Annotated in this window: 47 protein-coding genes and 1 pseudogene (2 of these 48 only partly in view); 21 read left to right on the top strand and 27 right to left on the bottom strand. The window is 73.9% G+C overall.

Translation table 11 applies throughout. From position 1 onward, the window contains the following. The 4 genes from AB0950_RS03435 to AB0950_RS03450 all read left to right on the top strand — a co-directional run. Window positions 1-271, top strand: the end of a protein-coding gene (locus AB0950_RS03435; protein WP_366777695.1) for a dynamin family protein. 1340 nt of this gene lie to the left of the window's left edge; 271 of the gene's 1611 nt are visible here — the last part of the coding sequence; its start codon lies off the left edge, out of view; its stop codon occupies window positions 269-271. Between the two features lie 1095 nt (window positions 272-1366). After that, window positions 1367-3223 carry a YfjP family GTPase gene (locus AB0950_RS03440; RefSeq protein WP_366777696.1) on the top strand — a complete coding sequence of 619 codons (1857 nt, stop codon included), beginning with the start codon at window positions 1367-1369 and terminating at the stop codon, window positions 3221-3223. Between the two features lie 522 nt (window positions 3224-3745). Beyond that, window positions 3746-4222, top strand: coding sequence for a single-stranded DNA-binding protein (locus tag AB0950_RS03445; protein ID WP_360570703.1), 477 nt, complete (start codon window positions 3746-3748; stop codon window positions 4220-4222). A gap of 349 nt (window positions 4223-4571) precedes the next feature. Continuing rightward, window positions 4572-5948 (top strand): Cys-Gln thioester bond-forming surface protein, encoded by a 1377-nt coding sequence (locus AB0950_RS03450; protein ID WP_360145492.1) that lies wholly within the window; start codon window positions 4572-4574, stop codon window positions 5946-5948. An 11-nt stretch (window positions 5949-5959) separates the two neighbouring features. On the opposite strand, the gene AB0950_RS03455 is transcribed toward AB0950_RS03450, so the two are convergent. After that, on the bottom strand, window positions 5960-6127 hold the full coding sequence (locus AB0950_RS03455) for a hypothetical protein (protein WP_366777698.1): 168 nt from the start codon (window positions 6125-6127) through the stop codon (window positions 5960-5962). A gap of 335 nt (window positions 6128-6462) precedes the next feature. Here AB0950_RS03455 and ettA point away from each other — a divergent pair, with 335 nt between their 5' ends. The 3 genes from ettA to AB0950_RS03470 are packed head-to-tail and all read left to right on the top strand — an operon-like array spanning window position 6463 to window position 9226. Then, entirely contained in the window at window positions 6463-8127 is a 1665-nt protein-coding gene (gene ettA, locus AB0950_RS03460; RefSeq protein ID WP_360144846.1) for an energy-dependent translational throttle protein EttA, read from the top strand. Window positions 8128-8135: 8 nt separating this feature from the next. Then, window positions 8136-8552, top strand: a complete 417-nt coding sequence (locus AB0950_RS03465; protein WP_360144843.1) for a thioesterase family protein — start codon at window positions 8136-8138, stop codon at window positions 8550-8552. Continuing rightward, on the top strand, window positions 8549-9226 hold the full coding sequence (locus AB0950_RS03470; RefSeq protein WP_360570709.1) for a hypothetical protein: 678 nt from the start codon (window positions 8549-8551) through the stop codon (window positions 9224-9226). Before AB0950_RS03465 ends, AB0950_RS03470 begins: the two co-directional genes overlap by 4 nt. A 3-nt stretch (window positions 9227-9229) precedes the next feature. Here the strand turns inward: AB0950_RS03470 and AB0950_RS03475 are convergent, their stop codons facing one another. The 4 genes from AB0950_RS03475 to AB0950_RS03490 form a co-directional block, all read right to left on the bottom strand. Beyond that, the gene (locus AB0950_RS03475) at window positions 9230-10189 is read right to left on the bottom strand and encodes an ABC transporter ATP-binding protein (protein ID WP_366777699.1); all 960 of its coding nucleotides are present in this window, start codon (window positions 10187-10189) and stop codon (window positions 9230-9232) included. A gap of 50 nt (window positions 10190-10239) precedes the next feature. Continuing rightward, window positions 10240-12960 carry an FtsX-like permease family protein gene (locus AB0950_RS03480; RefSeq protein ID WP_366777700.1) on the bottom strand — a complete coding sequence of 907 codons (2721 nt, stop codon included), beginning with the start codon at window positions 12958-12960 and terminating at the stop codon, window positions 10240-10242. A 201-nt stretch (window positions 12961-13161) separates the two neighbouring features. After that, on the bottom strand, window positions 13162-16455 hold the full coding sequence (locus tag AB0950_RS03485) for an ABC transporter permease (protein WP_366777701.1): 3294 nt from the start codon (window positions 16453-16455) through the stop codon (window positions 13162-13164). A 152-nt stretch (window positions 16456-16607) separates the two neighbouring features. After that, the gene (locus AB0950_RS03490; RefSeq protein ID WP_360144828.1) at window positions 16608-17021 is read right to left on the bottom strand and encodes a globin; all 414 of its coding nucleotides are present in this window, start codon (window positions 17019-17021) and stop codon (window positions 16608-16610) included. A 70-nt stretch (window positions 17022-17091) separates the two neighbouring features. On the opposite strand from AB0950_RS03490, the gene AB0950_RS03495 reads away from it, so the two are divergent. Next, complete coding sequence (locus AB0950_RS03495) at window positions 17092-18069, top strand: methyltransferase domain-containing protein (RefSeq protein WP_366777702.1); 978 nt, start codon at window positions 17092-17094, stop codon at window positions 18067-18069. Between the two features lie 24 nt (window positions 18070-18093). Here the strand turns inward: AB0950_RS03495 and AB0950_RS03500 are convergent, their stop codons facing one another. The 15 genes from AB0950_RS03500 to AB0950_RS03570 all read right to left on the bottom strand — a co-directional run bounded on the left by AB0950_RS03500 (window position 18094) and on the right by AB0950_RS03570 (window position 37739). Next, window positions 18094-19827, bottom strand: coding sequence for an FHA domain-containing protein (locus tag AB0950_RS03500; protein ID WP_366777703.1), 1734 nt, complete (start codon window positions 19825-19827; stop codon window positions 18094-18096). A gap of 33 nt (window positions 19828-19860) precedes the next feature. Next, window positions 19861-21201, bottom strand: coding sequence for a VWA domain-containing protein (locus tag AB0950_RS03505; protein ID WP_366777704.1), 1341 nt, complete (start codon window positions 21199-21201; stop codon window positions 19861-19863). 80 nt (window positions 21202-21281) lie between these two features. Beyond that, entirely contained in the window at window positions 21282-22583 is a 1302-nt protein-coding gene (locus tag AB0950_RS03510; protein WP_366777705.1) for a protein phosphatase 2C domain-containing protein, read from the bottom strand. A gap of 3 nt (window positions 22584-22586) precedes the next feature. Beyond that, on the bottom strand, window positions 22587-25037 hold the full coding sequence (locus tag AB0950_RS03515) for a tetratricopeptide repeat protein (protein WP_360570724.1): 2451 nt from the start codon (window positions 25035-25037) through the stop codon (window positions 22587-22589). Then, window positions 25034-26305: a hypothetical protein gene (locus tag AB0950_RS03520; RefSeq protein ID WP_366777706.1), complete on the bottom strand. Its 1272-nt coding sequence runs from the start codon at window positions 26303-26305 to the stop codon at window positions 25034-25036. The genes AB0950_RS03515 and AB0950_RS03520 overlap by 4 nt, the downstream gene beginning before the upstream one ends. 65 nt (window positions 26306-26370) lie before the next feature. Then, window positions 26371-27402, bottom strand: a complete 1032-nt coding sequence (locus AB0950_RS03525) for a glutamate ABC transporter substrate-binding protein (RefSeq protein WP_360144807.1) — start codon at window positions 27400-27402, stop codon at window positions 26371-26373. A gap of 14 nt (window positions 27403-27416) precedes the next feature. Beyond that, window positions 27417-28850, bottom strand: a complete 1434-nt coding sequence (locus AB0950_RS03530; protein ID WP_366777707.1) for a hypothetical protein — start codon at window positions 28848-28850, stop codon at window positions 27417-27419. 147 nt (window positions 28851-28997) lie between these two features. Then, on the bottom strand, window positions 28998-29969 hold the full coding sequence (locus tag AB0950_RS03535) for a BadF/BadG/BcrA/BcrD ATPase family protein (RefSeq protein ID WP_366777708.1): 972 nt from the start codon (window positions 29967-29969) through the stop codon (window positions 28998-29000). Then, a complete protein-coding gene (locus AB0950_RS03540) occupies window positions 29960-31225 on the bottom strand; it encodes a 6-phospho-beta-glucosidase (RefSeq protein ID WP_366777709.1) in 1266 nt (421 codons plus the stop codon). The genes AB0950_RS03535 and AB0950_RS03540 overlap by 10 nt, the downstream gene beginning before the upstream one ends. A 7-nt stretch (window positions 31226-31232) precedes the next feature. Beyond that, a complete protein-coding gene (locus AB0950_RS03545) occupies window positions 31233-32126 on the bottom strand; it encodes a carbohydrate ABC transporter permease (protein WP_360144795.1) in 894 nt (297 codons plus the stop codon). Between the two features lie 2 nt (window positions 32127-32128). Further along, a complete protein-coding gene (locus AB0950_RS03550) occupies window positions 32129-33070 on the bottom strand; it encodes a sugar ABC transporter permease (RefSeq protein ID WP_360144792.1) in 942 nt (313 codons plus the stop codon). A gap of 3 nt (window positions 33071-33073) precedes the next feature. Further along, window positions 33074-34420, bottom strand: coding sequence for an ABC transporter substrate-binding protein (locus tag AB0950_RS03555; protein WP_366777710.1), 1347 nt, complete (start codon window positions 34418-34420; stop codon window positions 33074-33076). Between the two features lie 40 nt (window positions 34421-34460). Next, window positions 34461-35672, bottom strand: a complete 1212-nt coding sequence (locus tag AB0950_RS03560) for an ROK family transcriptional regulator (protein WP_360570736.1) — start codon at window positions 35670-35672, stop codon at window positions 34461-34463. A 207-nt stretch (window positions 35673-35879) separates the two neighbouring features. Further along, entirely contained in the window at window positions 35880-36497 is a 618-nt protein-coding gene (locus tag AB0950_RS03565) for a Uma2 family endonuclease (protein ID WP_360144783.1), read from the bottom strand. A 135-nt stretch (window positions 36498-36632) separates the two neighbouring features. Next, entirely contained in the window at window positions 36633-37739 is a 1107-nt protein-coding gene (locus AB0950_RS03570) for a mechanosensitive ion channel family protein (protein ID WP_360570740.1), read from the bottom strand. Between the two features lie 361 nt (window positions 37740-38100). Here AB0950_RS03570 and AB0950_RS03575 point away from each other — a divergent pair, with 361 nt between their 5' ends. Then, window positions 38101-38637, top strand: coding sequence for an HNH endonuclease (locus AB0950_RS03575; protein WP_330339930.1), 537 nt, complete (start codon window positions 38101-38103; stop codon window positions 38635-38637). A gap of 95 nt (window positions 38638-38732) precedes the next feature. Here the strand turns inward: AB0950_RS03575 and AB0950_RS03580 are convergent, their stop codons facing one another. Genes AB0950_RS03580 through AB0950_RS03590 form a run of 3 tightly spaced genes read right to left on the bottom strand, consistent with a single transcriptional unit; the run spans window position 38733 to window position 41402 of the window. Further along, window positions 38733-40133, bottom strand: coding sequence for an ABC transporter permease (locus AB0950_RS03580; RefSeq protein WP_360144777.1), 1401 nt, complete (start codon window positions 40131-40133; stop codon window positions 38733-38735). A gap of 17 nt (window positions 40134-40150) precedes the next feature. Beyond that, a complete protein-coding gene (locus AB0950_RS03585) occupies window positions 40151-40846 on the bottom strand; it encodes an ABC transporter ATP-binding protein (protein ID WP_360144774.1) in 696 nt (231 codons plus the stop codon). Between the two features lie 22 nt (window positions 40847-40868). Then, a complete protein-coding gene (locus AB0950_RS03590; protein WP_366777712.1) occupies window positions 40869-41402 on the bottom strand; it encodes a PadR family transcriptional regulator in 534 nt (177 codons plus the stop codon). A 172-nt stretch (window positions 41403-41574) separates the two neighbouring features. Between AB0950_RS03590 and AB0950_RS03595 the strand changes: the two genes are divergently transcribed. Genes AB0950_RS03595 through AB0950_RS03605 form a run of 3 tightly spaced genes read left to right on the top strand, consistent with a single transcriptional unit; the run spans window position 41575 to window position 44299 of the window. After that, window positions 41575-41868, top strand: coding sequence for a hypothetical protein (locus AB0950_RS03595; protein WP_360144768.1), 294 nt, complete (start codon window positions 41575-41577; stop codon window positions 41866-41868). Beyond that, complete coding sequence (malQ, locus tag AB0950_RS03600) at window positions 41869-43959, top strand: 4-alpha-glucanotransferase (protein ID WP_366777713.1); 2091 nt, start codon at window positions 41869-41871, stop codon at window positions 43957-43959. 58 nt (window positions 43960-44017) lie between these two features. Beyond that, the gene (locus AB0950_RS03605) at window positions 44018-44299 is read left to right on the top strand and encodes a hypothetical protein (protein ID WP_360144762.1); all 282 of its coding nucleotides are present in this window, start codon (window positions 44018-44020) and stop codon (window positions 44297-44299) included. Between the two features lie 102 nt (window positions 44300-44401). On the opposite strand, the gene AB0950_RS03610 is transcribed toward AB0950_RS03605, so the two are convergent. After that, complete coding sequence (locus tag AB0950_RS03610; protein ID WP_366777917.1) at window positions 44402-45691, bottom strand: MFS transporter; 1290 nt, start codon at window positions 45689-45691, stop codon at window positions 44402-44404. Window positions 45692-46116: 425 nt separating this feature from the next. On the opposite strand from AB0950_RS03610, the gene AB0950_RS03615 reads away from it, so the two are divergent. Together AB0950_RS03615 and AB0950_RS03620 are read left to right on the top strand one after the other, a co-directional pair. Then, on the top strand, window positions 46117-47001 hold the full coding sequence (locus AB0950_RS03615) for a helix-turn-helix domain-containing protein (RefSeq protein ID WP_366777714.1): 885 nt from the start codon (window positions 46117-46119) through the stop codon (window positions 46999-47001). A gap of 117 nt (window positions 47002-47118) precedes the next feature. Next, window positions 47119-47373 (top strand): annotated as a pseudogene (locus tag AB0950_RS03620) (FAD-dependent oxidoreductase); the annotation flags it as partial. On the opposite strand, the gene AB0950_RS03625 reads toward AB0950_RS03620, so the two are convergent. Beyond that, complete coding sequence (locus AB0950_RS03625; protein ID WP_360144753.1) at window positions 47370-47876, bottom strand: MarR family transcriptional regulator; 507 nt, start codon at window positions 47874-47876, stop codon at window positions 47370-47372. The pseudogene AB0950_RS03620 and the gene AB0950_RS03625 sit on opposite strands and share 4 nt — an antisense overlap. A gap of 113 nt (window positions 47877-47989) precedes the next feature. On the opposite strand from AB0950_RS03625, the gene AB0950_RS03630 reads away from it, so the two are divergent. The 4 genes from AB0950_RS03630 to AB0950_RS03645 all read left to right on the top strand — a co-directional run bounded on the left by AB0950_RS03630 (window position 47990) and on the right by AB0950_RS03645 (window position 51650). Further along, a complete protein-coding gene (locus AB0950_RS03630; protein ID WP_360144750.1) occupies window positions 47990-48919 on the top strand; it encodes an EamA family transporter in 930 nt (309 codons plus the stop codon). Window positions 48920-48945: 26 nt separating this feature from the next. Beyond that, window positions 48946-49884, top strand: coding sequence for a DMT family transporter (locus tag AB0950_RS03635; RefSeq protein ID WP_366777715.1), 939 nt, complete (start codon window positions 48946-48948; stop codon window positions 49882-49884). A 17-nt stretch (window positions 49885-49901) separates the two neighbouring features. Next, the gene (locus AB0950_RS03640; RefSeq protein ID WP_366777716.1) at window positions 49902-50834 is read left to right on the top strand and encodes a LysR family transcriptional regulator; all 933 of its coding nucleotides are present in this window, start codon (window positions 49902-49904) and stop codon (window positions 50832-50834) included. 105 nt (window positions 50835-50939) lie between these two features. Beyond that, window positions 50940-51650 (top strand): type 1 glutamine amidotransferase, encoded by a 711-nt coding sequence (locus AB0950_RS03645; protein ID WP_360570747.1) that lies wholly within the window; start codon window positions 50940-50942, stop codon window positions 51648-51650. A gap of 56 nt (window positions 51651-51706) precedes the next feature. Here AB0950_RS03645 and pepN read toward each other — a convergent pair whose 3' ends face one another. Then, window positions 51707-54283 (bottom strand): aminopeptidase N, encoded by a 2577-nt coding sequence (pepN, locus tag AB0950_RS03650; RefSeq protein ID WP_360570749.1) that lies wholly within the window; start codon window positions 54281-54283, stop codon window positions 51707-51709. Window positions 54284-54395: 112 nt separating this feature from the next. Between pepN and AB0950_RS03655 the strand changes: the two genes are divergently transcribed. Next, entirely contained in the window at window positions 54396-54866 is a 471-nt protein-coding gene (locus tag AB0950_RS03655; protein ID WP_360570751.1) for a DUF1203 domain-containing protein, read from the top strand. 80 nt (window positions 54867-54946) lie between these two features. Here the strand turns inward: AB0950_RS03655 and AB0950_RS03660 are convergent, their stop codons facing one another. Then, window positions 54947-55966 carry an aspartate-semialdehyde dehydrogenase gene (locus AB0950_RS03660; RefSeq protein WP_360144732.1) on the bottom strand — a complete coding sequence of 340 codons (1020 nt, stop codon included), beginning with the start codon at window positions 55964-55966 and terminating at the stop codon, window positions 54947-54949. Between the two features lie 412 nt (window positions 55967-56378). Between AB0950_RS03660 and AB0950_RS03665 the strand changes: the two genes are divergently transcribed. Next, window positions 56379-56855 (top strand): sigma-70 family RNA polymerase sigma factor, encoded by a 477-nt coding sequence (locus AB0950_RS03665; RefSeq protein WP_360145489.1) that lies wholly within the window; start codon window positions 56379-56381, stop codon window positions 56853-56855. Between the two features lies 1 nt (window position 56856). Continuing rightward, window positions 56857-57671, top strand: partial view of a hypothetical protein gene (locus AB0950_RS03670; protein ID WP_366777717.1) — the 5' portion only. Its footprint extends 157 nt past the window's final position; only the first 815 of its 972 coding nucleotides appear in the window; it begins with the start codon at window positions 56857-56859; the stop codon falls past the right edge of the window.

Raw genomic sequence — 57671 nt, forward strand, 5'->3', positions numbered from 1 at the left:
CGACGCCGAGGCCGTCGCCGCCCTGGTGGCCACCGCGCTGCTCGGCGGGCGACGGGCCCGTACCGCGGGCGAGGGGCTCGCCGAGCGGATCGGGGCGCACGGCGCGCTGCGGCTGCGCGACCGGGCCGGGCGGCTGCTCAACGAACACGTGGACCGCGTCATGCACAACGAACGCGAGCGGCGCCTCGCCCCGCTCGACGCCCTCGACATCCAGCCCGATCCCCAGGCCGAACTCATCGCCGCGCTGTCCGTACTGCAGAAGGAGAGGTGACCGGTGACCTCCGTCACTGACCAGGACCACACGGATCACACCGACCACATGAGGCGCGTCGGACGCATGAGGGACACGGAGCCGGACAGCCCCGGCGGGGACAAGAACAGGGACAGGGACAGGGACAGCGACGGCGGCAGTAGCAGCGACAACGGCAGTGGGACCGGGCGCGTCGAACAGGGCGGTCGCTCGGAGCCGGGGCTTGTGGAGTACGGAGGCCATGGGGAGCGGATGGCCGCTGGTGCGGTGGATGCAGGGGATGCCGAGGCGTGCGGGTGCTACCGCAGCAGTGCGGGTGAGCCCGGTTCCGGCGCGGCCTCCATGGCAGGGGAGGGCAGCCTTGGGGATCGCATGATGGCCGGAGGGGGCGTGGAGACCTCCGGCACCGCCCCGGACAGCGCCCTTGCCGCCGGCCGCGCCGCCCGCAGCGCCGGTGCGAACGCTCACCCCGAGCGGGCGGAGGACAGGTACGCGGCCCAGAACCCCGCGAGCCCGAGAAGCGAGCGACACGCGCGCGTGCGGGACGACGACGAGGGAGAGGGCGAGGGCGGCGAGGGCATGGGGAACGGAAGGCGCGAGGGCGACGGCGGTACCAGGGCTCGGGAGCGGTCTGCGGGCGGCGAGGGCGATGGCTGGGCCGTGGCTCGGGAGCGGTCTGCGGGCGGCGAGGGCGATGGCTGGGCCGTGGCTCGGAATCGGCCCTCGGGCAGCGGGCGCGACGCCGGGGCCGTGACCCGGGAGCCGTCCGCGGGCGGCCGGACGGGGAGCGACAGCCGGGGTCCGCAGCGGGGGGAGAACGCGGACACCGGCCGCAGTAGGCAGCCGTACCTGCCGCACGCGCTCGCGTACCCCACGGCCGACGCCGGCACCGAAGCCGTACCGGCCCCCGCCGCCGGACCGACCCCGATCGCCAGACCCACCCCCGCTTCCCTCCCGCCGCTGCCGCGGTTCCCGTACACGCCCACGTTCACGCCGACCCCCGCCCCCCGCACCACCGCGGACCCGGCCGCCGCCTCCGGAGCGCCCGGATCCACCAAGTCCCCGCAGCCGGCGGAACCGTCGCACTCCTCCCGCCCCTCGGCCTCCCCCCGGCCCGTGAACCCCCAGCGATACCCGGACTCCTCCCGCCCCTCGAAACCCTCCGGGGCCTCCGAATCCGGGTCTCCGACCTCCTCCACATCCCCCAGCCACTCCACACCCCCCAACTCCTCCGACCCCTCCGACTCCGCCGAGTCCTGGGACGACGGTCTGATCGCCCGGCGTGTCACGGAGGCCACCGCTGCCGCCCTCGCCGCCGAACGCGCCTCCGTGCTGGAGACCGGCAGTCGCGGCCCTGCCAGCAAGCCCCCCGCCCCGCTGGCGTACGACGGCCGGCTGCGCTCCCGGCTGGACGCCCTGCGCGAGCTGGTCGGACTCTCCCGGACCCGGCTCGACAGCCGTACCCTCTCCGAGGCGGGCCGGGTTCTGGACGAGGCGGCCGCCCGCCGCAAGCTCTCCGGCCGGCACACGGTCGTGGCCATCGCGGGCGCGACCGGCAGCGGCAAGTCGCAGCTGTTCAACGCCCTTGCTGGAGTGGCCATTTCGGAGACCGGCGTACGACGCCCCACCACCGCCGCGCCCATCGCGTGCAGTTGGAGCGACGGAGCGGCCGGCCTCATCGACCGGCTCGGCATCCCGGGCCGGCTGCGCCGCCGTCCGCTGCAGAGCCCGGAGGCCGAGGCGCAGTTGCGGGGGCTGGTCCTGGTCGACCTGCCCGACCACGACTCCGCCGCCGTGGAGCACCGCAAGCAGGTCGACCGGATCCTGAAGCTGGTCGACGCGGTGATCTGGGTGGTCGACCCGGAGAAGTACGCCGACGCGGTGCTGCACGAGCGCTATCTGCGTCCCATGGCCGGCCACGCGGAGATCATGTTCATCGTCCTCAACCAGGTCGACCGGCTGCCCGGAGACGCCGCCGACCAGGTCCTCGACGATCTGCGCCGGCTGCTGGACGAGGACGGCATCGCGCTCGGCGAGCACGGCGAACCGGGCGCCAGGGTGCTCGCGCTGTCCGCGCTCACCGGCGACGGCGTCGGCGAACTGCGCGAGGTCCTCGGCGAGTTCGTGGCCGAACGCGGCGCCGCGGCCCGCCGTGTGTCGGCCGACGTCGACGCCGCCGCGACCGAGCTGCGGCCGATGTACGCCACCGGGCAGCGGGTCGGCCTGAGCGAGGAGGCGCGCGAGGAGTTCGCCGCGCGGCTCGCGGACGCCGTGGGCGCCACCGCGGCGGGCGAGGCCGCCGAGCGCGCCTGGCTGCGCAACGCGGGCCGCGCCTGCGGCACGCCGTGGCTGCGGCTGTGGCGCTGGTACCGGTTCCGCGGCGAGTCCACCACCGGCCGCATCCCCGTGCGCACGGCGCCGCCCGACGAGGAGGCCACGGCGCGTCAGCGGGTGGAACAGGCGGTCCGTACGGTGGCCGACCGGGCCTCGGCCGGGCTGCCGGCGCCGTGGGCGCAGGCGGTGCGCGAGGCCGCCGTACGCGGATCGCAGGGGCTGCCGGAGGCGCTGGACGAGCTGGTGGCACGCGCGGGACTGCCGCCGGGCCGGCCGCCGCGGCCCGGCTGGTGGCCGGCGGCCGTGCTGGTGCAGGCGGCGATGACCTTGCTGCAGGTCGTGGGCGGTCTGTGGCTGGTCGGCCAGATCCTCGGCGTCATGGCGCCCAACCTCGGGGTGCCGGTGCTGCTGATGGCCTGCGGGATCGTCGGCGGACCGCTGGTCGAGTGGGGCTGCCGGATGGCGGCGAGAGGCCCCGCCCGGCGCTACGGCCAGGAGGCCGAACGCAGACTCCGGGAGGCGGCCGCCGGCTGCGGCCGGGCCCGGGTGCTCGAGCCGGTGGCGGCGGAACTGCTGCGGTACCGGGAGGTGCGCGAGCAGTACGGGCGGGTCGCGCGGAACGGCACGGGGGTGGGCTGACGGCCGTACCGGCCGGGTGTGGGGGCGCCGTGCCGGGCTGCGTGTGAGAGCCGTGCGGGGCTGTGTGCGAGGGTCGGGTTCGGCGAACGGAGATGTGGGAGCGAGGGGCCTCGGGTGTCCGAGGCCCCTCATCGTTTTCGCGTCCCCTCATCCTTTTCGCGTGGCCTCACCTTTTTCGCATCACCTCACCCTCCTTTTCCAGAGCCACCCCGGGTGAGAAAGGCGGCGAAGAACCCGCGTCACCCACACGGATGGCGCGGTTTTCCACAACCCCGGCGGCCGTCCACAGCGCTCAGCGGATTCGGCCCGGCACGGGCAGTCTGAGGTCGTCGCGGCGATCGCACGGCGGCTCGGTCCGACCTCGTCCGCAGGGACGGCGGAGGAGACGCGCGCGATCGGCGGGACGTGCGGACACATACGGCGGCGGTCGTATGGACCCGCACGCGGACACACACGATCCGGACGTCTCAGACGTCGTGCCCGGCCGCCGGAAGGCGCCGGGCGCGGGAGGGGAGCGAGAACATGAACGAGACCATCGTCTGCGTGGCAGGCAACGTGGCGACCCAGCCGCTGTACCGGGAGACGGCGGCGGGACCGTCGGCCCGGTTCCGGCTGGCGGTGACCTCGCGGTACTGGGACCGCGAGAAGAACGCCTGGACGGACGGGCACACCAACTTCTTCACGGTGTGGGCCAATCGCCAGCTCGCGGTGAACGTGGCCGCCTGTGTGGAGCTGGGCCAGCCGGTGCTGGTGCAGGGCCGGCTGAAGGTGCGCACCGAGGTGCGCGACGGGCAGCAGCAGTGGGCCTCCGCCGACATCGACGCGGTGGCGATCGGCCACGACCTCGCGCGCGGTACGGCCGCCTTCCAGCGCCCGGCCAGGCCGGAGCCCGCGCCGACGGCGCCCCGGCCGGAGCCGAACTGGGAGACACCGCGTCCGTCCGGCGCCGAGGGCGAGGAGACACACCAACAGGCCCAGGAACCAGCAGCGGTGACGTGACATCAGCGGACGTGCTGTCCACCGGAGTCACCGTGCCAGTGCCGCACGGCGTGGCCGAACCACCCGTACGAAGCGGTGGATTTGTCGATATGCCCAGCTCATGGACGGTCCCGGCGATAACGATTACGGATCGGATCGCCCATCGGTTCATCCGACCGGCGGGAGAGGCTCCGGCTGATCCATAGGATGCCGGACGTGCCCCTAGGGGCTGCCGATTCTGCTGGTGGGACCGTCCCCCACGTCCAACGGGTCCTGCTCGAAGGGGAATTCTGTGCTTGCTGCGTTCTCTGGGTTCCGCCGCCGTACCGGAGCGGCACGCCTGGCCGCCGTCACGACGGTCGCCGGCCTCATGGCGGCCGGTGTGCTCTCGGGCGCCGGTACGGCCGCGGCCGACGGGACCGACGGGACACCGCAGACCCGGGGCGGGGCGACGGCCACGATCAACGGTCTGAAGACCTACGGCGAGGCAGTGATCCACGAGGACGGCGGCGACCAGCGCGTGGAGGCGGGCCTGTTCGAGATGTCCGTCGACGGCGGCGGCACCCTCCAGACGTACTGCGTCGACCTCCACAACCCCACCCAGCGTGACGCCCACTACGAGGAGACGCCGTGGAGCGGCACCTCGCTGGGCGCCAACAAGGACGCCGGCAGAATCCGCTGGATCCTGCAGAACTCCTACCCTCAGGTCAACGACCTCGCCGCGCTCGCCCGCCAGGCGGGCACCGGCACGTTGACCGAGCAGGACGCGGCGGCCGGCACGCAGGTGGCCATCTGGCGCTACTCCGACCACGCGAAGGTCGACGCCGTCGACCCGCAGGCCGAGAAGCTCGCCGACTATCTGCAGAAGAGCGCCCGCGACCTGGGTGAACCGCAGGCCTCGCTGACCCTGGACCCGCCGGCGGTCTCCGGGCGGCCGGGATCCCTGCTCGGTCCGGTGACCGTGCACACCAACGCGGGCACCGTCACGGTCAGCCCGCCGCCGGACGCGGCCACCAGCGGGGTGCGGATCACCGACAGCACCGGCAAGGCGGTGACGTCCGCGCGGGACGGCAGCCGGCTGTACTTCGACATCCCGGACGACTCCGCCGGGAACGGCGACGGGGGTTCCTCCCAGGGGCTCGACAGCGGGGGAGGCACGGCCCAGCTGACCGTGCAGGCGTCGACGACGGTGCCCGTGGGACGCGCCTTCACCTCCGACAGCCGCAGCCAGACCCAGATCCTGGCCGGCTCCAGCGAGTCCACGGTCTCCGCCGCGGCGACCGCCACCTGGGCGGCCGAGGGCGCGATACCGGCGGTCTCGGTCCGGAAGGACTGCGCCAAGGGCGGCATCGACCTCTTCGTGGCCGACAAGGGCGACCGGCCCTTCACCTTCGAGCTGATGGGCGCCGAGCACACGATCCCCGCACGCGCCTCCCAGACGGTGACCGTGCCGCTCCAGGAGGACCAGGCCTACGACTTCACGATCACCGGCCCGCACGGCTTCAGCCAGCGCTTCACCGGCGTCCTCGACTGCAAGACGCAGGGCGCCCTCACCACCCGGACGGCCAAGGCCCACAACGAACCCGCCCCCGCCTCGGTCGGCGGCACCACGGCCCCCGGCACCGACCTCGCCGCGACAGGCGGCTCAGCGATCACCCCGCTGATCGCGGGAGTGGCCATCGGGTTCGTGGTGATCGGCGGAGCGGTACTGGTCCTGCTGCGCAAACGCGAACAGCCCGGCGACTGACCTGCCGGGCGTCACTCCTCGCCCTTACCAGCGCCGAACCCCTCCTGAGGGGTACCGGGTCCGTCCTGGGATGTGCCGGGAGAGACCAGCTCCGCCGAACTGCCGATCACCCCCACGGCCCCCAGGCCGCCGAGCACCAGCCGCCCGAGCGCCTTGGCACCGTGCCAGTCGTGCGGCACCGAAGAGTTTCACCCCGCCCGTATTCACAGTGGCCCCCGTCACCAACCGGCCGGTCCCAGCTGATCAACCCTGGGCCGTCCCCAGGCCGCGCGAGGCCGCCCACAGCCGATCAACGGCGGCTCACAGCGACCAACGGCGGCCGACAGCGACCAGGAGCGACCAACGGCGATCACGGACAACCCACAGCCACAGACGAGCCACACCCGCACACGCCCCCACCGAACCCCCCAGGTCACGGCGCCCAAGGTATACGGGTTACCACCCAGCCCCGCACGTCAGGCAAGATGGGGTGTATCTGCCCACTGCCAGATTTCAAGCTGCCGGACGGTTTCTCTTGGCTGAGTTCATTTACACCATGCGCAAGACGCGCAAGGCGCACGGCGACAAGGTGATCCTCGATGATGTCACCCTGAACTTCCTGCCGGGAGCGAAGATCGGCGTCGTCGGGCCGAACGGTGCCGGTAAGTCGACCGTGCTGAAGATCATGGCCGGGATCGAGCAGCCGTCCAACGGCGATGCCTTCCTGTCGCCGGGCTACAGCGTCGGCATCCTGCTCCAGGAGCCCCCGCTGACCGAGGAGAAGACCGTCCTGGAGAACGTCCAGGAGGGTGTCGCCGAGATCAAGGGCAAGCTCGACCGGTTCAACGAGATCGCCGAGCTGATGGCGACCGACTACTCCGACGCGCTGCTGGAGGAGATGGGCAAGCTCCAGGAGGAGCTGGACCACGCCGAGGCCTGGGACCTGGACGCCCAGCTCGAGCAGGCCATGGACGCCCTCGGGTGCCCCCCGGGCGACTGGCCCGTCACCAACCTCTCCGGTGGTGAGAAGCGCCGCGTCGCGCTGTGCAAGCTGCTGCTGGAGCAGCCCGACCTGCTGCTGCTCGACGAGCCCACCAACCACCTCGACGCCGAGTCGGTGAACTGGCTGGAGCAGCACCTCGCCAAGTACCCGGGCACCGTCGTGGCGATCACCCACGACCGGTACTTCCTGGACAACGTCGCCGAGTGGATCCTCGAGCTCGACCGCGGCCGCGCCTACCCCTACCAGGGCAACTACTCCACCTACCTGGAGACCAAGGCCTCCCGCCTGAAGGTCGAGGGCCAGAAGGACGCCAAGCGGCAGAAGCGGCTCAAGGAAGAGCTGGAGTGGGTGCGCTCCAACGCCAAGGGGCGGCAGGCCAAGTCAAAGGCCCGTCTCGCGCGGTACGAGGAGATGGCCGCCGAGGCCGAGAAGATGCGGAAGCTGGACTTCGAGGAGATCCAGATCCCGCCGGGCCCGCGCCTGGGCAACGTCGTCGTCGAGGTCGAGAAGCTCAACAAGGCCTTCGGCGAGAAGGTCCTCGTCGAGGACCTGAGCTTCACCCTGCCGCGCAACGGCATCGTCGGTGTCATCGGCCCGAACGGCGCCGGCAAGACCACCCTGTTCAAGATGATCCAGGGACTCGAGACGCCGGACTCCGGCAACATCAAGGTCGGCGAGACCGTCAAGATCTCGTACGTCGACCAGGGCCGCGCCAACATCGACCCGAAGAAGACGCTGTGGGAGGTCGTGTCCGACGGGCTCGACTACATCAACGTCGGGCAGGTCGAGATGCCGAGCCGGGCGTACGTGTCCGCGTTCGGGTTCAAGGGGCCGGACCAGCAGAAGCCGGCCGGGGTGCTCTCCGGCGGTGAGCGCAACCGGCTCAACCTGGCGCTCACCCTGAAGCAGGGCGGCAACCTGCTGCTCCTCGACGAGCCCACCAACGACCTCGACGTCGAGACCCTCAGCAGCCTCGAGAACGCTCTGCTCGAGTTCCCGGGCTGCGCCGTGGTCGTCTCCCACGACCGGTGGTTCCTCGACCGCGTCGCCACGCACATCCTCGCCTACGAGGGCGACTCCAAGTGGTTCTGGTTCGAGGGCAACTTCGAGTCGTACGAGAAGAACAAGATCGAGCGGCTCGGCCCGGACGCCGCGCGTCCGCACCGCGCCACCTACAAGAAGCTGACCCGAGGCTGATCCAGCAGATGCGCCACATCTACCGTTGCCCCCTGCGCTGGGCGGACATGGACGCGTACGGGCACGTGAACAACGTCGTCTTCCTCCGCTACCTGGAGGAAGCCCGCATCGACTTCCTGTTCCGCCCGGACAAGGAGTTCAAGCAGGGGTCGGTCGTGGCGCGCCATGAGATCGACTACAAGCGGCAGCTCGTCCACCGGCACCACCCGGTGGACATCGAGCTGTGGGTCACCGAGATCAAGGCCGCGTCCTTCACCATCACCTACGAGGTGAAGGACGACGACCTCGTCTATGTGCGGGCGTCCACCGTGATCGTCCCGTTCGACTTCGAGGCGCAGCGGCCGCGCCGGATCACCGCCGAGGAACGCGCGTTCCTGGAGGAGTACCGGGACACGGCCGACGACGAGGAGGCCGTCGCCGCATGACGGTGCTGCACCTGGCCGACGAGACGGAGGCGGCCGATCTCGCCGCCTTCCTCTCCCGGCTGCTCCACTACGACCGTGGAGCCGCGGTGCGCCTGCAGGCGGCCGGCACCACGCTCGCCGTCTTCGGGCGCCCGCCGTCCTTCGAGGTGCTGGCCGTGCGCGCCGTACGGCTGGCGAAGCCCTACGAGAAGGGGCTCGACGCCACCCTCGACGTGACCGTCTCCGCCGGCGAGTTCCTGGAGTCCGTGGACGAGCGCGCCGCCACCGCCGCCGTGCCGGCCGCGGTCACCGGTCCGCCGTGGGCCGGGGTGCTGCCGCCGCGCGGCGGCTGGCGCGTCGAGCCGGGGCTGCCCGCCCCGGACGCGTTGCGGGCGACGGTCACGGCGGCGGTCACCGAGTTCCGGTCCCGTACGGAGGAGCTCGCGCCGGACGGCCGTACCCGCGCGGAGCTGGACCGGATCGGGCGGGACATCTGGTCCCGGGAGATCGGCGGCACCGGGCTTCCGGTCCGGGCCGTGCACGCGGCCCAGTCGCTGGGCTTCCTGCGGCCGGGCGCCGACCCGGCCGGCACCGCGCTGTACTCCTCGGGGGGCTGGCTGAGGCTGCGCACCCCCTACGGGTCCGTCGCCGTACGGCGCGCGGGTCTGGGCCCGCTCGGGGTCAGTGTGCGCTGACCCTCACTGCGGCGGCCGTGTGTCGTCCGGCCACACCCCGATGTGGTCCGGTTCCAGTTCCAGGGCCACGCGGTCGCGCATGTCCAGGGCGCGGAGGTAGTCGGCGGGCAGCTGGAGGCGGCCCGCGCGGTCGAGCATGGCGTACTCCCGGGCCACCACCCTCTCGTCGCCGGTCGCCGCGTCGATCTCGCTGCGCCGCAGCACCTCGGTGGAGGTACGGCCGTCGCGGATGGCGACCGTGCGGCGGACCTCGCCCGCCACCGCCTGGTCGTGGGTGACGATCACGATCGTGGTGCCGAGGGTCTCGTTGGCCGTGCGGAACGCGTCGAAGATCTGCGCGGCGGTCCCCGAGTCCAGTTCGCCGGTGGGCTCGTCGGCGAGCAGCACCGCCGGGGCATTGGCCAGGGCCACGGCGATCGCGACGCGCTGCTGCTGGCCGCCGGACATCTCCCGCGGGTGGCGGTCGCGGCAGTCGGCCACCTGCAGCAACTCCAGCAGCTCCATGGCCCGTTCGGCGCGGTCGCGGCGGCGGGCGCGGACGCCGGAGAGCTGGAGGGGCAGGGCGACGTTCTGGGCGGCGGTGAGGTAGGGGAGCAGGTTGCGGGAGGTCTGCTGCCAGACGAAGCCGACCGTCGTGCGGCGGTAGGCCAGGCGGTCCCGGGCGGTCATGGCGAGCAGGTCGTGTCCGGCGACGCGGGCGGCACCGGCGGTGGGGGTGTCCAGGCCGGCGAGGATGTTCATCAGCGTGGACTTGCCGCTGCCGGAGGCGCCGACGAGGGCCATCAGCTCGCCCTCGCGGACCAGCAGGTCCAGGCCCTGCAGCGCCTGCACCTCCACGCCGTCGGTGGAGAAGATGCGGACCAGGCGGTCACAGGTGATCAGGGCGTCGTGGCCGTAGGCGGGCTGGTTCCGGGCTTCTTGGACCCGGTTCGACAGGTCGGACAGGCTCGGGGGCGTTGCCATGGGGTCTCCTGAGTGGGTGGCCTGTGCGAGGGCGGGGCGGGTGCGCTCGTTCATCGGGCGTCCCCCGCCCTCAGTTCCGTCACCGATCCCCTGCGTCCCGTCCACCACGCCTGGAGCGCCGCGATCCCCACCGTCACCAGGACGACCAGGAGCGACGGGACCGTCAGGGACCAGGCGTCCGGCTTCAGCTCGGCCTCGGTCAGCGGGGACTGGCCCGGCAGGGCGATGGCCGTCAGGTCGACGCCGGGGGAGAGGAGCCGGACGGTGGCCCAGCCGGTCAGGGCGGAGCCGAGCGCGGCGAGCAGGGCCTGCGGGAGGGACTCCAGGATCAGCAGGCGGCGGCCCTCCGCCCGGGTCAGGCCCATCGTGCGCAGCCGGGCCAGCAGCGCGGCGCGTTCCGGGGCCGCGCGGAGCAGGGCCAGGAGAAGGGCCAGTACGGCGAAGCCCGCGCCCGCGACCACGGCCGCCGTGTACACGTGCTCGGCGCCGGTCTGCAGCGGGGAGTCGGCGTACCGGGCGCGCTCCTCGGCCAGCAGGTGGACGTCGGCCGAGCCGTCGGCGGCCCGCCGCAGCGCACCGGCGTCCAGGTGCCGGCCGGTCACCAGCAGGGCCGTCGGCCGGCCGGCGGAGGAGGGCAGGCCCGCCCGGTTCACCACGAGGAAGTCGCCGCCGGACACCGCCGGGGTGGTGTCCCGGACCAGCGCGATGCGCACGGTCACCGTGTCGCCGTCCGACAGCAGCACCGGGAAGGGGCGCCGGGTGCCGTACTCGGACGCGACGGACGGGGAGGCCACGGCCGCCAGCGTGCCCGTGCGGGCCCGCAGCGCCGAGGCGGAGAAGGCGCCCAGGCCGGTGCGGGAGGCCAGGGGCGCGTAGGACGCCGGATCGGCGCCCACCAGCGGCACCGAGCCCGGGCCCTCCATCGGTTTGGCCTGGTAGTCGATGCTCACCGGCGTCATCTCCCGCACCCCGGCCACGGCCCGCACCCGGTCCGGTACGGCGACCGGGAGCGCGGTGTCGGAGTCCAGGCGGGCGTCGGCGCCGACGGTGAGCAGCGCCGCCCGGTCCCGGGCGTCGGCCACGCCCGCCAGCACCGAGCCGCCGAACGCCGCCGTGGTCAGCGCGGTCAGCAGGGCCAGCAGCGGCAGCACCGCGGAGGCCTGGGTACGGCCCGCGCGGGCGAGGGAGAGGTGTCCACTCGCCCCGCGCAGCCGTGCCGCCGGGCCGGCCAGGCGGCGCAGCAGCAGCGGGTAGAGGCGGAGCAGCAGCAGCGCGGCGATGACGCCGACCAGGACCGGGGCCAGCGCCTGCAACTGGTCGGTGCTCGCGCCGCGCCGCCTGAGCGCCGTGACCGCCGCGGCGGCCAGTACGAGCAGGGTCAGCTCGGCGACCGTACGGCGCCGGGAGGGCCGTACGGTCGCGAGGTCCGCGCGGTCGGCCGTCGCCCGCACCGCGCGGTGCGCCAGGGCGGCGCGCACCGGCAGCGCGGCGCAGGCGAGGAGAGTGACGGCGGCCGCCGCGGCCACGGCGTACCGGGTGCGGCCGGCCGGGACCGCCAGCAGCGCCGCGGCCAGGCCGAGCGCGCCGGCCGGTACGGCGACCACGGCGGTCTCGGCCAGCAGCCGGCCGGCGAGCGCGGGCAGGGAGGCGCCGCGGGCGCGCAGCAGGGCGAGTTCGCCGCGCCGCCGGTCGGCGGCCAGGCCGCCCGTCATCAGCAGGACGACGCCGACGACCGTGCCGGCGCCGGCGGCGGCCACTGAGACCAGCGGGGCGATCTCGGAGCGCAGCCCGGCGAAGGAGGCGAGGGCCTCGTCGAGGTCGGTGCCGACGTCGGTGCGGCCGTCGGTGACGGCGCGGGCACGCTGGAGGCCGGGGCCGGCTTCGAGGGCGGCCACCGCCGATTTCAGCCGGCCGAGGTCGTGTGCGCGCAGGGTGTGCGGGTCGGGGGCGAGGTACCAGTAGCGGAACGGGTTCGCGGTCGTGCCCAGCAGCGCGGGTCCCGCGTCCGGGGGGAGCAGGAGGGTGCCGAGCCAGTACTTCGGCGGCTCCCCGGTCGGGCTGGGGAGTGTCACCAGGGCCGGGGTGGCGAGCCGTGGCACGGTCGACCAGTAGGCGCCGGCGGGGTCGCGCGGGAGCAGGATGCCGGTGACCCGGACGGCGAGCGCAGAGCGGCCGGCGGCGGGCACATGGATGACCGAACCGACCTTGATGTGCAGGCTCTTGGCGGTGGCGGCGGTGACGGCGGCCTCCACCTCGGGCGTGCTCGCGGTCACCGGCCGGTCGGCGCGCGGCATGCGCCCGGCGCGGACCCGGGAGTGCGCGGGCAGGCCGCTCGGCGCGAACAGCGAGACCCGGGCGGGCAGTCCGCTCGGGCGGGGCAGGAAGGGGTCCTGCACCTGCGGGCTCACGCTGCCGGCCACGCCGTACGCCGACTGGGTCCGGTCGACGGTCAGCGGGCTGTCCACGGCGGTGAGGACCTTGCGGTACTGCCGTTCCAGCGCGGGCGGGCGCATCGCCGCGGCCCGCTGCCCGGCGGGCAGGCCGAGGTCGGGCTGGGGCGCGGACACCTGCACGGTGGTGTGGTCGGGGCGCGCCTGCGCGAACGCGCGCCGCAGGCCGCCGTCCTCGTACCGGTCCACCGCACGCGGGAAGGCGCCCGCCAGACACGCGGCCAGCGCGACGAGCACCGCCAGCGCGACGGCGGCCCCGGGCGCGGCCCGCAACCGCGTCCGCACCCACGGCGCGACGCCCCGCGCCCCCGGCCGACTCACCTCACCCCACCTCCTTCTGCCTTCTGGGCCCCGGCCCGCCACACGCGGTGGTTCACCCCGGGACACCGGGGCGCACGCCACCGCCGGACGCGCACACCGCACCGCTCGCGTCGCCTCGCGCGCTGGCCGGGCAGGGGATCCGCGACGGCACCCCTCTTCGTGCAGTCGGCCCGGCTCACCCCTCTTCCGGCGCCCCCCACCTCACGCACCCCCCTGCTCGCGCAGTGCCCGTGCCGGGTCGGATCGGCGCAAGGTGGGCAGGGCTGCGATCGTCAGCGGAAGCGCGGCGACCGAGAGGAGGAGCAACGCAACGTGGCCGGGCGGGAGTTGGACCAGGAGGGGTGGTACCGGGCGGGTGGCCTCGCCGGTGAGGACGATCAGCGGCAGGACCACGCGGGCGAGCACGGTGCCCAGGCCCAGGCCCACCGCGACGGCGAGGCCCACCAGGACGGCCTGTTCGGCGGCGACCGTCCGGGCCAGCTGCCGACGGGGCGCCCCCAGCGCGCGCAGGACGGCGAACTCGGCGCCACGGGCCCGCTGCGCGGCCGCCGCGCCGACCGCGAACCCGACCGCCGCGAGCGCCGCCGCCACCACGGCCGCCGCCGTGAACGCCGCCGTGGGTCCCGCGCCGAAGGGGTCGTCGCGCAGCTCGGCGGCGATCTCGTCGCGCACCACCACCTGCCCGGGATCCACGTCCGGCAGCGCCCGTACCGCCGCGGCCACCCCCGCCGCGTCGCCCGGCGAGGTGCCCAGCCACCATTCGTTCGGCATCGCGCTGTCGCCGTCGCGGGCCTGCAGCACCTGGTTCACGGTGCGCAGGTCGAGCAGGACGGCCCCGCCGTCGCGGGCGCCGGTGGCCGTGGGGTCGGCGCTCGCGGGCAGCTCGCGCACCGTGCGGACGATCCGCACCGGCAGCGTGTGGTCGCCGACCGCCAGATCGACGCGCTGCCCGAGCCGGGCGCCGGCCGAGGCGAGGTAGCGGTCGGTGACCACGGCCGGCACCGCGGCGGGCGCCCGCTGCGGCACGTCGAGCCGGATCGTGACGACGGCGGTCCGCCACACGTCGTGCCCCGGGAGATAGCCGGTGCGGTAGGTGAAGGTGCGGGCGCCGGTGAGCCGGGGGCGGGTCGGGCTGGTGGGCGCGCTCGCGACGTCGTCGCCGCCGGACTCCGCGGCGGTCGTCCAGCGGTCGGGCAGCGCCGGCGCGCGGGTCGTTCCGTCGGTGCCCGTTGCCGTCAAGTCGCCGAGAGTCAGCCGGTGTTCGGCCTGCTCGTAGGGCTGGGGCAGGATCAGCTGGAGCCCGGTGAGGGTGAGCGGGCCGGGCGCGGCGCTCAGGTCGGCGGTCAGCGTGTGCGGACGGCCGTCGGCGGGAAGCAGCCCGAACGGCAGCCGGTACGGCACCCCGTACCGGTCCGCCAGCGTCACCGTCACGTCGGTGACCAGGCCGGGCCCGGCCGAACTGCGCAGGGTCGCCGGCAGCTTGAGCCGGGCGGTGCCCGCGGGCACCCGGGTCCCGGCCAGGGAGCCCCGCGGGGCGAGCCCGGCGAGCAGCGGCCGCACCGGCTCGTCGGCCAGGTCGGGGCGCATCAGCAGCGCGTCCGCCGCGCGAGCGGTGTCCAGCGCCAGCACGGTCGCCGTACGGTCGCCGGACAGCGGCTGGGAGAACCGGAACGCCGGGGCCGCCGTGCGCACGTGCGGCAGCCGCGCGTACTGGTCGGTGCGGCCGAGCCCGCCCTCCCCGGCGGACACCACCCGCACTGGCACCCCGGCGCGGAAGTCGGCCTGGTCGTCCTGCGAGCGGCCCCAGGACGCGGCCTGCCCGATCGCGAGCATGCCGAGCGCGACGGCGAGGACCAGCAGCAGCACCGGGCCCGCGCCGCGCGCGGTGCGCCGGCTGAACTGCCAGCCGGCCAGCGCCGCCGGCAGCCCGCGCCCGCCCGTCGCCCACCGCTCGGCGAACCGCGCCACCGGCGGCAGCAGCCGCAGCGTGAGCACGGTCCCGGCGAGCAGCGCCAGCGCGGGCGCGGCCACCAGCAGCGGATCGACCCCGAGCGCCCCGGACCGGTCGGCGGCCACACCGCCCGACCCCTGCCGTCCCAACTGCCAGTAGGCCGCCCCGGCGACGGCGAGCAGACCCAGGTCGGCGCCGGCCCGCAGGGGCGCGGGCAGGGCGGCGCCGCGGCGGCGCACCCGCTGGGGCCTGCGCGTCAGGAAGGACTGCGACCGGTCCCCTCGGTCCCACTCCCCGGCGCCCGCCACCGCCGGTACCGTCACCGCCAGCGCGCAGCCCAGCGCCGCCGCGGCCGCGACCAGCCAGACGGCCGGGCGGCCGGCCGGCGGCAGGTCGAGCCGCAGGCCGAGGCGGGCCAGCGGGCCGTGCCCGGCGAGCAGCGCGGTGAGCGGGCCGGACAGCGGCGGCGCGCAGACGGCGGCGGGCAGCGCCAGCAGCAGCGCCTCGGCGCCGGCGAGGGCGGCGAGCCGGGCCCGGGAGGCGCCGCGAGCCCGCAACAGCCGGGTCTCGTCGGCCCGTTCGGTGCTCAGCAGCCGGGCCACCAGCAGCAGCGCGTACCCGGCGAGCAGGACCAGCAGCAGGGTGACGATCAGAAGCGTGGAGCGGGCGACGAGCAGCGAGCGGTCGATCCGGTCCAGCACGTCCGGCAGCGAGGTCTGCGCCATCGTCGTACCGGGCAGGGTGGCGGGCTCGCGCAGGCCCGCGCTGCCCGTCCGGGCCGCCGCGCGCAGCCGGCCGGTCCGCCCGGTCGTCATCGCCGAGAAGTCCGCCGACGCGAGCCACGCGGTGGCGCCGGCGCTGACCCGGCCGCCGGTGAGGACGGAGGCGTCGGCGAGCAGCGGGCCGTACGTGGTGAAGCCGGCCTGCTTGGCGCCGCGGCCCATCAGGTCGTCCAGCCGCCAGTACGGCGCCGTCACCGAGACCGGGCGGTACAGCCCGGTGATCCGCACCCGCACCGCCGGGCCGCCCAGCCGGTCGGGCAGGGTGAGCCGGTCCCCGGGGCGCAGGCGCAGCGACCGGGCCGCGGACTGCGGGAGCGCGACCTCGACCGCGCCCCCGGTACGGCGCGGGAGGCGGCCCTCGGTCAGCCGCAGCTGGGTGCGGTCCAGCGCGGCGAGGTAGGTCAGGTCCGGGTCGCCGGACCGGGCCGCGGGCGGCTGCAGCGAGCGGGGCAGCGCGTAGGGGCCGGAGCGGCGCAGGGTCCTGAGCGTGACCGGCAGCCCGTCGAAGGTCTTCCGGGCGGCGGCGCGGACGGCGGCGTCGGCGGCGGCGCGCCGGTCCGGCGGCACGTCGGCCTTGACGATCAGCGCGGTGTCGGCCGCGTTGCGGGGATCGGCCAGCTCATGGCGGAGCGCGGCGTCGCCGATCGCCGCCGAGTACGCGGTGAGGGTCGCCAGCACGGCCGTGGTCAGCACGACGGTGAGCACCGCGGCGCCCAGCAGCAGCCGGTGCGCACGCGCGCGTGCGAAGACAAGCCCCGTCACCCGGCCCCCGTGAGTGTCCGTCGGTACCCGACCTTCGGGCGATGCTGACAGACCGGACCGGCTCCGGGTAAGCGGTTGTCGAGCGGTCTACACCAGATCGTGACCGGAATACGGCTCCGTGCGACCGGAATCCGAAATTCAGCGGGGGCCGGTCAGTCCGGGGTGTTGACCATCGACGCGGCGGCGTACGTCAGGTAGTTCCACAGCGTCGTCTCGTGCTCCTCGGACAGGCCGAGCTCCTCGACCGCCACCCGCATGTGCCGCAGCCACGCGTCATGGGCCGCCCGGTCCACCTTGAACGGGGCGTGCCGCATCCGCAGCCGGGGATGGCCGCGGTTGTCGCTGTAGGTGGTGGGGCCGCCCCAGTACTGCATCAGGAACAGCGTCAGCCGCTCCTCGGCCGGGCCCAGGTCCTCCTCCGGGTACATCGCCCGCAGGAACGGGTCCTCGGCGACTCCCTGGTAGAAACGGTGGACGAGCCGGCGGAAGGTCTCCTCCCCGCCGACCTGCTCGTAGAAGGTCTTCTCCTGAAGCGTGCCGCGCCGAATCTCATTCACGCTCCCCATGGTCTCAGACCCGGTGAGCGAGTCCTGAAGGCTCGGACCCGCGGGGCCGGTCCGCCCCTACTGTGGAGCCATGCGCCCCTATGACACCGAGACCGAGCGTCTGGCCGCCGCCGCGCGGGCCGCACTGGTGCGGGAGATCGACGCCGAGGAGGCCTGGTCCGGGGACCCGGTGTGGCGGGAGGCGTTCCAGGCGGTGCCCCGGCATCTGTTCGTGCCGTACTACTACGTCCCCGGTCCGCGCGGTTACGAGCGCCGCTGGGGCGAGAGCCCCGATCCGGAGGCCCGCGCCCGCTGGGTGCGCGGCGCCTACGAGGACGTGCCGCTGGTCACCCGGCTGCGCGACGGGGAGCTGGTCTCCTCCAGCAGTCAGCCCTCCCTGATGGCGCGGATGCTGGTCGCGCTGGAGGTCGCAGACGGCGCCCGGGTCCTGGAGGTGGGCGCGGGCACCGGCTACAACGCGGCCCTGCTCGCCCACCGGCTCGGCGACGACGGCCTCGTCACCACCGTCGACCTGGAACCGGAGATCACCGAATCGGCCCGGCAGCACCTCGCCGCGGCCGGCCACCACCCGGCCGTCGTCACCGGCGACGGCACGCGCGGGGTGCCCGAACGCGCCCCCTTCGACCGGATCATCGCCACCTGCGAGCTGTCCACGGTCCCGCGCGCCTGGCTCGCCCAGTGCCGCCCCGGCGGCCGGATCCTCGCCCCGCTGGCCACCGGCCTGCTCGCGCTGACGGTGCGGGGCGCGACCGGGGGCGAGGGCCGTTTCCTGCCCAGGGCCGCCTACTTCGTGCCGCTGCGCGGCGAGTGCCGCAGGGCGCCGGACGGGGTCTCGCTCGCCGGGCTGCCGGGCGGGGCGCGCGAGCAGGAGTCGTTCCGCTTCCTGCTCGCGCTGACCCGGGGCGCCCTCGATCCGCAGGAGGCCTACGCGCTGTGGGAGCGCGAGGGCATGCCGGAGCGCGACCGGTACGGCGTCACGGTCGGCGGCGAGCACGTCTGGGCGTGGCTGGACGAGCCGGAGGGGCCGTACGCCTGGCCCCTGCCCTGACTCCTGCCGCCGCCCCGGCTCCGGCTAGCCGCGCCGGATGGTGATCGTCGTCCAGGCGCCCACGTGCACCCGGTCGCCGTCCTGCAGCGGAACCGGCACGAACGGCTGGATCGGCTCGTCGGACATGTTGACGGTGGTGCCGTTGGTCGAGTTCTGGTCGACGACCGCCCAGCTGCCGTCCGGCTGCTGCACCAGCACCGCGTGCTGGTGCGAGACGCCCGGGTCCTCCGGCGGCACGGACAGGTCGATGTCGGGGGTGTCGCCGGTGGAGTGCCGGCGGCGGCCGATGGTGACCTGGTTGCCGCTGAGCGCGCGCTGCTGCTCCGGCGAGTACGCGGGCAGGTTCAGGCCCGCGGCCTCGGGGCCCGAGCGCTGCATCATCGCCATGAAGTACTCGCGGTCCGGGCCGATGGTCGCCGTCCAGGTGGCCCGCTGCTGCGGGAACCCGCCGGGTCCGGGCGGGGCCTGCGTGGCGCCGGGCTGCGGATAGCCGTACCCGCCGCCCTGACCGGCGCCGGGGCCGCCGGACGACGGCGGGGAGATCACCCAGTCGTCGTCACCGCCGCCGAACGAGGGGCCGCCGGAGGGCGGACCGCCGGGCCGGCCGGTCTCGCGCGGGAACGCGGGCGGCGCGGGCGGCGCGGACTGCTGGAAGGCCTGCGGGGCACCGCCGGGACCGGGCGGCGGTGGAACGGGACGCGCGGGGTCGCCGCCGAACCCGGAGGGACCGGGCCCGCCAGGTCCACCGGGGCCGGAGCCCTCACGGCCGAAGGGGCCACCCGGACCCGACGGCTCGCGCCCGAACGGCGGCGGACCGGCAGGACCACCGGGCCCCTGCCCCTGACCCGGGCCGCCGAAGCCGGACGGCCCGCCGGGACCGCCCGATCCCTGGCCGGGACCACCACCGAAGCCGGAAGGACCGCCGGGCCCACCCGGACCGCCGGGCCCACCCGGGCCGCCGGGCCCCTGGCCGGGACCCTGCCCCGGTCGTCCACCGAAGCCGGACGGGTCGCCGGGCCCACCCGGGCCGCCGGGCCCCTGGCCGGGACCCTGCCCGGGTCGTCCACCGAAGCCGGACGGGTCGCCTGGCCCACCCGGGCCACCGGACCCCTGGCCGAAACCGGACGGACCGCCGGACCCCTGGCCGGGACCCTGCCCCGGACGTCCACCGAAACCGGACGGATCGCCTGGCCCACCCGGGCCGCCAGGCCCCTGGCCGAGACCCTGCCCCTGACCCCCGCCGAAACCGGGCGGGCCCGGTGAGGTCGGGGGGCCGGAGGGGCCGCGGTCGGGGTCGCCGAAGGGGGTCGGGCCCGAGGGCTCGCTGCCGAAGGACGGGATCGGCTCGGCGGGACGGTTCATCTGCGAGGGCCGCGAGCCCTGGTACTCGTACCCGTCATTGCCGCCGTACGTCGCGCTCGGCGGCTGGAACCGCGGCTGCGGCGGGCGCGGCGCGGCCGGGGTGTACGAGGTGGCCGTGTTGGTCAGGAAGTTCCACCGGCACTCCTCGCAGAACGGCGCGCCGCCCTCGCGGGGCGTACGGCACTGCGGGCACAGCTCGGGCTCCGGGGCCGAGGAGGCCGGCGGGCGCGCGCCGGCCTGGCCGCCGGGGCCGCTCGGGCCGGAGGGCGGCGGGAAGCCGTAACCGCCCGGGGGCGGGGGCGGCGGGGGCGGAGGTACGGCACCGGCCATGCGGTGACCGCAGACCTCGCACCAGTCGTCGGAACCCGACTGGTGTCCGTTCGGGCAGGTCGGCATGTCGGCGCTTCCCCTTCTCCTACGCTTCCAGGGTCACTTCTTTACACGAACAGTCTTTGTGGACCGGGTCTCCAGAGTCATCTCGTCCGCCTCCGCGACCTTCGTCTTCAACCGCACAGTACCTGTCGCGGCGTCGACGACGTCCACCACCTTCGCAAGCAGTTTCGCAGTATCGGCGTTCCCGGAGGCGCTGGCGAGCTGAACCGCGCGTCCCAGTTTGGCCGTTGCGCCATCGAAATCGCCCGCTTTGCGCAGACTGAGCCCTTGCTGGATGACCTGTGCCAGTTCGGCCTGCCCGGTGTAGTGGGCGACTTGGGGATTGATCGAGGTGGAGGCCACCATGTCGTCGGTCCACACGGCTCGTACGAGCCCCTGCGCGCCGAGGTTCTGTACCGATCCGTCCGGTTGCGGCACCACCAGCGACACGCGCGCGGCCAGCATCTCCTGGCCCAGGCCGGCCGTCGGCACCTGGACGCACAGGTGGTAGTCGCGGGACTCGTCGCCCCAGGACCCGGTCGGATAGTCCCCGGCGCGCGGCCCGGCCTCGGTGCGGCGGTCGGTCAAGTCCTCGACGGTGGGCGCGACTTGCTTGACGAACCGGATCGCCGTGCCGACCGGCGTCCACACCCTGAGGGAGACGTCCGCGACCTCCTTGCCCATCGCCGTCTCCATCATCGCCGTGAAGTCGGCGGCGAGATGGGCCGGGTCGGCGACGATGTCCGCGGTGCCGAGCAGCGCCGAGGCGATCCCTGTGACTTCTTTCACTTCCCAGTCGGTGCCCACGCCCCGCGCGTCGCAGGTGAACCGGCCGGCGCACGCGTCCAGCGCCGCCTTGAGGTCCTGGGGCGACTCGTGTTCGTTGCGGCCGTCGGTGAGCAGGATGCCGTGCCGGATGGTGACGTCCGCCGAGTTCAGCAGCCGGTCGGCGAGCCGCAGCCAGGTGCCGATGGCCGTGCCGCCGCCCGCGCCGAGCCCGCGCAGCGCCTGCTTGGCCTGCTCCCGGGTGGTGGCGTCGGCGACCGCGAGCCGCCCGCCGCCCGGGTATACCTCCTTGGCCACGTGCGTGCCGCCGATCACCGCGAAGTGCGTGCCGTCGCGCAGCGCGTCGATCGCGGCGGCCGTGGCGTCCCGGGCCCCCCGCATCTTCGTCGGCGGGTAGTCCATGGAACCGGAGCAGTCCACCATGACCGCCACCGCGGCGGACGGGCTGTGCCCCTTCGGGTACAGGTGGGAGGCGGCGCTGCCGATCGTGCCCCCGCCGGTGGCCGTCACCGTGACGATCGCGTTGACCTCGCGCCCGCCCTCCGGCAGGTACTCGTTCTGGTACACGTCCATCGCGAACTGCGGCACGTGCGGCTTCGAGAAATTGGCCATGCGTACTCACATCCCCCTTGAGCACCCTGCCGAGGGCAGGGCGCCGACTGTGCACGGGCCGGTCCCCACCGGCCCGCGCCTCAGGCCGATCCTGCCCCCTGCGGCGGCGCCGGGAACGGCAGGACCGCCACTGTTACGTTGTCGTGGCCCCCGCCGTCCAGGGCGTGGCCGACCAGCACCCGGGCGCTGTGCAGCGGGCGCTCGGCCGCGTCCGGCGGCACGACCTCGCTCATCTCCTCGGCCGTCTCCGCGTAGTTCCACAGGCCGTCGGTGCACACCACCACCACACCGGACCGGTCCGGTTTGAAGGACGCGGTGTGCGGCTCCAGTTCGTAGGCGTCCGCGCCGAGCCAGCCGGTGATCGCGTGCGCGCGCTCGTCGGCGTACGCCTCGGCCTCGCTCATCAGCCCCGCGGCGACCATCTGTGCGGCCCAGGAGTCGTCCTCGGTCAGCCGGGCCGCCGGCGCGCCGCGGTCGTCCGGTACCCAGTAGACGCGGCTGTCGCCGACCCAGCCGACGACCAGCAGCCCCGAGGTGACCACCGCGCCGACGATCGTGCAGGCCGGCGCGTTCTGGTGCGGGGCGTGCTCGCGGGCCGTCGCCGGTTCCTCGGCGAGCGCGTTGACGGCCTGCGCGGCGGCGACGATCGCCTCGTGCAGGGCGGTCTGCGGATGCGTGCCGCGCGGCAGCGCGGCCAGCAGGGCGTCGCCGGCCGCCCGGGAGGCCGCCGCCGACGCGTCGTCGGGGCGGGTCGCGGAGGACACGCCGTCGCAGACGACGGCGACGGCGGCGGGGGTGCCGTCGGGCAGCGCGGTGTGGCCGACGGCGAAGGCGTCCTCGTTGCGGTGGTGGCGCAGCCCCCGGTCGCTGACGGCGGCCACCGGCCCCGACTCCCGCTCCATGTGGTCGCGTTCCCGGGGCTGGGCGTGCCCGCAGTTCTCGCAGTAGCCGTCGCTGTCCACCCGGCCCGCCCGGCAGGCCACGCACACCTGCGCGGGCTCCTCGGGTGCGGCCACGGTCTCGGCCACGCGCGGGTCCGGCGCCTGCAGCGGGTACTCGTCGGGCTCCGCGGGCCGGTCGAACCGCACCCCCGAACCGGCCGGCTGCGGTGCGGACCCGTGCTCGGGTGCGCCGCCGGAGTCGGTGCCGGGCAGGTCGGCCGGCAGATGCACCGCCGGCGGCGCGCTCCCCGGCTCGGGAACGGGCCAGTCCACCCCGTCGCCGGGGGAGCCGGTGACGGTGAGCGTCGGATGGTCCTGCGGCGGCTCGGGCACGACGGAGAGGTCGTGTCCGCACGCTCCGCAGAACAGGTCGCCCGGCTCCACGGGCTCCGCGCAGCTCGGGCACTTGGGCAGTGCGGCCTGCTGGGGCATCTGCGACATCGACTACACCCACGTCCGGGGGCGGTAACGGTTGGCCCGTTCCACCAGTTCGATCCTCTCCTCGCCGCCGGGCGCCAGCCGGGCCAGCGTGCGGTAGGCGCGCTCCAGGCCGAAGCGCAGGCCGCGCTCGTCCAGACCGCTGCCCAGCAGCACCCGTCCGCCGGTCGCGGGCAGGGTGCCCTGGCCCCCGGAGAGTATCCAGTCCAGCGCCGAGCCGAGTACTTCCGCCGACAACTGCTCGCGTCTGGCCGGGTCCAGACCGTACGCGTCCAGCGCCTCGACCTGCCGGGCGGCGGCCGTCAGGTCGTCGAGGAACGGTACGTCACCGGCTCTCGCCGTGCGCTGTCTGAGCCGCGCCCGGACGGCGGCGACCCGGGCGGCGGTGTAGTGGATGGAGGACTCCGGCACCGACTCCAGGGTCCGCACGGCGCCGTGCCGGTTCCCGGCCGCGAGCTGCACCCGGGCCAGCCCGAACGCGGCGCTCACAAAGCTGGGGTCGGTCGCCCACACCAGGTGGTAGTACTCGGCGGCGTTGTCCAGCTGGCCCAGCACCTCCGCGCACAGGCCGAGCGCCAGCTTGGGCGCGGCCTCGCCGGGGAAGGCGTCGTAGACCGCGTCGAAGGCGAGCGCGGCGCCCTCGAAGTCGCCGGTGACCAGCGCGGCCACGCCCCGGTACCACACCACCCGCCAGTCGTCCGGCCGTTCCTCCTCCAGCCGGGCCAGGCTCATCAGCGCGGCCTGGTGGTCCCCGCTCTCCAGCCGGGCCCGGACCTGCCTGAGCCGGGTCTCCACGGTCCGCGTGGGCGCCGCGTCCAGGGCGCTGATCAGCTCGCCCGGCGCCGAGGCCATCAGGCCCGCCAGGAAACCGGCGTTCGGGTCGTTCGGATCGACCAGCGGGACCGGCAGGGCGAGCGCGGTGGCGGGGGTGTCGACGGGCCTGACGAGCGCGGGCGGGGGCAGCGCCGGGGCGGCAGGCGCGGACCTGCGCGCCGGCCGCGCCCCCAGCCGGGACACGTCCCCGTCCAGCCGGGGGAACAACTCCCGGTCCGTGACCTTCACTTCGGGGCCGAACAGGGTCGACAGGGCGGGCCGGGGCTGCCCGGTCTGCAGCGCGACCACCTCGCGCAGCACGCCCGTCAGCTGCTCGGCCATCTCCTGCGCGGAGGCGAACCGGCGGGCCGGGTCGGGGTCGGTGGCGCGCACCAGCAGCCGGTAGAAGGACTCGTAGCGGCGGAAGACGTCGATGGTCTCCGGGTCGGGCAGGGAGTCGGCGTACACGTTCGTGTAGCCCTGGAAGTCGAAGGTGAGGACCGCGAGCGTGCGGGCCACCGTGTACAGGTCGCTCGCCACCGACGGGCCGACCTCGGCGACCTCCGGCGCCTGGTAGCCGACCGTGCCGTAGATCGCCGACTCGTCGTCGTCCATGCGGCGCACGGCGCCCATGTCGATCAGCTTGAGCTGGTCCTCGGTCTGGAGGGCGTTGTCGACCTTGAAGTCGCAGTACAGCAGGTTGCGGCTGTGCAGGTGACCCAGCGCCTCCAGGGCCTCGATGCCGTACGCGCAGGCCTGCTCCACCGGCAGCGGATCGCGCCTGCCGTCCGGTGTCCGGCGGGCGTTGGCGATCTCCTTCAGCGACTTGCCGCCGACGTACTCCATCACGATGTAGCCGTCGAGGGAGCCGGTGCGCTGGTCCAGGTGCTCCACGAAGTTGTAGATGCGCACGATGTTGGCGTGCTCGATCTCCGCGAGGAAGCGCCGCTCGGAGATCGCGGCGGCCATCGCGTCCTGGTCGCCGGTGTCCAGCAGGCCCTTGAGCACCACCCAGCGGTCGGAGACGGCCCGGTCCACGGCGAGATAGATCCAGCCGAGCCCGCCGTGCGCCAGACAGCCCACGACCTCGTACTGGCCGTGCACCACGTCCCCGGCCTTCAGCTTCGGCACGAAGGAGTACGGGTGCCCGCACTTGGTGCAGAAACCCTCCGTACGGCCCGGACGGTCGCCGCGGGCCCGCCCCACCGGCGCCCCGCAGTCCGAGCGCGAGCAGAACCGCTTCCGCTCCGGCACCTCCGGGTTGTCCAGCACCATCGAGCGCGGGTCCGGCCGCGGCACCTGCGGCACATGCACCAGACCGGCGCCGAGCCGCCCGCGCGTCGGCGTCCCCGACGACGAACCCGAGCTGCGCACCGACACCGACCGCCCGCTGGACCGGCCGGACAGGGACCGCGAGAGCCGCCCGGACACCGAGCGGCGCGACTTCGACGACTGGGACGACGAACGCGAACCGCCGCTGTCCACCGCGCCCTTGGCCACCCCGGTGGGCGCCGAGCCGACCATTCCCCTCGCCGAGACGACGGGTGCGAGGCCGCAGGTGTCGCAGTACAGCTCGCCGCCGCCGACGTCCTCGTACGACCCCTCGCAGCCCGGTCGCTGACAGCTCTGCCCCGGCCGGCTCATGACCGGTCCCCCTTACGGTCCTCGGGCGCGCCCGCGCCGAGCAGTTCGGCCGCCGCCTTCTGGTAGCGCAGCACGGCCTGTTCGGCCACCCGCAGGTCGCAGGGCGCGCTCCACAGCATCCGCCGGGCCGCGTCGTACCGCTCGACCAGCATCGGGTCCTCCGCGAGCCCGTGCCGGGCCACCTTCGCCTTGTAGGCGTCGAGCCGGCCGCGCAGCTCGGCGCGGACCGCGAGCGGCGCGGTGACGGCGGTCAACTGCTCGCGGGCGCGCAGCAGTTCGTCCTCCGCCTTCTGCTCCAGGGACTCCAGCAGCGGGGACAGGCGGTGCCACTGGCCCTGCCTGCGGTACTCGGCCGCCGTCGCCAGCTGCTCCTGGAGCACGGTCGGCGGGCCGCTGACCACCGGCACCTCGGTCGCCGCGATCTTCGCCAGCACCTCGCCGCGCGCGGCGCGGGCCTCGGCGAGGGTGCGGTCGGCGCGCGAGAGCACGTCCCGCAGCCGGATCAGCCGCGCCTCCGCGTCCTGCCGGACCTGCAGCACGGCGTCGATCTCCCGGCGCACGTCCTCCAGGGCACGCGCCTCACGGTCGTACACCGTGGTGTCCGGACGGCCGCCGCCGGGCGCCGAACTGCCCTCGGCGGGCACCCAGAAGGCCAGCGGGTCGGAGACCACGTCGGCGCGGAGCCTGGTGAGCGTGCGGGTGATGCGCTCCAGGTCGTCGCCGGCCGGGTGCTCGCCGGGGCGCACGCCGACGGAGTGCGCGAGCTTGCGGGTGCGCTGCAGTTCCGCGGAGAGTAAATCGATCCGCGCGGGCAGCGCCGACCACACCGCGTCGGCGGCGACGACCAGGTCCAGGCTCGTCGCGTACAGCTCGTTCATCCGGTCGACCAGGCCGGACAGCGTGAACGACTCGCTGAGCGTGCCGTTCCCGGCCACGGTGACGGACTCGCCGCGCAGCAGCTCGGTCAGCTCCGCCAGGTCCTCGCGGCTGGACCAGCGGCGCCGGGCGCGGATTTCCCGGGCGGTGCGCAGCGCGGCGGCGTAGGCGTCGAAGTACCCCCACAGCAGGGTGATCCGGGCCTCGGCGGCCTGCCAGCGTTCCCGGGTGACCCCCGTCAGTTCGGCGCCCTCGAGGAGTCTGCGGCCCGCGTGGTCCTGCAGCGCCAGCAGCGAGGTCTCGATCGCCTCGTGCTCCTGGCCGAGCCGCGCCAGCGCACGGTCCACCTCGTCCCGGTCCATCACCGGCCCGGCGGGGTCCGTGACGCCCATCGATCACCTCTCGCTGCTTGTCTGTTCCGGTTGTCTTCCCGGGGTCTTTCCGGGACGGATGCGGTTCAGCCCGTCCGCAGGTACTGCGGCGCGGGCGGCTTGGACGCCGATGAGTCCTTACCCAGTGTCGCCGACAGCCACTTGTCGTACGACGCCTGCCAGCCGCCGGCGCGGTAGCCCACCAGAATGCGATTGACCCGGCGTACCAGATCGGAGGCGTCCTTCTTCATCGCCACGCCGTAGTACTCGGTGGTGAACGCCCCGCCCTTCAGTTCGACCGTCGGGTCCTGCGCGGCCTGGCTGGCGGCGAGCGCGCCGTCGGTCACCACCGCGTCCACCTCGCCCAGTTGCAGCCTCACCAGGCAGTCCAGCTGGTTCGGGACGGTGGTGGAGATGTCCGCGGAGGCGGGCAGGGCGCCGCTCTTCCTGTCGGCGTCCAGCTTGGCGTACGCCGTCGAACCGGCCGCCGTGCAGATCCTCTTGTGCGCCAGCGTGCCGTTGTAGCCGGTGATGGACGACGACTTGGGCGCGAGGACCTGCTGCCCGGTCTTGAAGTAGGGCGCGGAGAACGCCACCTGGGACAGCCGGTCGCAGGTGATGGTCATCGTCCGCACCACCATGTCCACCCTCCCGTCCTGGATCGCGGAGATCCGCTGGCTGGTCGGGATCGCCTTGAACTGCACCGCGTCCGGGTCGCCGAGGATGTCCTGGGCTATCCGGTGCACCAGGTCGATGTCGAAGCCCTCCAGCTCCGCGCCCTGCGTGTCGGGGTTGCGGTAGCCCCAGTGGTAGCTGTTCTGGTCGACGCCGACGATCAGCTTGCGCCTGGCGCCCGTACGGGACTTGATCGCGTCGATCGTCGGCCCGTCGGCGCCGGACGGCGCCGGCGTCTGCTTCTGCGCCTCGGAGTCCGTGCAGCCGCTCGCGCGGGCCTGCACCCCCTCGGCGACGGCCTGCCCGGTGCGCTGCGGCCGGTGCGGGGCCTGCTGGGTGCACGGCAGCAGCAGCACGAGGCCCAGCGCCAGCGCGCACAGCACCGCCATCGCGCCGACCCCGCCCCAGCCCCGCAGGGAGGCTCGTACACGCGTCGCGTACATCGTCGTGCCCCCTGTCACCGGTACTCCGAAAGTCTGCGGCCGACCCCGGCCACCGCGCCGGCCGCACCGAGCACCGCGAGCACGGCCGCGCCCACCGGCAGCCCGGCCATGGCGTCCCGCCCGTCGCCCGCGGCCCGCGCGAACTCGTCCTGCTCGTGCCCGATCGCCCGGGCGAGACTGCGGTCGACGCCGTCGAAGCACTCGCCGGTGGCGCCCTTGGCGCCGATGACCTTGTCCAGCGCCTGCTCGTAGTTGCCGTTCTCGTCCTCGGTGCGGGCGGCGGCGTGGCGCTGCTTCCACACCGCCATGTTCGCCTCGGCCGCCTTCACCGGCGCGCTGCCGCCCTGGTCGTCGGCGAGCTTCCCGGCCCGGGTCAGACCGTCGCCGAGCACGGTCATGTCCTTGTCGAAGTCGTAGTAGTACGCGTCGTACGTCCGCCCGCCGACCGTGACGGTCTCGGCGCCGCGCGCCACCAGGCTCAGGTTCTCGTTGCCGCGCGCCTTCAGGGAGGCGATCCGGGCGTCGTGCAGCACGGTCAGCGAGCGGACGCCGTGGTCGTAGGAGCCGTTCAGGTCCGAGCGGGCCACCGTGTGCCCGACGACCAGCCACAGCAGGGCGATCGTGGTGGCGGCGGACGCGGCGACCAGGCCGTGGTTGAGGACGCGGTTGGTGCGCCGGTACGTGCGGTGCTGGGCCCAGCCGAGCGCGGCGAGCGCCAGCACGCCGAGCGCGATGGCGGGCCACGGGTACGGCGTGGCGTCGCCGTAGTCGGCGTCCAGCCGCTGGTTCTCGGTGGTGTAGAGATCCTCCGCGGCCGGGAGCATCTCCTTCTGCATCTTCTCGTTGGCGTACCGCAGATACGCGCCGCCGACCGGATACCCCTGCCGGTTGTACGTCCGCGCCCGCTCGATGAGCCCCTTGTACTCGGGCAGCAGCCGGTTCAGCTTCGCGATGGTGGCCTCGGACGCCGATCCCGGTTCGGCGTTGGCGGCGGCCGTGACGAGGCCACCGGCGGCGGTCCGGATGTCCTTCTCGTACCGGTCCCGTGAAGCGGCCGTCTCCTGACCGCCCGCCAGGAAGGCGCTGGAGGCGGCCGTGTTGGCGTCGGCCAGCGACCGGTAGATGTCGGCCGCGCCGGAACTGAGCGGCTGGCTGCGGTGCAGCACGTCGTCGGCGGCGGCCGCCCGCTCACTGGCCTGCCAGGCGGTGACCGCGCCGAACGCCACGACCAGCAGCGCCAGTACGGCCCCGATGATCCGCAGCCTGCCCGGCTCGGTGGTCGCCGCGGCCCGCAGCCGGTCGACGCCCTCGGCGAACGCGGTCCGCCGGGCGGCCGGCACGGGGGAGCCCGCAGGGACGGGGGGGCCGGGCTGCGCGGGGATGCCGGGGGCGGGCAGGCCGGGAGCCGCCGCCGGTGGTGCCGTACTGCTCTGCGGCGCGTGTGTCACTCGACCTCCCCCAGGGCCATTCGTCGCCGCTCAGTATCGCGGCACGCACCGGCATCCGCACCGGCCTTCACTGGATCTTGATCGGATCGCAGTGTGCGCTGCCCTTGAAAACGCCCTGCGCACCTGTTCGGTTCCGCCGGGGCCCGGTTAGCCCGCCCAGTACGCCCGCGCCCGCTCCTGCGCCGGTGTGCCCGCCCCCAGCCGGTCCAGGCCCAGCAGGGCCGCGCCGAGGACCGGGCTCGCCGTGACCACGCGGACGTCGGCCTTCGGGGCGCGGGCGGACAGCAGGTCGCGGACGCCGTCGTCCAGCAGGGCGTGACCGGCCGTCAGGACGCTGCCGCCGAGCAGCACCGGCGTCTCCTCGTCGAGCAGGTCCAGCCGGGTCAGCGCCACCGTGGCCAGCACCGCCACCTCCTCCGCGAGCCGGGCCACGATCGAGCGGGCCACCGCATCGCCCCCGGCGGCCGTCGCGAACAGCACGGGGGTCAGCTCGTGCCGGCGGTCGTGGCCGATGTGCTCCAGGTGCAGCGCCTCGATCAGCGCGTACATGGTCGGCAGCCCGAAGTGCGCGGGCAGGTCGCGGCTGAGCGCGGTCGGCTCGCCCCGGCCGTCCTCGGCGCGGGCCGCGAACCACAGCGCCTCCTCCGCGAGCCCCCAGCCCCCGCCCCAGTCGCCGGAGATCCGGCCGATCGCCGGGAAGCGGGCGGTACGGCCGTCGGGCCGCATGCCGACGCAGTTGATGCCCGCCCCGCACACCACCGCCACCCCGCGCGGCTCGGCGACGCCCGCCCGCAGGATCGCGAAGGTGTCGTTGCGCACCGCCACCGAGGCGCCCCAGCCGCGCGCCCCCAGCGCCGCCGCCAACTGCTCCTCCTCCACCGGCAGATCGGCGTTCGCCAGGCAGGCCGAGACATGGCTGACGGAGGCGACGCCCGCCTGGGCGAAGGCCCGCGCGACCGGGGCCGCCAGCGCGTCCAGCGCCGCCGCCACCCCCACCGCGGGCGGCCGGAAGCCGCCGCCGCGGGCCGTGGCCAGCACCTCCCCGGCCGCGGTGACCACGGCCACGTCGGTCTTGCTGTTGCCCGCGTCGATCGCGAGCACGGTCGAGGTCAGGCCCACGCGAGGTGCTCCCGGTTGTGTGCGATCAGCTGGTCGGTGAGGGTCTCGGCGTACCCGTACTGGCCGATCAGCGGGTGGGCGAGCAGGGCGCGGAAGACGCGGTCGCGCCCGCCGTGCAGCGCCGCCTGAAGCGCCAGGTCCTCGTACGCCGTCACGTTCGCGACCAGCCCGGCGAACAGGGGGTCCAGGTCCGGCACCGGCAGCGGGACCGGCCCGCACGGGCCGACCGCGGCCTGGACCTCGATCACCGCGTCGTCCGGGAGGAAGGGCAGGGTGCCCTTGTTGACGGTGTTCACCACCTGGTACGGGCTGCCGGCCCCGCCCAGCAGCGCCGCCGCCAGGTCCACGGCCGCCTCCGAGTAGTAGGCCCCGCCCCGCTTGCCGAGCAGCGCGGGTTTCTCGTCCAGGGCCGGATCGCCGTACATCTTCAGCAACTCCCGCTCCATCGCGGCGACTTCGGCGGCGCGGGAGGGCTTGCCGCGCAGTTCCCGTACGACCTCGTCGTGGGCGTAGTAGTAGCGCAGGTAGTAGGAGGGGACCACGCCCAGCCGGTCCAGCAGCGGGCGCGGCAGGTGGAGGTCGCCGGCGATCGCGTCGCCGTGCTCGGCGAGCAGTTCGGGCAGGACGTTCTCGCCCTCCGGGCCACCGAGACGCACACCGGTCTCCCACGTCAGGTGGTTGAGGCCCACATGGGCCAGATGCACATCCGCCGGGGCGACGCCCAGCAGACCGGCGAACTTCCGCTGGAATCCGATCGCCACGTTGCACAGGCCGACCGCGCGGTGCCCGGCCTGGAGCAGGGCGCGGGTGACGATGCCGACCGGGTTGGTGAAGTCGATGATCCAGGCACGCGGGTTCGCACGGCGGACCCGTTCGGCGATGTCGAGGACGACCGGGACCGTGCGCAGCGCCTTGGCGAGGCCGCCCGCGCCGGTGGTCTCCTGCCCGACGCAGCCGCACTCCAGCGGCCAGGTCTCGTCCTGCTCGCGGGCCGCCTGCCCGCCGACGCGCAACTGGAGCAGCACGGCGTCGGCGCCGTCCACGGCCGCGTCCAGGTCGGCGGTGGTGACGATCCGGCCGGGATGCCCCTGCTTGGCGAAGATGCGGCGGGCCAGGCCGCCCACCAGCTCCAGCCGTTCGGCGGCCGGGTCCACGAGGACGAGTTCCTCGACGGGCAGGGTGTCCCTCAGGCGCGCGAAGCCGTCGACGAGTTCGGGGGTGTAGGTCGAGCCTCCGCCGACCACGGTGAGTTTCATGTGGTGGTCAACCCTTCACTCCGGTGAGCGTGACGCCCTCGACGAATGCCCTCTGGGCGAAGAAGAACACGAGGATCACGGGGGCCATGACCAGCACGGTCGCGGCCATCGTGAGGTTCCAGTCGGTGTGGTGGGCGCCCTTGAAGGACTCCAGGCCGTAGGACAGGGTCCAGGCGCCGGGGTTCTCGGACGCGTAGATCTGCGGGCCGAAGTAGTCGTTCCAGGCGTAGAAGAACTGGAAGAGGGCGACGGCGGCGATGCCCGGCCGGGCCATCGGCAGGACCACCTTCAGCAGCGTTCCGAGGTCCCCGCAGCCGTCCACCTTCGCCGCGTCCAGGTACTCGTTCGGGATCGTCATCAGGAACTGGCGCAGCAGGAAGATGGAGAACGCGTCCCCGAACGCCATCGGGATGATCAGCGGCCACAGCGTGCCGGACAGGTCCAGCTGCTTCGCCCAGAACAGGTACATCGGGATGATGACCACCTGCGGGGGCAGCATCATCATCGAGATCACCAGCATGAGCGACAGGTTGCGGCCCCGGAAGCGGAACTTGGCGAGCGCGTACGCCACCGGGATCGACGACACCACGGTGAGCACGGTGCCGAGGCCCGCGTAGATCAGCGTGTTCTTCCACCAGGTCAGGAAGCCCGGCGTGGCGAAGACCTTCCGGTAGTTGCCCCACTCCCAGGTGTGCGGGATCAGATCGCGGCTGAGCGCCTGGCTGTCGCTCATCAGCGAGGTCAGGAGGACGAACACGAAGGGCAGGGTGAAGAACAGCGCGGCGGCGACGCCGAGGGAGTGGACGGCGATCCACTCGAGCAGGGCCCGGCGCCGGGCGGTGCGCTCGGCGGGCGAGACCGGCGCCCGCAGCTCCACCGGTTGGTCCAGTACCTGGGTCATGGTCAGTCACCTGCCTGGATGAGACCGCCCCGGCGCCGCATCAGGAACCCGGTGAACACCATCGACAGGGCGAACAGCACGAGGGCCACCACACAGGCCGAGCCGTAGTCGAAGCGCTGGAAGCCGAGGTTGTAGACGAGCTGGGGCAGGGTGAGCGTGGACTTGTCGGGGTAGCCGGGCTCGAACTGGGTGCCCGCGCCCTGGATCACCCCGGAGGCGACCTTCCCGGCGATCAGCGGCTGCGTGTAGTACTGCATGGTCTGGATGACGCCGGTGACGACGGCGAACATCACGATCGGGGAGATGTTCGGCAGCGTGACGTACCGGAACCGCTGCCAGGGCGAGGCGCCGTCCAGCTCGGCCGCCTCGTACTGCTCGGCCGGCACGTCCAGCAGCGCGGCCATGAAGATCACCATGAGGTCGCCGATGCCCCACAGCGCCAGCAGGGTGAGGGCGGGCTTGGACCAGGCGGGGTCGTTGAACCAGCCCGGCGCCGGGATGCCCGCCTTCTCCAGGATCGAGTTGACCGGGCCCGTGCCGGGGTTGAGCAGGAAGGCGAAGGCCATGGTGGCCGCCACCGGCGGGGCGAGGTAGGGCAGGTAGAACAGGGTGCGGAAGACGCCCGTCCCCGTCTTGATCTTCGTGATGAGCAGGCCGATGCCGAGCCCGAAGACGACCCGGAGGGTCACCATCACCAGGACCAGCCACAGGGTGTTGCGCAGGGCCGGCCAGAACAGCGGGTAGTGCTCGAAGACATAGGTCCAGTTCTTGCCCCCGCTCCACGTCGGCGGCCTGAAGCCGTCGTAGTGCATGAAGGAGAAATAGACCGTCGAGACCAGCGGATACGCGAAGAACACCGCGAACCCGATCAGCCAGGGCGACATGAAGGCGAAAGTCCTGAGCGCCGCGCGGCGGCGCTTGGACGTCAGAGTGACCGTGCTCATCGGCTACTTCGCCTGCGCGATGTCGGTGTCGATCTGCGCGGCCGTCTTCTTCAAGCCGGCCTTCAGGTCGGTGGCCTTGCCGCTTTCGTAGTCGTAGCCGAACTGCTGGATCGTCACGAGGTACTGGCCGCCGTTGATGGAGGCGGGAGTCGTGGCGGAGTAGGGGTTGGCGGCGATGTCCAGGAACGTCTTGAAACGCGGGTCGTACTTCAGCTTCGGGGATTTCAGCGCGGCCAGCGTGGAGGGGACGTTGTGGATGTCGTTGGCGAATCCGACCACCGCGTCCGTGTCCGTGGTGATGTACTTGACGAATTCCCAGGCCGCGTTCTGCTTGTGGCTGGTGGCCGCGATGCCCGCGATGGTGCCGGTGATGTAGCCCTTGCCGTACTGGTTCACCTGGTCGTCGGGCAGGGGCAGCGGGGCGACCCCGATGTCGAACGTCGGCTTGGCCTGCTCGGCCATTCCGAGCCGCCACTCGCCGTCGAGCTGCATGGCGACCTGACCGGTGTGGAAGGGGTGCTTGGGGCCCCATTCGTCGCCGAGGGTGGCCCGGAACCTCTCCAGCTTCTGAAAGCCGCCGAGTTCGTCCACGAGCCGCTTCTGGAGTGCGAAGCCCTGCTGGAACGCCGGGTCCTTGGCGAGGTTCGACTTGCCGTCCTTGTCGAAATACGTCGGCGAGAACTGCGCGAAGTAGTGCTCGGTGGTGGATTCCCAGCCGTGGTAGTCCGGCATGAATCCCAGCTGCCGGTAGCCGTCCCCTTGCGGAATCGTCAGCTTCTTGGCGTCGGCCTCGAACTCGGACCAGGTCTTCGGCGGACGCGCGATGCCGGCCTTCTGGAACGCGGTCTTGTTGTAGTAGAGCCCGTACGCGTCACCGAGCAGCGGCGCCGTGCAGCGGTTGCCGTCGAACTGGGTGTACTCGTTCATCGGCTTCGGGAACGTCTTCTCCGGGTCGATCCCCGCCTTCTTGAAGAAGGGGTTGAGGTCGACCAGCGCGCCCGAGGAACAGAACTTGCCCACGTTGTTGGTGGTGAACGAGGAGATCACATCCGGCGCCTTGTCTCCGCCGGACCGCAGCGCCTGGTTGATCTTGTCGTCGGTCATGTTGCCGACGACGTTCACATGGATGTTGGGGTGGGCCTTCTCGAAGCCGGCGACCAGGGACTTGACGGCCTTCACCTCGTTCGGCGCGCTCCAGGCGTGCCAGAAGTTGATCGTCGTGTCCTTCGAGGCGTCGTCCGTGGCACCGGAGCCGGACTGCCCCGTACAGGCGGAGGCGGCGAGGAGGACGGCACAGGTGGTCAGGGCGAAAGCCGCTTTTCGGGCAGCTGCGGGTACGACTTCGGGCATGGCGAGGTCTCCCAGCGGGACGGGGTGGGTGAGAGGGGGCCTAGCGCGAGGTGTCGAAGACCTCGTCGCGGGTGGTGCCGAGCGCGGACTCCAACGCGCCGCGCAGAACGGGGTGTTCGTGGACGTCGCCGACGACCAGCCGGGGGCGGGCCGCGGCCAGCTCCGCCAGCTCGGCCTGGACGAGGGCGCGCAGCACCTCGCCGCCGGCCGTCAGCGCGGTGCCGCTGAGGACGACGAGTTCGGGGTCGAGGACGGAGACGAGCGAGGCGAGACCGGTGGCGAGCCGGGTCGCGTAGGTGCGCAGCAGCTCCCGGTAGGGGCCGGTGGCGTGGTCGGCGGCGCGGGCGACGAGGGCGGCGGCCACCTCCGGGTACGGCCCCGACGGCACGTCGTCGATGCCGAGTTCCCGGGCCAGCCTCGGCAGGGCCTGGGAGCCGGCCAGCTCCTGGTAGCCGCCGCTGTTGGCCTTGGTCACCTGCCGCACCAGGGGCGTGCCCGGCACCGGCAGGAAGCCGACCTCGCCGGCGCCGCCGGTCCAGCCCCGGTGCAGCCGGCCGCCGAGGACCAGGGCGGCGCCGAGCCCCTCCTGGTTCCACAGCAGCACGAAGTCGCCGTGGCCCCGGGCCGCCCCGAGCCGCTGTTCGGCGAGGGCGACGAGGTTGACGTCGTTCTCGTACTCCACCGGCATCGGCAGGGCGGCGGCGAGCTCGTCGAGCAGGGCGGGGGAGTGCCAGCCGGGCAGGTGGGAGGCGTAGCGCAGCCGGCCGGTGTTGGGGTCGAAGGCGCCCGGGGTGCCGATGACCAGCCGGTGCACGTCACCGCGCGCCAGCCCGGCGGCCTTGACGGCGCCGTCGAGGGCGTCGGTGACCTGCTGGACGACGGGTTGCGCCGGCCGCCGTCCCGGCGTGGGCAGTTCGAACTCGCCCACGGTGCGGCCGGTGACGTCGGCGACCGCGGCGCGGATGCGGGTGGGGGTGACGTCGAGCCCCGCGGCGTAGGCGGCGCCGGGGTCGACCGCGTACAGCTGGGCGTTGGGGCCGGGGCGGCCCTCGCTGGTGCCGGTCACCCGGACCAGTCCGGCCGCCTCCAGACGGGCCAGCAGCTGGGAGGCGGTGGGCTTGGACAGGCCGGTGAGCTTCCCGATCCGGGTGCGCGACAGCGGCCCGTGCTCCAGCAGCAGGTCCAGGGCGGCGCGGTCGTTCATGGCGCGCAGCACGCGCGGGGTGCCCGGCGTACCGGCGGTTCCTGCCATGGGGTCGACACCTGCCCTTCCAGCCGCCCAGCTTCTCAGCGACCCGGCAAGAACGTCCAGCCTTCGATCACTGGCCGACCGGAGATCACTGTTAGGAAACTTTCCTATTGGCGTGGGAGGAACGTAAGCCCAGGACGAAGGGGGCGTCAATAGACAACGGCGCCGAGGAGACGGAGTCGTTATCTCGGGGGCGGGACCGGGGCTCGGTCAGTCCTGGAGGAAGGGGGTGGTGTCCAGGGTGGGGTACGGCGCCGGGATGCGGAGGAGGCCGCCGAGGTCGACCTTGTCGTCGGTGTCGTAGTACGCCTCGGTGGGGTCGTCACTGGGGACGACGGGGTCGGTGTAGCAGTGGGCCGTCTTGGAGTGGCGGTCGATCAACACGTAGACGGGGATGCCGACGGCGGCGTACGTGGCGAGCTTGGCGCCTGTGTCCATCGCATGGTTGGACGAGGTGACCTCGCCGACGAGGGCGATCATGTCGATCGGGTACCAGCCCTTGTGTACTTTCAGGTAAGAGCTGTCCAGTTCGGTCGGCTCCCGGTGGAGGATGTAGAAGTCGGGAATCACCAGCGCCATCGTGCTGCCGTCTTGGTGGGCGGCCCGGAAGCCCATGCCCATACCCGCCAGGTCGAGGCCGGCCATGTGGAGCTGGACGGTGAGATTGACGGCGCCTTTGCTGTGGTTGTAGTCCGGTTGCGGCGGCACGATGGCCGCCCCCTCGACGTACTCGGGTCGAATCGGCGCCACCGACGCCTCCTCGATCGCGATCAACAGATCGATGGGGTCCTGCGTCATCACCGGCTCCATGAGAGGTTCGGCGCTCATCGCTCGTCTCCTTGTCGCACTGATGCCAGGCTAAGCCCACGCCGGGCGCCCCGGCAGAACGATGGGGCACCCCGTGCGCACCACGCGCCGGGATGCCCCACCTGTTCACTCGAACGAGTGTGCTGAACCGTTCCGTTACTTGGCCGGCGGCGCCGCTCGCCCCGGTGTTATGGGTGCCGTCGCCGCCACGCGGGGGGAGTCCGCGTCGGCGTACGCCGAGGGGGCCGCCACCGTCGTCGTCGGGTCGGGGGTGTCCTCGGCGTCCTCCACGGAGGTCGCACCGCCCACGACCCGGATGCTCGCCCGGTCGAACGCGCGCTTGATCCGCCAGCGCAGCTCCCGCTCGACCGTCAGGGACTTGCCCGGCATGGTCCTGGCGGAGACGCGGATGACCATGGAGTCGACCAGGACCGAGTCCAGGCCGAGGACCTCGACGGGGCCCCACAGCAGCTCGTTCCAGGGCTCTTCCTTGCTCATGTGCTCGGCGACGTCGTCCAGCGTGGCCTTCACATGGTCCAGGTCCTCGCTCGCCCGCACCGTCACGTCGACGCCGGCCGTGGCCCAGCCCTGGGAGAGGTTGCCGATCCGCTTGACCTCGCCGTTGCGGACGTACCAGATCTCGCCGTCCGCGCCGCGCAGCTTGGTCACGCGCAGCCCGACCTCGATCACCTCGCCGGTGGCCACGCCCGCGTCGATCACGTCGCCGACGCCGTACTGGTCCTCGAGGATCATGAACACGCCGGAGAGGAAGTCGGTGACCAGGTTGCGGGCGCCGAAACCGATCGCCACGCCGGCCACACCGGCCGACGCCAGCAGCGGCGCCAGGTTGATCCTGAAGGTGCCCAGCACCATCAGCGCGGCCGTGCCGAGGATCAGGAAGCTCGCCACCGACCGCAGCACCGACCCGATCGCCGCCGCCCGCTGCCGCCGCCGCTCGGCGTTGACCAGCAGACCACCGAGCGCCGAGCCCTCCCCGGCCTGCGCGGCGCGGCCCATCCGGTCGATCAGCTTGGTGATCGCCCGCCGCACCACCGCGCGCAGCGCCACCGCCACGACCACGACCAGCAGGATCTGCAGACCCATCGCGAGCCACGTCGACCAGTTCTGCTCGACCCAGCTCGCCGCGTTCGTCGCGCTCTCCTGGGCGTCCTGGAGCGAGGGAACGGCCGGTTCCGTCGAGCCGGAGGGCGAGGGGGTCGGCGACGCTCCGGCGGCCAGCAGGACGGCGGGCAAGGACGACACGGCAGGTACCTCCAGGTGCTGCGCGGTCCGGCCGGTGGGCGGTCAAGGTCTTCAAGGTCACGGAAAGGTCACCGGACGGACAGGGCCACCACACTAACGGGGCATTGTGTGTGCCTCGTGCGGATCCGCCAAGGAGGCGTACGGGAGAGACAGGGCTCACCCCGCCGCGAACAGGCCGCGTGAACAGGCAGGGGTCCGGCCGGCTTGAACAGGGCGTGGTCCGGGGGATGAATGAGGTGTGGTCGAAAACACTCCCAGCCCGTTACCGGGACATGGTGGCGCTTCCACCAGGCATGAGGGGAGACTGACTGCAGATCGTCCCGGCGCGAGCCACGCGCCGCCGACGCCCAAGGAGGCACCCGTGCCGCATGTCCTGGTCCTCAACGCGTCGTACGAGCCGCTCGGCGTCGTACCGCTCCGCCGCGCGCTCGTCCTCGTCCTGGAGAACAAGGCCGTCTCCCTTGAGGAATCCGGCGCCTATATGCACAGCGCATCCGTCACCGTCCCCGCACCCAGCGTGGTCCGGCTCAAGCGATTCGTCCGGGTTCCCTATCGGGGACCCGTTCCGCTCACCCGCCGAGCGCTCTTCGCGCGCGACGGAGGCCGGTGCATGTACTGCGGTGGCGTCGCAACCAGCGTCGACCACGTCATCCCGCGCAGCCGCGGGGGCAAGCACGTCTGGGACAACGTGGTGGCGTCCTGCCGCCGCTGCAACCACGTGAAGGCCGACCGCCACCTCGTCGAACTCGGCTGGCGGCTGCGGCACAAACCGGCTCCGCCCACCGGCCTGGCCTGGCGCATCATCGGCACCGGCCACAGGGACCCGCGCTGGCTGCCCTACTTGCAGCCGTACGGCGCGGACGATGCCCTGGCCCGGATCGACGGCATATCTGCCTGACGAGATCCGGGCTTTCCCGTACCCGCCGGCCCCCTCCACGCGGCCACGCAGACCCACCGGCTCCGGGAGCCCCCGCGCCCCCGGAGCCGTCCGGCTCACGCGTAGCGCAGCCGGGCCGGGTCCGCCGAGCGGCGCAGCAGGGGCAGCGAGCCGGCCGCCGCCAGCAGGCAGCAGCCGTACACGGCCGGAGGCACCAGCAGCGCGGCGTACGGCACGGTGGGCCGGCCGCCCTGAACCAGTGAGCCGTACCCGACGCCGATCGCCATGCCGGCCGCGCCCGCCAGCACCAGCGCCGGGGCCAATGGCAGGCCCGTCTCCAGCAGCAGCGCCCGGCCGAGCACCGCCCGCGGTACCCCGGAGGCGACCTGTGCGGCCAGGCCCCTGCGCCGGTTCGCCACCGATTCGACGGTGCCGACGACGAGCCCGGAGAGGGTGATCAGGAGGGCGACGAGGAGCGCGGCGCCCGTCAGGTCGATGCCCGTCGTGTAGAAGGCCATGTCCGTGCCGAGCGAGTGCTCTCGGCTCGCCTCGCGCAGATCGGCCAGAAGGGCCTGCCGGACCCCGACGAAGGCCGTACCGGCCAGTGTCACCAGCAGCACCGCCGCGTGGGTGCGGGCCGCCGCCCAGGGGTCGTCGCGCAGCCGTTCCGCCGCGATCAGCGTCGCCGCGGCACGGGCCCGGCGCGCCAGCAGCCGCCCGACCGCCCCGGCCGTGCCCCCGGCCAGCCACACCGTGCCCGCGCCGCCCGCCAGGACCAGGGCGCACACCGTCAACGGCACCTGCCCGCGGTCGGTGCCGGAGGCGTTGGCCACGGACCACAGCGCGAGCAGCAGCACCAGCAGCACACCGGCCGTGAACAGCAGGCCCGGCCCGCGCCCGCCGGCCGGACGCACCCGGCGCACCCGGCCGAGCGGCGAGGCCACCACCCGGCGCAGCGCCAGCGCGCCCGCCGCCGCCCCGAGCAGCGGCACCCCCAGCACGACCAGTGCGAAGCCGGTCCAGGCCCACCCGGTCGGCCCGGTCCACACGCCGAGCACGACGGGGACCGCGACCGCGCCGGCGAGGAGCGAGCCCAGCAGACAGGCCGGTCCGGTCTCCAGCGCGGCGATCCGGCGCACCTGCGCCGGGGTGGCCCCGGCCAGCCGCAGGCCGGCCAGCCGGCGGTCACGGTGCACGGCGCCGATCCGCGCGCACTGGCCGAGGAACCCGAGCACCGGCAGCAGCAGGAGCAGCAGGCTGACGATCACTCCGGAGCGCTCGCCGGGGTCGTCCAGCAGGCCGTGGCCGAAGGACACCCGGTAGTGCCCGTGCAGCGAGGCCAGGGCGACGGCGGCGAGCGCGAACCCGGCGGCCATCGCGGCCCCGGCCACGGTCAGCCAGAGCCGCCACCACTCCGGCCGCCCGGCTCCCCGCAGCAACCGCCAGGCCAGCCGCGCATCGCCCGCCAGACCGGCCCGCGCCCGCCCCGGAACACCGGCGCGTGGCTTCCCTGTCATAGCGACACCGCCTCCTCTCACAGCGCCACCTCCGCCGGCACCACGGTGCCGTCGTGCAGCCGGGTCTCGCGGTCCGCGTAGGCCGCGACCTGGGCGTCGTGCGTGATCAGGAGCACCGCCGTGCCCGCTGCGCGGGCGCTGTGGACCAGGGCCGTCATCACCTGCTCGGTGGCGAGGGAGTCCAGCGCGCCCGTGGGCTCGTCGGCGAAGACCACCCTGGGTCCGGTCACCAGCGCGCGGGCCAGGGCGACCCGCTGCGTCTGGCCGCCGCTCATCTCGCCGGGCCGCAGCGCCTGCTGAGCGCGCACCCCGAACCGCTCCAGCCACTCACCGGCCTGCGCCTGGGCCTCGCCACGGCCGGCTCCCGCCAGCATCAGCGGCAGCGCCACGTTGTCCACGGCCGTCAGCTCCGGGATCAGCTGCCCGAACTGGAAGACCACGCCGAAGTCGGTACGGCGCAGCTCGCTCAGCCGCTTCTCCGGGAGCCGGTCCAGCCGCTGCCCCGCATAGTCCACCGAGCCCGCGTCCGGCCGGACGATGCCCGCCAGACAGTGCAGCAGCGTGGACTTGCCGCTGCCGCTGGGCCCCGTCACGGCGAGGACCTCACCGGCGTGCAGGTCGACGGACGCGCCGCGCAGCGCCTGCGTCCTGCCGTGGGCCTTGACGAGGTCCCGGCCCGTGAGAACCGGGACCGAAGTGCCCTGTTCGCTCATGCTGCGATGCCCCCCTGGTCGGTCATGCTCCGTCGACCTCCGCGGTCAGAGTGGTCAGCCGGGCCGCCGTGGTGTGCATCCAGCGGAGGTCGGCGTCGAGGTGGTTGATGGCGTAGTCGGCCGACAGCACGGTCGCCAGATCGGCGTCGCGGTCGGTCTTGACGGCCGTGAGCTGCCGCATCCGGTCCATGTGCGCGGCGCGCTGGGCCCGCAGATAGGCGGCCGGGTCACCGCCCGCCAGGATCGACACGACGACCTTGGCGAAGATCTCGTTCGTCACGAAGGGCGCGGCCGGTGCGATCTCGGCCGCCCAGCGGGCGAGTTCACCCGCGCCGGCGTCCGTCGAGCGGTAGAGCGTCCGCTCCGGACCGCCGTCCGCGTCGGTGCCCTCCACCTCCGCGAGCCCGTCCCTGACCAGGCGCTGCAGGGTCGTGTAGACCTGCCCGTAGGCCAGCGGACGAGCCTGCGGGAAGCGTTCGTCGTGGCGTCGCTTCAGGTCGTAGCCATGGCTCGGCCCTGCCGCGAGCAGCCCCAGAAGGATGTGGCGGGTGCTCATGCCGCTCATTATGCACTCGCTACATGTACTGAGTGAATAGTGATCAGTGAATGACCGCACACCCCGTCCCCTGTTCGACCGGTTGGCGAGAGTGGTCGCGCCGTCTCGGGGTAGGCCTGCCGTAATCCGTTCAAAGCGACAGCATCCGACCTGCCACCGACAGGAGACCCCCGTGGCCGCACTGGCTCACCTCTCGTTCCCGGCCCAGGCGAAACCCGTGGCGGAGCCCTCCGCCGACCTCCACGACGCTCCGGCCTGCGCCTTCAGCGCGGAGAGCGCCTGCGCGCAGGCACCGCTCACCAGTGAGCCGCCGCTGCCCGACGCCGGGCCCCTGACCAGTGAGCCGCCGCTCGCCGACGCCACCCCGCTGACCAGCGAGTCGGACGCGTACGCCACGCCCTCGTACGAGGCCGACGACTTCCCCGCGCCGTCGTACGCGCCCGGCGTCCACGGCACGGGGGCGTAGATGGCCGCGGCGTCCGAGGACTTCGAGGACGAGGACCTCGCCCGGCTCGCCGAGCTGCACGGCGTCGCCGCCTCCTACAGCCCCGCCCCGGACCGTACGGTCGCCGTCCCCGCCTCCGCCGTGGTCGCCGCCCTGGCCGCCCTCGGCGTCGACGCGGCCGGGCCCGCCGCCGTACGCGCCTGTCTCGCCGCACGGGAACGCGAGCTGCGCGAGCGCCTGCTGCCGCCGACGCTCGTGCACTGGGCCGGCGACCCGCAGGGCCCCGCCGCCCTCGCCGCGCTGCCGCACGGCACCCGCCTGAGCGTCGAGACCGAGGAGGGGCAGGAGCGGGACTCCGTCGCGGATCTGCCGCTCGGCGTCCACCGGGTCACTGCCGTCGCACCCGACGGGCGCACCGGCTACACCCACCTCGTCGTCGCCCCCGACCGGCTGCCCGCCCCGCCCGGCCGCTCCCACGGCCTCCTCGTCCAGCTGTACTCGCTGCTCTCCCGCCGCTCCTGGGGCATGGGCGACCTCGGTGACCTCGCCGAGCTGGCCGGCTGGGCGGGCCGTACCGCCGGCACCGGATTCGTGCAGGTCAACCCGCTGCACGCGGCCGTACCCGGCGAGCCCACCGACCCCTCCCCGTACCGGCCGTCGTCCCGCCGCTTCCCCGACCCCGTCCATCTGCGGATCGAGGACATCCCCGAGTACGCGTACGTCGCCGACCGCGAGCGGCTCGCCCCCCTGCTGGAGCGGGCCGAACGGCTGCGCGCCGCCGTCCTCGACAAGGGCGCCCTCATCGACCGCGACGCGGTGTGGGAGCTGAAGCGGGAGGCCCTGGAGGCGGTCCTGGCCGTGCCCCTCGCTCCCGGCCGGCAGGCCGCCTACGACGACTTCCGCGCCGCCCACGGCCAGGCCCTCGACGACCACGCCACCTGGTACGCCCTCGCCGAGATCCACGGCTCCGACTGGCGCCGCTGGCCCGGGGACCTGCGCGACCCCCGCTCGGCCGCCACCGCGCGCGCCCGCGCCGAACTCGCCGCCCGCGTCGCCTTCCACGCCCGCCTCGCCTGGCTCACCGACGGCCAGCTCCGCACCGCGCAGCGCGTCGCGCTGGAGGCCGGCATGCCGGTCGGGATCGTGCACGACCTCGCCGTCGGCGTGCACCCCGACGGCGCGGACGCCTGGGCCCAGCAGGACGTGTTCGCCGCTGGCATGTCCGTCGGCGCCCCGCCCGACGCCTTCAACGCCCGCGGCCAGGACTGGGGCCTGCCGCCCTGGCGCCCCGACCGCCTCGCCGCCACCGCCTACGCCCCCTACCGGGACCTGCTGCGCGCCCTGTTCCGCTACGCCGGAGCCCTGCGCATCGACCACGTCATGGGCCTGTTCCGGCTCTGGTGGGTCCCGCAGGGCAGCGCGCCCACCGAGGGCACCTACGTCCGCTACGACGCCGACGCCATGCTCGCCATCCTCGCCCTGGAGGCCACCCGGGCCGGGGCCGTCGTCATCGGCGAGGACCTCGGCACCGTCGAGCCCGGCGTCCGCGAGACCCTCCAGCGGCGCGGCGTGCTCGGCACCTCGGTGCTGTGGTTCGAACGCGACTGGGAGGGCGACGGCCGCCCGCTGCCGCCCGACCGCTGGCGCGCCGACTGCCTGGCCACCGTCACCACCCACGACCTGCCGCCCAGCGCCGCCCGGCTCACCGGCGACCACGTCGAGCTGCGCGACCGCCTCGGCCTGCTCACCCGCCCGGCGGCCGAGGAACGCGCCGAGGCGGACGCCGACGCCGCAGAGTGGCTCGCCCTGCTCGGCAGCCTCGGCCTGCTGGACCTGACCGCCGCCGGACCGCCCGGCACCGACGAGCAGGAGGAGATCCGCGCCCTCCACCGCTTCCTGCTGCGCACCCCGGCCCGCCTGATCGGCGTCTGGCTCCCGGACGGCGTCGGCGACCGCCGCCCGCAGAACCTGCCGGGCACCTGGGACCAGTACCCGAACTGGCGGCTGCCCATCGCCGACCGCGAGGGCCGGCCCGTCCCGCTGGAGGAGCTGACGGCGTCACCCGTACTGAGGGCGCTGCTCGCCGTGTTCACGCAGGTCAGCGACGGATGATCCGCTGGTACGGGACCCCGGGCGCGCGGCGTTCGGGGTGGTTCGCTAATTTGAGACCGTGGACAAGAAGAACGCCCTGCGCGCCGGCGCCCTGGCCGCCGGTACGACGCTGATGATGCTGCTCATGTCGTCCCCCGCGCTCGCGCTGACCCGCGACGACGGCGACGACCCCGGCCCCGGCCTGAGCGTCATCCAGACGCTGGGCCTCTACGTGCTGATCCCGCTCGCGCTGTTCGCCGTCATCGCCGGCCTGGTGATGGCGACGGACAAGACCCGGAAGAAGAGGGACACCACCTCGTCCAACATCACCGTCAAGTCCGAGGCCGACGCCAAGGCCTGACCGGACACCGGTTCTTCGCCGAGGGCGCCCGCCCTCCCGCCGGTACCTGGCTGGAGAGGTCGGCGCCCTCGGGGTGTTCGCCTACCGTCCGGCCGGCGGGGGTCAGCCGCGCGGCAGGAGGCGGCACAGGGCGGCGGTGGCGAGAAGGAGCGCCGCGACGGCGAGCAGGCCGACGCGCATGCCCGGCAGGGAGAAACCGCCGCCGGGACCGGAGAGCAGACTGCCGAAGAGGGCGACGGCGAGCGCACCGCCGGTCTGGCGGAACGAGTTCAGCAGCCCCGACGCCGTCCCCGCGCGCTCCCGCGGTACGGCGTCCATCAGCAGCGCGGTCAGCGCGGGCACCGCGAGCGCCCCGCCGATGCTCAGCGGCAGCAGCAGGACCAGCACCAGCCACACCGGCGTGTGCGCGGCCAGCGGCAGCAGGGCCAGCATCGCCAGGACGAAGACCAGCTGCCCGGCGACGATCACCGGGCGCCGCCCGGTCCGCTCCGCCAGCCGCGGCGAGAGAAGGTTGGTCGCCGTCACCACCGCCGACATCGGCACGAACATCAGCCCGGCCGCGATCCCCGACATCCCGCGCAACTGCTGGTAGTACAGCCCGAGAAGGAAGATCCCGCCGTAGAAGGCGGCGTTGACGGCGAACCCCACCGCGAGCGGGACGGCCACCTCGCGCTTGGTGAGCATCTCCAGCGGGACCATGGGCCGGCGGTGCCGGGACTCCACCACGCGGAAGGCGTACCCCGAGGCGACCGCGAGCACGGCGGACCCGAGCACGGGCAGGCTGGTCCAGCCCAGGTGGCCGCCCTCGATCACCGCGAAGGCCAGCCCGGCCAGGGCCAGTACGGCGGTGATCTGGCCGCCGCCGTCCAGCGCGGCCGGCCGCCGCGGGGAGCGCGGCACCCGCGCCAGCAGGCCCAGGATCACCGCGCCCACCGGGAGGTTGAGCAGGAACACGGCCCGCCAGCCGGCCGAGTCCGTGAGCAGCCCGCCCAGCACGGGACCCGCGGCCATCGCCACCGAGCCGCCCACCGTCCACAGCGCGATGGCCCGGGCACGCGCCCGCGCGTCCTCGTACGCCTGCCGGATCAGCGCCAGCGAGGCCGGCATCACGATCGCGGCCGCGCCGCCCTGCGCCACCCGTGCGGCGACCAGCACGCCGATGCCGGGCGCGAGCGCGCAGCCGAGGGAGGCCAGGGTGAACAGGGCGACGCCCCAGGCGTACGCGCGGCGGGCGCCGGCGCGGTCGGCGAGGGCGCCGGCGGACAGCATCAGCGCGGCGAACATCAGCGTGTAGGCGTCCACCACCCACTGCAGCCCGGCCATCCCGCCGCTGAAGGAGGTCCGGATCGCGGGCAGGGCGATGTTCACGGCCGAGACGTCGACGGTGATCACGGTGAACCCGAGCAGGGACGCGACCAACGAGACGCCGCTCCCGCGCGGCTCGGCCGCACTGGCGGGTGGCGCGGCCGGCCGGGCCCGGTCCGGCTGTCGTCGCCGGACCGTGTGCTCCCGTGACACGGGCGCGTGTCCGTGAGCGGAGGCGGTGGACCGGGGCGGGGTGATCGGCATGGTGATTCCCTCGAGAGACGCGGTGACTGACGAGCGTGGTCGGTGGTGACCGGGGCGGGCGGCGGCAGCCGGCCGGGGCCGCGGTCCGGTGTCGTGCACCCCCTGGGCCCCGGCGGCCGGGCCGCCCGCTCCGGATCAACTCTGGGCCGCTTCACGGCCGTCCGGCAGACCGCGCTGTGCCGGGGGTGCCGCGTTCCAGGCCCTGACACGGCCCCCCACCCCCGCGCCCCGCCTGCCACAATGGCGGGATGGGGACTGCAGTGGACGCACGGGGCACCGAACTGGGCCGTTACCTGAAGGCCCGCAGGGCCCAGGTCCGCCCGGAGGACGTCGGCCTGCCGGCCGGCGCGGGTGTGCGCCGCACTCCCGGACTGCGCCGGGAGGAGCTGGCCGCGCTGGCCGGGGTGAGCGTCGACTACTACATCCGCCTGGAGCGCGGCCGGGAGACCAACCCGTCCCCCGCCGTCGTGGACGCCCTCGGCCGCGCCCTGCGGCTGCGCGGCGACGCGTACGAACGCCTGCACGAACTCGCCGAGCTGGCCTCCGGCCGGGTCTCCGAGCTGCCCGCCTGCTCCGACCACACCGTCCGCGACTCCGTGCTGCGCATGCTGGAGTCCGTGCGCCCGCTGCCCGCCTATGTGGTCAGCCGCTACAACCGCGTCCTGGCCGCCAACCCGCCCGGCCGGCGCCTGCTGCCCGGGCTCTGGGACTGGCCCGAGGAGCAGCGCAACCTGACCCGCTACCTCTTCCTCCACCCGGTCGGCCGGACGCTCTACGAGCCGTGGGAGGAGACCGTCGCCCACTCGGTCGCGCATCTGCGGGCGGTCTCCGGAGCCGACCCGGACAATCCCGAGCTGACCGTGCTCGTCGGCGAACTCATCCTCAAATCACCGGAGTTCGCGCGTCTGTGGGAACGGTACGACGTCTGCGAGCGCGGCGGCGGACAGAAATGCTTCCGGCATCCGGCGGCCGGCTCCATGACCCTGACCTACGAGGTCATGCGACTCGCCCGGACGGGCGGCCAGCGGATGGTGGTCTACCAGGCGGCACCCGGCACCCCCGACGAGCAGGCCATGCTCCGCCTGGAGACCGCGGACGCGCGCCCGGAGCCGGCGGAGCCGCTGGGGGTCTGACCGGTCCGGTGGGGAGGAGTGGTCCGCCCCCTCGGCCGGCGGGCGCATCCGCCCTGTGCTGCGGCGCCGCTCAGGGGTGCGGCGTGGTCGGGAACCGCTGCACGGTCGGCCCGAGCCACCCGCGTCCCGGACGTGGCCCTGTCCGGCGGCGGCCGCCTCTACGAGGCGTTGCGCGGCGGCCGGTTCGTGCTGGTCATCCCGGAGCCGTACGAGGCGGGCCCCGGGCGTGCGGACCGGCTGACCGTGGCGCACCGGGCGAGCGGCCGACGTACGACCGTGCTGGTCCGCCCCGACGGATACGCGGCCTGGGCCGCCGACGCCGCCGGAGCGGCGGACATCGAGACGGCGCTCACCGCGCACGTCGGCGCCTAGTGCGGGGCGTGCTGGGTTCCCGCGAGCAACTCCCGTAGCAGGTCGGCCAGTTGGCCGACCTGTTCGTCGTCGAGGCGGGACAGGGCCGCCTGCTGCGCCGCGAGGCCCGCGCCGACCGCCCGGTCGATGACGTCGAGCCCCTTCTCGGTCAGCGTCACCTTCAGGCCCCTGCGGTCGTGCGGGTCGGGGGAGCGGCGCAGCAGGCCGGCCTTCTCCAGCTTGTCCAGCCGGCCGGTCATCCCGCCGGTGGTCAGCATGAGGGTGGCCGACAACTGGCGCGGCGAGAGCGTGTACGGCTCGCCGGCCCGGCGCAGGGTCGCGAGCACGTCGAACTCGCCGCGTGAGATGCCGTAGGGCTGGTACGCCTTCTCCATGCGGTCGCCCATGATGCGGGAGAGGCGGTAGATCCGCCCGAAGACCTCCATCGCCCTGGCGTCGAGATCGGGCCGCACGGCCGCCCACTGGTCGACGATCGCGTCGACCGGATCCTGTCCTGCGCTCATGCGCGAAGTATCGCCCTCCCAGTCGGTCGGCGGCAAGAAAGTAGCTTGCGAGAAAGTTGCTTATCGCTAAGCTAATCTTCGCCAAGCTACTTAGCAGCCCAGGAGGCCCGGTCGTGAAGCGATCCGTCACCGTGTTCCTCACCGCGCTCGCCCCGGTCTCCTGGGGCACGACGTACGCGGTCACCACCGCGTTCCTGCCGCCGGACCGGCCGCTGTTCACGGCGCTGGTGCGTGCCCTGCCCGCCGGACTGCTCCTGCTGGCGCTGACCCGGGTGCTGCCCAGGGGCGGCTGGTGGTGGCGGTCCGCGGTGCTCGGGGCGCTCAACATCGGCGCCTTCTTCCCGCTGCTGTTCGTCTCGGCGTACCGGCTGCCCGGCGGGATGGCCGCCGTGGTCGGCTCGGTCCAGCCGCTGTTCGTCGTCGGCCTCTCGGCGCTGCTGCTGAGGCACCGCCCGGCCCCGCGCACCCTGGTCACCGGTGTCGTCGCCGCCTTCGGCGTCAGTCTCGTCGTGCTGCGGGGGAGCGGAACCCTCGACGCGGCCGGCGCGCTCGCGGCCGTCGCCGCCACCGCCTCCATGGCCGCCGGCACGGTGCTGACCAAGCGGTGGGGCCGCCCCGAGGGCGTCGGCCCGCTGGTGCTCACCGGCTGGCAACTGACCGCGGGCGGCCTGCTCATCGCGCCGGTCGCCTTCCTCGCCGAGGGCGCTCCGCCCGCCCTGGACGGCCGTGCCGCTGCGGGCTACCTCTACCTCGCCCTGGTCAACACGGCGGTGGCGTACTGGCTCTGGTTCCGCGGCATCGGCCGGCTCACCGCGACCCAGGTCGCCTTCCTCGGCCCGCTCTCCCCGCTGACCGCGGCCGTCACCGGCTGGGCGGCCCTCGGACAGGCGCTCACACCGGTGCAGACGGCGGGCATGGCGCTGGCGTTCGCGGCGGCGCTGGCGGGACAGCTCGGGGGAGGGAGCCCACGATTGTTCAGGATCGCTGAAAAGATCCATCGAAAAGATTCGATGGACCTGACGGGTCCGGCGCTGCGACGGTAGGGGCACACCTCACCGGAAGGAGCCCCGTGGCCGCCGTCCTGCCCAGGACCACCACCGCCCGATCCACCACCGCCCGTTCCCACACCGGCCCGCACTCCCGCAAGGCGGCCCCCGTCGCCGGTCTCGCTCTCGCCGCCCTCGCCACGCTCGTCTGGTCCGGCAGCTTCGTCACCTCCCGGGCCCTGCACGACAGCGTCCCGCCCGTCCAGCACGCCTTCTGGCGCTGGGTCGTCGCCCTCCTCGCCGTCGCACCGTTCGGCGCCCGACGGGCCTGGCGGCAGCGGGCCCTCGTCCGCCGCCACGCCCGGTACGTCCTGCTCGTCTCCCTCCTCGGCGTGGCCGGCTACAACACCCTCGTCAACCAGGCCGGACTGACCACACCGGCCGCCACCATGGGCCTGATCATGGCCGCCTCGCCGGTGCTCATGGCGGTGTTCGAACGGCTGGGCGGCGTACGGCTCGGCGCGCGGCGCGCCACCGGGCTGCTCATCGCCTGCGCGGGCGTCGCGCTGCTCGTCGGCGGAGGTACGGCCTTCTCCTCCGGCGACCTGTGGATGATCGCCGCCGCCTGCTGCTTCGCCGGCTACAGCGCCCTGCTGCGCCGCAGACCCGCCGAACTCCACGGCACCGCCTTCCTGTTCACCACGTTCCTGACCGGCACGGTCCTGCTGCTGCCCGCGCAGGCGGTGAGCGTGACCATGCAGGGCTCCTTCCACCCCGGCGCCGGCACGGTCCTGCCGATCCTCTACGTCGGCGTGGCCTCCTCCGCCGTCGCCTTCTTCGCCTGGAACAAGGCCATCGCCCTGATCGGCGCGACCCGCGCGGGCCTCGTCTACTACCTCCAGCCGGTCTGCGTGGCCGTACTCTCCTGGACCCTCCTCGGCGAGACGACCGGATGGCCGCAGCTGCTGTCCATGGCCCTGATCCTGGGCGGTGTGGTGCTGGGCGCGGGTGCGCGCCGGTGACGTGTAGCTTTCCCGGCATGGCCGAGTGGGACATCCGGAAGCTGCAGATCCTGCGCACCCTGCGCGAGCGGGGGACCGTGACCGCGACGGCCGACGCCCTGCACATGACCCCGTCCGCGGTCTCCCAGCAGCTCACCAACCTCGCCCGGCAACTCGGCGTGCCCCTGCTTCAGGCGCACGGCCGCCGGGTCCGGCTCACCGACGCGGCCCGTCTGGTGCTGACCCACACGGAAACGGTCTTCGAGCAACTTCAGCGCACGGAGGCCGCGTTGGCGGCGTACGTCCAGGGCGAGGCGGGCGAGGTGAGGGTCGGCGCGTTCCCGACGTCCGTGCCCGCCCTGGTCGTACCGGCCGTACGGGCGCTGCGGGAGACGCACCCCGGGGTGACCGTCCGCGTGACGGAGGCGGAGGCCGCCGAGGCGTACGACCTCCTGACCGCCGGTGACGTCGACCTCGCCCTGTCCCTCGCGGCCTCCGCGCCCAGCGCCGCCGACCCCCGCCTCACCCAGGTCCCGCTGCTCGCCGACCCGCTGGACCTCGCCCTGCCGCCCGGCCACCCCCTGGCCGCGGCCCCCGCCCCGGCCCTCACCGACCTGGCGGCGGAACCCTGGATCTTCGGCGGCAGCGGCCCCTGGGCGGACATCACCCGCCGCGCCTGCGAGGCCGCGGGGTTCAGCCCCCACCAGGGCCACTCGGCCTCCGGCTGGACCGCCATCCTCGCCATGGTCGAGGCGGGCATGGGCGTCGCCCTGGTCCCCCGCATGGCCGCGGCCCGCCGCGACGGCGTGGTGATGCGCGACCTCGGCCCGGACGGCCCGGTCCGGCACGTCACGGCGGCGGTCCGCCGGGGCGGCGAGTCGGCCCCCGCGGTGAGCCGCGTCCTGGAGGCGCTCGGCGAGGCGAGCCTCGCCCATGAGCGCTCTTCGCAGCACTCCCCGAACGAGTCCTGACGACGACGGCGGTCATCGTCAGGAGCAGCGCCATCGCGTAGGCCAACAGCGTCTCGGCGTCCGTTACCTTGGCCGTGAGCTGCGGGCGAAAGGCGGTAGCGAGCCATGGGACGTGCGGTCACGGCGCTGGTGGTGCAGAACACCGCGCACGGAGGGCCCGGGCGGTGGGGTGACTGGCTGGCCGAGGGCGGGGTCCGGCTCGAGGTGGTCCGGGGGGACACGCAGGCGTTGCCGGCCCGGCTGGAGCATGACGCGCTGATCGTCCTGGGCGGCGGGTACATGCCGGACGACGACGAGCGGGCGCCGTGGCTGGCGGCGACGCGGGCCCTGATGAGCCGGGCCCTGGACCGGAACACGCCCGTGTTCGGGATCTGCCTCGGGGGACAGATGCTCGCGCAGCTGGCCGGCGGCACGGTGGAAGCCGAGTACGGCGAACCGGAGTTCGGCAGCACCGCGCTGACCCTGCTCCCGGACGCGGCGCAGGACCCGCTCTTCGCAGGGCTGCCCACCCGGCCGACGGCGGTGGAGAACCACGTCGACGCGATCGTCCGGCTGCCCGCGAAGGCCCGGTGGCTGGCCCGCAGCGAGCGGTGCCCCTACCAGGCCTTCCGGGTCGGGGACGCGGCCTGGGGGGTGCAGTTCCACCCCGAGACCGGCCCGGACCGCATCGCGCGGTGGCCCGCCGGCCGGCTGGAGCGCTACGGAGTGGACCGGGCGCGGCTGCACCGCGACGCGCTGCGTGACGATGCGGCCGCCGCCCGGGTGTGGCGGGAGGTCGCCCTGCGCTTCGCGGCACTGGTACGGGACCACCGCTAGGGCACAGGCAGAGGGCGCCCGGCACACCGTGCCGGGCGCCCTTGTCGTCGTACCGCCTACTTGCCCGCCGCCGCGTCCGCCGCCTGGGCCTTCAGCGCCCGCTCGATGCCCGCGCGGGACTCCGAGACGAGGCGGCGCAGGGCCGCGTTCGGCTCGGCCGTGGCCAGCCAGGTGTCCGTCCTGGCCAAGGTGGCCTCGGAGACCTGGATCGCCGGGTACAGGCCGACGGCGATCTGCTGGGCCATCTCGTGCGAACGCGACTCCCAGACGCCCTTGAGGACCTCGAAGTACGTGTCCGCGTACGGCGCCAGCAGCTCGCGCTGGTCGGTCTGGACGAACCCGCCGATCACCGCCTCCTGCACGGCGTTCGGCAGCTTGTCGGAGTCGATGACCGAGGACCACGCCTCCGCCTTGGCCTCCGGGGTGGGCCGGGCCGCGCGGGCGGTCGCCGCATGGCGCTCACCGGCGGCCGTCTTGTCCCGTTCGTACTCCGCCGCGATCTCCGCCTCGTCGTAGCGGCCGACCGCCGCGAGCCGCTCCACGAACGCCCAGCGCAGCTCCGTGTCGACGGCCAGGCCCTCGACGGTCTGCGTGCCCTCCAGCAGCGCCTCCAGCAGGTCCAGCTGCTCCGGGGTACGGGCCGTGGCCGCGAAGGCGCGGGCCCAGGCCAGCTGGTGGTCGCTGCCCGGCTCCGCCGCGCGCAGGTGCGCCAGCGTCGCGTCGGTCCAGCGGGTCAGCAGCGACTCGCGCGCGGCCGGGTCGGCGTACAGGTCGATGGCGAGCTTGACCTGGCGGTGCAGCGACTGCACCACGCCGATGTCCGACTCCTTGCCAATGCCGGACAGGACGAGGGAGAGGTAGTCGCGGGTGGCCAGCTCGGCGTCCCGCGTCATGTCCCAGGCCGAGGCCCAGCACAGGGCGCGCGGCAGGGACTCGGTGAAGTCGCCGAGGTGCTCGGTGACGACCCTCAGGGACTCCTCGTCCAGGCGGACCTTCGCGTACGACAGGTCGTCGTCGTTGAGCAGGACGACCGCAGGGCGGCGCCTGCCCGTGAGCTGCGGTACGGCCGTCAGCTCGCCGTCGACGTCCAGCTCGATCCGCTCGGTGCGCACCAGCTTGCCCGAGTCGCCGTCGAGGTCGTACAGGCCGATCGCGATGCGGTGCGGGCGGAGGGTGGGCTCTCCTTTGGCGCCGGCGGGCAGGGCCGGGGCCTCCTGGCGGACGGCGAAGGCGGTGACGACACCCTCCGCGTCCGTGGCGATCTCCGGGCGCAGCACGTTGATGCCCGCGGTCTCCAGCCACTTCTTCGACCAGGTCTTCAGGTCGCGGCCGGAGGTCTCCTCCAGGGCGCCGAGCAGGTCGGACAGACGGGTGTTGCCGTACGCGTGCCGCTTGAAGTAGGCCTGCACGCCCTTGAAGAACTCGTCCTCGCCGACGTACGCCACCAGCTGCTTCAGCACGGAGGCGCCCTTGGCGTACGTGATGCCGTCGAAGTTGACGAGCACGTCGTCCAGGTCGCGGATGTCCGCCATGATCGGGTGCGTGGACGGCAGCTGGTCCTGCCGGTACGCCCACGTCTTCATGGAGTTGGCGAACGTGGTCCACGAGTGCGGCCAGCGCGAGCCGGGGGCGGCGGCCTGGCAGGCGATGGAGGTGTAGGTGGCGAACGACTCGTTCAGCCACAGGTCGTTCCACCACTCCATGGTGACCAGGTCGCCGAACCACATGTGGGCCAGCTCGTGCAGGATCGTCTCCGCGCGGACCTCGTACGCCGCGTCGGTCACCTTGGACCGGAAGACGTACTGGTCGCGGATGGTGACCGCGCCGGCGTTCTCCATCGCGCCCGCGTTGAACTCGGGCACGAACAGCTGGTCGTACTTCTGGAACGGGTAGGCGTAGTCGAACTTCTCCTGGAACCACTCGAAGCCCTGCCGGGTCACCTCGAAGATCGCGTCCGCGTCCAGGAACTCGGCGAGCGAGGGCCGGCAGTAGATGCCGAGCGGCACGCTCTGCCCGTCCTTCTCGTACACGCTGTGGACGCTGTGGTACGGGCCGACGATGAGCGCGGTGATGTACGTGGAGATGCGCGGGGTCGGCTCGAAGACCCAGACGTTGTCCTGGGGCTCGGGCGTCGGCGAGTTGGAGACCACGGTCCAGCCCTCGGGCGCCCGCACGGTGAACTGGAAGGTGGCCTTCAGGTCCGGCTGCTCGAAGGAGGCGAACACCCGGCGGGCGTCCGGCACCTCGAACTGGGTGTAGAGGTAGGCCTGGTCGTCGACCGGGTCCACGAACTTGTGCAGGCCCTCGCCGGTGTTGGTGTAGGCGCAGTCCGCGACGACCCGGAGGACGTTGCGCCCCTGAAGCAGCCCCGGCAGGGCGATCCGCGAGTCCTTGAAGACCTCGGCCGGGTCCAGCGCGTCCCCGTTCAGCGTGACCTCGTGGACGGTCGGCGCGACCAGGTCGATGAAGGACTCGGCGCCACCACGGGCCACGTCGAAGCGCACCGTGGTCACGGACCGGTAGGTCGAGCCCTCCTGCGCGCCGGAGAGGTCGAGTTCGATCTCGTACGAGTCAACGGTGAGCAGCTCGGCCCGCTGCCGCGCCTCTTCGCGAGTCAGGTTTGTGCCAGGCACGCGGTCATCTCCTCGATATGTGTCGGTTGCGCCATCCTTCCACGGGACCCGCGGGGAACGCGATGTCCGGTTCCCGCCGGTCAGCGCGGCGGCCCGGCGGGACGCTGGTGGTATGACGATCTACACGGCACTCCCGATTCCGGCCGGCACCCTGAAGGAACTGCGCACCGCCGACGACGCGGGCCGCCCCCCGGCCCCCTTCACCGACGAGGAGGGCGGCGCCCCGCTGCGCTGCTGCCTGCGCCACAGCGAACCCGGCGAACGCATCGCCCTGGTCTCCTACGCGCCGCTGCGCCGCTGGGCCGCCGAGACGGGCGCGGACCCGGGGGCCTACGACGAGCAGGGCCCGGTCTTCATCCACGCCGACGACTGCCCCGGCCCGTCCGGCACCGCCCTGCCCTTCACCAACGCCCACCGCACCCTGCGCCGCTACTCGGCCGACGGCCGCATCCTCGGCGGCCGCCTGGTGGAGACGGACTTCCCCTCCGCCCTCGCCGAGGCCTTCACCGACCCGGAGGTGGCGGTGGTGCACGCCCGGGCGGTGGAGTACGGGTGCTTCCTGTACGAGGTGCGGCGGGGCTGAGCCGGACCCGGTGAGGCACCGGCCGGGGAAAAACGGCGAGGGGCGGCCACGTGACCGTGGCCGCCCCTCGCGTCGGTGCTCTACTTCTCGGACAGCTCCGCCGCCACCAGTTCCGCGATCTGGACCGCGTTCAGTGCGGCGCCCTTGCGGAGGTTGTCGTTGGAGATGAACAGGGCGAGGCCGTTGTCCACCGTCTCGTCGCGGCGGATGCGGCCGACGTACGACGGGTCCTGGCCGGCCGCCTGCAGCGGGGTCGGGATGTCGGAGAGGGCCACGCCCGGGGCGCCCGCGAGCAGCTCGGTGGCGCGCTCGGGGGACAGGGGGCGGGCGAAACGGGCGTTGACCTGGAGGGAGTGGCCGGAGAAGACGGGCACGCGCACGCAGGTGCCGGAGACCTTCAGCTCGGGGATCTCCAGGATCTTGCGGGACTCGTTGCGCAGCTTCTGCTCCTCGTCGGTCTCGTTCAGACCGTCGTCGACGAGGTTGCCGGCGAAGGGCAGCACGTTGAAGGCGATGGTGCGCTTGTAGACGTTCGGCTCGGGGAAGTCGACCGCCGCGCCGTCGTGGGTCAGCTTGTCGGCCTCGTCGGCCACCTTCAGCACCTGGCCGTGCAGCTCGGCCACGCCCGCCAGACCCGAGCCGGACACCGCCTGGTAGGTGGCGACGACCAGCGCCTGAAGGCCCGCCTCCTCGTGCAGCGGCTTGAGCACCGGCATCGCGGCCATCGTGGTGCAGTTCGGGTTCGCGATGATGCCCTTGGGGCGGTCGGCGGCCGCGTGCGGGTTCACCTCGGAGACCACCAGGGGCACCTCGGGGTCCCGGCGCCAGGCCGAGGAGTTGTCGATCACGACGGCGCCCTGGGAGGCGACCTTCTCGGCCAGCGCCTTGGAGGTCGAGCCGCCCGCGGAGAACAGCACGATGTCCAGGCCGGTGTAGTCCGCGCTCGCCGCGTCCTCCACCGTCACCCCGTCCAGCACGGTGCCGGCCGAGCGCGCCGAGGCGAACAGGCGCAGCTGGGTCACCGGGAAGTTCCGCTCCGTGAGGATCCCGCGCATGACCGTGCCGACCTGACCGGTGGCTCCGACGATTCCGACCCTCACAGTGACTCCCTCTTTGTGTCTCGTGCCTGACCGGGGCTTTTCCATGATGCGGCCGACCCCGGTCCACCTGTCCAATTGTTTGCGACGCGTGCCCGAGGAGTGGGACACGATCATCCGCCGGACGGTTCCGGACGTCCCCCACAAGCCCCGCCGAGCTGCAGAAATTCCCTCCGCCGGGCGTCCGGGCCGCAAGCTGTGCTGTCCCGCCCCTGCCCGTACGGTTTCCGGCCACACTGCGGTGTGACGTACGCCTCCGCGGACCGCCGGAAACCCGTCCGAACGTTTCCGCCCGCCCCCGCGTCGTAGGGGCAAACGGGTGAGGGGGTGGCTTGTGCTGCGCGGAGGGGCGCGCCGCGACCGGGGGGCGTACGCCGCCGGTGCGGACCGCGGGGACCGTGCCGGCGGCGATCCGCTGGACGCGGCCCAGGAACGCCGGGTGCGGGCGGTGCTCGCGCTCGGCGGGGTGCCGCAGTCGGACCTGCCGGACGGGGTGCAGCAGGTACGGCTGCGGCTGCTCGAGCGGACCGCGAGCGGGCGGGAGGCGCCGCGGGACGTGTCGGCGTGGGCGGCGGTGGTCGCCTCCAACCTCGCCATGGACTGGCACCGGGCCAAACGGCGCCAGGAGCGGCTGGGGGAGCGACTGGCCGCGCTGCGCGAGCCCGCGCACGCCTCCGGTGAGGAGACCAGCCTGCTCTCCCTCGCCGTCGCCCGGGGCCTGGACGAACTGCCCGCCGCCCAGCGGCAGGTGATCGTCCTCCGCTTCTTCGCCGACCTGCCCGTCCGGGACATCGCCGAGGAACTGGACATCCCCGAGGGCACGGTCAAGAGCAGGCTGCACACGGCGGTCCGCGCCCTGCGCGCCCGCCTGCACGAGGACGAGGTGGTGTGACGTGACCGCCGGACAGGGACGCGCGGGGGGTGCGCGGGGCATGGGCGGCGAAGAGGGTGCCGAGGGTGGGCCCGGTGCGGAGAGCGGCGGCGAGTACGGCGGTATGGACGCGCTGATGGCCGCGATCACGGGGGAGCCGCTGCCGGAGGAGGCCCACCGGGACCCCGCCTTCCTCGCCGAGCACCGGGCGGCCGAGGCCGATGTGGCGGTGCTGAGGGATCAGCTCAGCCGGATCGCGGAGGCGCTGACCGGCGAGCCGGTGGAAGCGGCGCCGGAGGAGCAGGAAAGGGTGCTGACAGGGGAGGCGGAGGCGGCGCTGCGACCCGGGGAACCGGTGACGCATGCCCGGTCGGCGTCGCTGCCCCGCGGTGGCGCGCGGCCGGTGCGTACCGGGCGCCGCCCCCCGCGCCCTGCGCGTCCCGGCCGGCCCTCCGGGTCCCGCCGGGCGCTGCGGGTGGCGTTCGGGGCGCTCGCCGGGGCCGGGGCCTTCGCGCTGGTCGTCGGGTTCGGCTGGATGGTGACGCACTCCGGCGGCTCGGACGACTCCAGTTCCGCCGCCGCGGGCAAGAGCGCGGGCGACGCCCGGGCCGACGTCTCCGGGGACGACGGGCGGCCGTCCGACCCCGTACGCGCCCTGGCCTGCTCCCGGCTGGTCGTGGAGGGCACCGTGGTGAAGGTGGAGCCGCAGAGGCAGTCGCCCTGGAGCCGGATCACGCTGAAAGTGATCCGCTCCTACAAGCCCGCGCACGGACCCGCCCAGGTGAGCTTCCTGCTCGACGGCGGTGCGCGGCCGGCCCCGCGCACCGGCCGGCACGT

The sequence above is a fragment of the Streptomyces sp. NPDC007189 genome (assembly GCF_040703635.1).
Taxonomy (GTDB): domain Bacteria; phylum Actinomycetota; class Actinomycetes; order Streptomycetales; family Streptomycetaceae; genus Streptomyces.

Bases quoted from the DNA above. Each gene is read 5' to 3' on its own strand.
- AB0950_RS03445 (WP_360570703.1), top strand. From the start codon at position 3,746: ATGAACGAGACCATCGTCTGCGTGGCAGGCAACGTGGCGACCCAGCCG.
- AB0950_RS03450 (WP_360145492.1), top strand. From the start codon at position 4,572: ATGGCGGCCGGTGTGCTCTCGGGCGCCGGTACGGCCGCGGCCGACGGG.
- AB0950_RS03465 (WP_360144843.1), top strand. From the start codon at position 8,136: ATGCGCCACATCTACCGTTGCCCCCTGCGCTGGGCGGACATGGACGCG.
- AB0950_RS03470 (WP_360570709.1), top strand. From the start codon at position 8,549: ATGACGGTGCTGCACCTGGCCGACGAGACGGAGGCGGCCGATCTCGCC.
- AB0950_RS03475 (WP_366777699.1), bottom strand. From the start codon at position 10,189: ATGGCAACGCCCCCGAGCCTGTCCGACCTGTCGAACCGGGTCCAAGAA.
- AB0950_RS03490 (WP_360144828.1), bottom strand. From the start codon at position 17,021: ATGGGGAGCGTGAATGAGATTCGGCGCGGCACGCTTCAGGAGAAGACC.
- AB0950_RS03495 (WP_366777702.1), top strand. From the start codon at position 17,092: ATGCGCCCCTATGACACCGAGACCGAGCGTCTGGCCGCCGCCGCGCGG.
- AB0950_RS03500 (WP_366777703.1), bottom strand. From the start codon at position 19,827: ATGCCGACCTGCCCGAACGGACACCAGTCGGGTTCCGACGACTGGTGC.
- AB0950_RS03505 (WP_366777704.1), bottom strand. From the start codon at position 21,201: ATGGCCAATTTCTCGAAGCCGCACGTGCCGCAGTTCGCGATGGACGTG.
- AB0950_RS03510 (WP_366777705.1), bottom strand. From the start codon at position 22,583: ATGTCGCAGATGCCCCAGCAGGCCGCACTGCCCAAGTGCCCGAGCTGC.
- AB0950_RS03515 (WP_360570724.1), bottom strand. From the start codon at position 25,037: ATGAGCCGGCCGGGGCAGAGCTGTCAGCGACCGGGCTGCGAGGGGTCG.
- AB0950_RS03520 (WP_366777706.1), bottom strand. From the start codon at position 26,305: ATGGGCGTCACGGACCCCGCCGGGCCGGTGATGGACCGGGACGAGGTG.
- AB0950_RS03525 (WP_360144807.1), bottom strand. From the start codon at position 27,402: ATGTACGCGACGCGTGTACGAGCCTCCCTGCGGGGCTGGGGCGGGGTC.
- AB0950_RS03540 (WP_366777709.1), bottom strand. From the start codon at position 31,225: ATGAAACTCACCGTGGTCGGCGGAGGCTCGACCTACACCCCCGAACTC.
- AB0950_RS03545 (WP_360144795.1), bottom strand. From the start codon at position 32,126: ATGACCCAGGTACTGGACCAACCGGTGGAGCTGCGGGCGCCGGTCTCG.
- AB0950_RS03550 (WP_360144792.1), bottom strand. From the start codon at position 33,070: ATGAGCACGGTCACTCTGACGTCCAAGCGCCGCCGCGCGGCGCTCAGG.
- AB0950_RS03555 (WP_366777710.1), bottom strand. From the start codon at position 34,420: ATGCCCGAAGTCGTACCCGCAGCTGCCCGAAAAGCGGCTTTCGCCCTG.
- AB0950_RS03560 (WP_360570736.1), bottom strand. From the start codon at position 35,672: ATGGCAGGAACCGCCGGTACGCCGGGCACCCCGCGCGTGCTGCGCGCC.
- AB0950_RS03565 (WP_360144783.1), bottom strand. From the start codon at position 36,497: ATGAGCGCCGAACCTCTCATGGAGCCGGTGATGACGCAGGACCCCATC.
- AB0950_RS03580 (WP_360144777.1), bottom strand. From the start codon at position 40,133: ATGACAGGGAAGCCACGCGCCGGTGTTCCGGGGCGGGCGCGGGCCGGT.
- AB0950_RS03585 (WP_360144774.1), bottom strand. From the start codon at position 40,846: ATGAGCGAACAGGGCACTTCGGTCCCGGTTCTCACGGGCCGGGACCTC.
- AB0950_RS03590 (WP_366777712.1), bottom strand. From the start codon at position 41,402: ATGAGCACCCGCCACATCCTTCTGGGGCTGCTCGCGGCAGGGCCGAGC.
- malQ (WP_366777713.1), top strand. From the start codon at position 41,869: ATGGCCGCGGCGTCCGAGGACTTCGAGGACGAGGACCTCGCCCGGCTC.
- AB0950_RS03615 (WP_366777714.1), top strand. From the start codon at position 46,117: ATGGGGACTGCAGTGGACGCACGGGGCACCGAACTGGGCCGTTACCTG.
- AB0950_RS03625 (WP_360144753.1), bottom strand. From the start codon at position 47,876: ATGAGCGCAGGACAGGATCCGGTCGACGCGATCGTCGACCAGTGGGCG.
- AB0950_RS03640 (WP_366777716.1), top strand. From the start codon at position 49,902: ATGGCCGAGTGGGACATCCGGAAGCTGCAGATCCTGCGCACCCTGCGC.
- AB0950_RS03645 (WP_360570747.1), top strand. From the start codon at position 50,940: ATGGGACGTGCGGTCACGGCGCTGGTGGTGCAGAACACCGCGCACGGA.
- AB0950_RS03655 (WP_360570751.1), top strand. From the start codon at position 54,396: ATGACGATCTACACGGCACTCCCGATTCCGGCCGGCACCCTGAAGGAA.